Source organism: Melioribacter sp., from assembly GCF_049325435.1.
Classification (GTDB): domain Bacteria; phylum Bacteroidota; class Ignavibacteria; order Ignavibacteriales; family Melioribacteraceae; genus Melioribacter; species Melioribacter roseus.
The window spans coordinates 115344-171471 of record NZ_JBMOLD010000002.1; the positions used below are offsets into that span (position 1 = coordinate 115344).

Annotated in this window: 64 protein-coding genes and 1 CRISPR repeat array (2 of these 65 only partly in view); of the genes, 46 read left to right on the forward strand and 18 right to left on the reverse strand. The window is 40.1% G+C overall.

The window, feature by feature from the left end:
* The 10 genes from ACOYVE_RS02110 to ACOYVE_RS02155 all read left to right on the forward strand — a co-directional run.
* Positions 1 to 109 carry the final stretch of a cytochrome ubiquinol oxidase subunit I gene (locus ACOYVE_RS02110; RefSeq protein WP_422880637.1) on the forward strand. Its footprint begins 1226 nt before the window's first position, so the window shows 109 of its 1335 coding nt (coding positions 1227-1335); its start codon lies beyond the left edge, outside the window; the stop codon is at positions 107 to 109.
* Positions 106 to 1125, forward strand: a complete 1020-nt coding sequence (gene cydB, locus ACOYVE_RS02115) for a cytochrome d ubiquinol oxidase subunit II (protein ID WP_422880639.1) — start codon at positions 106 to 108, stop codon at positions 1123 to 1125. Before ACOYVE_RS02110 ends, cydB begins: the two co-directional genes overlap by 4 nt.
* A 17-nt stretch (positions 1126 to 1142) precedes the next feature.
* Positions 1143 to 2006, forward strand: a complete 864-nt coding sequence (rfbA, locus tag ACOYVE_RS02120) for a glucose-1-phosphate thymidylyltransferase RfbA (RefSeq protein ID WP_014855518.1) — start codon at positions 1143 to 1145, stop codon at positions 2004 to 2006.
* 234 nt (positions 2007 to 2240) lie between these two features.
* A complete protein-coding gene (locus ACOYVE_RS02125) occupies positions 2241 to 2627 on the forward strand; it encodes a YbaN family protein (protein WP_014855517.1) in 387 nt (128 codons plus the stop codon).
* Positions 2628 to 2724: 97 nt separating this feature from the next.
* Entirely contained in the window at positions 2725 to 4335 is a 1611-nt protein-coding gene (locus ACOYVE_RS02130) for a hypothetical protein (protein WP_014855516.1), read from the forward strand.
* 3 nt (positions 4336 to 4338) lie between these two features.
* The gene (locus ACOYVE_RS02135) at positions 4339 to 5046 is read left to right on the forward strand and encodes a GDSL-type esterase/lipase family protein (RefSeq protein WP_014855515.1); all 708 of its coding nucleotides are present in this window, start codon (positions 4339 to 4341) and stop codon (positions 5044 to 5046) included.
* 10 nt (positions 5047 to 5056) lie between these two features.
* Positions 5057 to 6445, forward strand: coding sequence for a GDSL-type esterase/lipase family protein (locus tag ACOYVE_RS02140; protein ID WP_422880640.1), 1389 nt, complete (start codon positions 5057 to 5059; stop codon positions 6443 to 6445).
* A gap of 2 nt (positions 6446 to 6447) precedes the next feature.
* A complete protein-coding gene (locus tag ACOYVE_RS02145) occupies positions 6448 to 8175 on the forward strand; it encodes an AMP-binding protein (RefSeq protein ID WP_422880641.1) in 1728 nt (575 codons plus the stop codon).
* A 1-nt stretch (position 8176) separates the two neighbouring features.
* On the forward strand, positions 8177 to 8410 hold the full coding sequence (locus ACOYVE_RS02150) for an acyl carrier protein (protein WP_422880642.1): 234 nt from the start codon (positions 8177 to 8179) through the stop codon (positions 8408 to 8410).
* Positions 8411 to 8415: 5 nt separating this feature from the next.
* On the forward strand, positions 8416 to 9915 hold the full coding sequence (locus tag ACOYVE_RS02155; protein ID WP_422880643.1) for an MBOAT family O-acyltransferase: 1500 nt from the start codon (positions 8416 to 8418) through the stop codon (positions 9913 to 9915).
* A gap of 6 nt (positions 9916 to 9921) precedes the next feature.
* Here the strand turns inward: ACOYVE_RS02155 and ACOYVE_RS02160 are convergent, their stop codons facing one another.
* Genes ACOYVE_RS02160 through ACOYVE_RS02175 form a run of 4 tightly spaced genes read right to left on the reverse strand, consistent with a single transcriptional unit; the run spans position 9922 to position 15516 of the window.
* Entirely contained in the window at positions 9922 to 11229 is a 1308-nt protein-coding gene (locus tag ACOYVE_RS02160) for a thymidine phosphorylase (protein WP_014855510.1), read from the reverse strand.
* 11 nt (positions 11230 to 11240) lie between these two features.
* A complete protein-coding gene (locus ACOYVE_RS02165) occupies positions 11241 to 12701 on the reverse strand; it encodes a sigma-54-dependent transcriptional regulator (protein WP_422880644.1) in 1461 nt (486 codons plus the stop codon).
* A gap of 10 nt (positions 12702 to 12711) precedes the next feature.
* On the reverse strand, positions 12712 to 14190 hold the full coding sequence (locus ACOYVE_RS02170; RefSeq protein ID WP_422880645.1) for a sensor histidine kinase: 1479 nt from the start codon (positions 14188 to 14190) through the stop codon (positions 12712 to 12714).
* Positions 14191 to 15516: an extracellular solute-binding protein gene (locus tag ACOYVE_RS02175; protein ID WP_422880646.1), complete on the reverse strand. Its 1326-nt coding sequence runs from the start codon at positions 15514 to 15516 to the stop codon at positions 14191 to 14193.
* A gap of 684 nt (positions 15517 to 16200) precedes the next feature.
* On the opposite strand from ACOYVE_RS02175, the gene ACOYVE_RS02180 reads away from it, so the two are divergent.
* The 6 genes from ACOYVE_RS02180 (at position 16201) to ACOYVE_RS02205 (ending at position 23373) form a co-directional block, all read left to right on the forward strand.
* The gene (locus ACOYVE_RS02180) at positions 16201 to 18300 is read left to right on the forward strand and encodes an ATP-binding protein (RefSeq protein WP_422880647.1); all 2100 of its coding nucleotides are present in this window, start codon (positions 16201 to 16203) and stop codon (positions 18298 to 18300) included.
* Positions 18300 to 19052 carry a LytR/AlgR family response regulator transcription factor gene (locus ACOYVE_RS02185; protein WP_422880648.1) on the forward strand — a complete coding sequence of 251 codons (753 nt, stop codon included), beginning with the start codon at positions 18300 to 18302 and terminating at the stop codon, positions 19050 to 19052. Before ACOYVE_RS02180 ends, ACOYVE_RS02185 begins: the two co-directional genes overlap by 1 nt.
* Positions 19053 to 19201: 149 nt before the next feature.
* Positions 19202 to 19681, forward strand: a complete 480-nt coding sequence (locus ACOYVE_RS02190; protein ID WP_014855502.1) for a chemotaxis protein CheW — start codon at positions 19202 to 19204, stop codon at positions 19679 to 19681.
* Positions 19682 to 19692: 11 nt separating this feature from the next.
* Entirely contained in the window at positions 19693 to 20715 is a 1023-nt protein-coding gene (locus tag ACOYVE_RS02195; protein WP_422880649.1) for a porin, read from the forward strand.
* Between the two features lie 12 nt (positions 20716 to 20727).
* A complete protein-coding gene (locus ACOYVE_RS02200) occupies positions 20728 to 21282 on the forward strand; it encodes a PDC sensor domain-containing protein (protein ID WP_422880650.1) in 555 nt (184 codons plus the stop codon).
* A 12-nt stretch (positions 21283 to 21294) separates the two neighbouring features.
* A complete protein-coding gene (locus tag ACOYVE_RS02205) occupies positions 21295 to 23373 on the forward strand; it encodes a HAMP domain-containing methyl-accepting chemotaxis protein (protein ID WP_422880651.1) in 2079 nt (692 codons plus the stop codon).
* Positions 23374 to 23423: 50 nt separating this feature from the next.
* Here ACOYVE_RS02205 and ACOYVE_RS02210 read toward each other — a convergent pair whose 3' ends face one another.
* A complete protein-coding gene (locus tag ACOYVE_RS02210; protein ID WP_422880652.1) occupies positions 23424 to 23876 on the reverse strand; it encodes an NYN domain-containing protein in 453 nt (150 codons plus the stop codon).
* Positions 23877 to 23894: 18 nt separating this feature from the next.
* On the opposite strand from ACOYVE_RS02210, the gene ACOYVE_RS02215 reads away from it, so the two are divergent.
* A complete protein-coding gene (locus ACOYVE_RS02215; RefSeq protein WP_014855497.1) occupies positions 23895 to 24380 on the forward strand; it encodes a hypothetical protein in 486 nt (161 codons plus the stop codon).
* Here ACOYVE_RS02215 and ACOYVE_RS02220 read toward each other — a convergent pair.
* Positions 24374 to 25570, reverse strand: coding sequence for an anti-sigma factor family protein (locus ACOYVE_RS02220; RefSeq protein ID WP_014855496.1), 1197 nt, complete (start codon positions 25568 to 25570; stop codon positions 24374 to 24376). The two genes, ACOYVE_RS02215 and ACOYVE_RS02220, sit on opposite strands and share 7 nt — an antisense overlap.
* Entirely contained in the window at positions 25567 to 26076 is a 510-nt protein-coding gene (locus ACOYVE_RS02225) for an RNA polymerase sigma factor (protein ID WP_422880653.1), read from the reverse strand. The genes ACOYVE_RS02220 and ACOYVE_RS02225 overlap by 4 nt, the downstream gene beginning before the upstream one ends.
* A 251-nt stretch (positions 26077 to 26327) precedes the next feature.
* Between ACOYVE_RS02225 and cas6 the strand changes: the two genes are divergently transcribed.
* The 10 genes from cas6 (at position 26328) to cas2 (ending at position 36077) form a co-directional block, all read left to right on the forward strand.
* On the forward strand, positions 26328 to 27035 hold the full coding sequence (cas6, locus tag ACOYVE_RS02230) for a CRISPR-associated endoribonuclease Cas6 (protein ID WP_014855494.1): 708 nt from the start codon (positions 26328 to 26330) through the stop codon (positions 27033 to 27035).
* On the forward strand, positions 27032 to 28192 hold the full coding sequence (locus tag ACOYVE_RS02235; RefSeq protein ID WP_014855493.1) for a Cas8a1 family CRISPR/Cas system-associated protein: 1161 nt from the start codon (positions 27032 to 27034) through the stop codon (positions 28190 to 28192). Before cas6 ends, ACOYVE_RS02235 begins: the two co-directional genes overlap by 4 nt.
* A gap of 2 nt (positions 28193 to 28194) precedes the next feature.
* Complete coding sequence (locus ACOYVE_RS02240; protein WP_014855492.1) at positions 28195 to 28674, forward strand: hypothetical protein; 480 nt, start codon at positions 28195 to 28197, stop codon at positions 28672 to 28674.
* Positions 28675 to 28689: 15 nt separating this feature from the next.
* The gene (gene cas7i / locus ACOYVE_RS02245) at positions 28690 to 30120 is read left to right on the forward strand and encodes a type I-B CRISPR-associated protein Cas7/Cst2/DevR (protein ID WP_014855491.1); all 1431 of its coding nucleotides are present in this window, start codon (positions 28690 to 28692) and stop codon (positions 30118 to 30120) included.
* Positions 30101 to 30928: a type I-B CRISPR-associated protein Cas5b gene (gene cas5b / locus ACOYVE_RS02250; RefSeq protein WP_014855490.1), complete on the forward strand. Its 828-nt coding sequence runs from the start codon at positions 30101 to 30103 to the stop codon at positions 30926 to 30928. Before cas7i ends, cas5b begins: the two co-directional genes overlap by 20 nt.
* Positions 30915 to 33542, forward strand: coding sequence for a CRISPR-associated helicase/endonuclease Cas3 (locus tag ACOYVE_RS02255; protein WP_014855489.1), 2628 nt, complete (start codon positions 30915 to 30917; stop codon positions 33540 to 33542). Before cas5b ends, ACOYVE_RS02255 begins: the two co-directional genes overlap by 14 nt.
* 72 nt (positions 33543 to 33614) lie before the next feature.
* Complete coding sequence (cas4, locus tag ACOYVE_RS02260; protein WP_041355829.1) at positions 33615 to 34109, forward strand: CRISPR-associated protein Cas4; 495 nt, start codon at positions 33615 to 33617, stop codon at positions 34107 to 34109.
* A 111-nt stretch (positions 34110 to 34220) separates the two neighbouring features.
* Complete coding sequence (locus ACOYVE_RS02265) at positions 34221 to 34586, forward strand: four helix bundle protein (RefSeq protein ID WP_014855487.1); 366 nt, start codon at positions 34221 to 34223, stop codon at positions 34584 to 34586.
* Positions 34587 to 34723: 137 nt separating this feature from the next.
* Entirely contained in the window at positions 34724 to 35812 is a 1089-nt protein-coding gene (gene cas1b / locus ACOYVE_RS02270) for a type I-B CRISPR-associated endonuclease Cas1b (RefSeq protein ID WP_014855486.1), read from the forward strand.
* A gap of 1 nt (position 35813) precedes the next feature.
* A complete protein-coding gene (gene cas2, locus ACOYVE_RS02275; protein ID WP_014855485.1) occupies positions 35814 to 36077 on the forward strand; it encodes a CRISPR-associated endonuclease Cas2 in 264 nt (87 codons plus the stop codon).
* Between the two features lie 149 nt (positions 36078 to 36226).
* Positions 36227 to 37056: a CRISPR direct-repeat array (repeat unit 30 nt; unit sequence GTCTTAATCGTACTATTGTAGAATTGAAAT).
* 817 nt (positions 37057 to 37873) lie between these two features.
* Here the strand turns inward: cas2 and ACOYVE_RS02280 are convergent.
* The gene (locus ACOYVE_RS02280) at positions 37874 to 38242 is read right to left on the reverse strand and encodes an AAA family ATPase (RefSeq protein ID WP_081489450.1); all 369 of its coding nucleotides are present in this window, start codon (positions 38240 to 38242) and stop codon (positions 37874 to 37876) included.
* Positions 38243 to 39295: 1053 nt separating this feature from the next.
* On the opposite strand from ACOYVE_RS02280, the gene ACOYVE_RS02285 reads away from it, so the two are divergent.
* Genes ACOYVE_RS02285 through ACOYVE_RS02295 form a run of 3 tightly spaced genes read left to right on the forward strand, consistent with a single transcriptional unit; the run spans position 39296 to position 40495 of the window.
* Positions 39296 to 39535, forward strand: a complete 240-nt coding sequence (locus ACOYVE_RS02285; RefSeq protein WP_014855483.1) for a septation protein SpoVG family protein — start codon at positions 39296 to 39298, stop codon at positions 39533 to 39535.
* A gap of 55 nt (positions 39536 to 39590) precedes the next feature.
* Positions 39591 to 40259, forward strand: coding sequence for a class I SAM-dependent methyltransferase (locus ACOYVE_RS02290; protein WP_014855482.1), 669 nt, complete (start codon positions 39591 to 39593; stop codon positions 40257 to 40259).
* A complete protein-coding gene (locus ACOYVE_RS02295; protein WP_014855481.1) occupies positions 40244 to 40495 on the forward strand; it encodes a YkoF family thiamine/hydroxymethylpyrimidine-binding protein in 252 nt (83 codons plus the stop codon). The genes ACOYVE_RS02290 and ACOYVE_RS02295 overlap by 16 nt, the downstream gene beginning before the upstream one ends.
* A 40-nt stretch (positions 40496 to 40535) precedes the next feature.
* Here ACOYVE_RS02295 and ACOYVE_RS02300 read toward each other — a convergent pair whose 3' ends face one another.
* On the reverse strand, positions 40536 to 41027 hold the full coding sequence (locus tag ACOYVE_RS02300; protein ID WP_014855480.1) for a heavy metal-binding domain-containing protein: 492 nt from the start codon (positions 41025 to 41027) through the stop codon (positions 40536 to 40538).
* Between the two features lie 441 nt (positions 41028 to 41468).
* On the opposite strand from ACOYVE_RS02300, the gene ACOYVE_RS02305 reads away from it, so the two are divergent.
* From ACOYVE_RS02305 to ACOYVE_RS02380, 16 genes are all read left to right on the forward strand, one after another.
* Complete coding sequence (locus tag ACOYVE_RS02305) at positions 41469 to 41732, forward strand: hypothetical protein (protein ID WP_014855479.1); 264 nt, start codon at positions 41469 to 41471, stop codon at positions 41730 to 41732.
* 64 nt (positions 41733 to 41796) lie between these two features.
* Entirely contained in the window at positions 41797 to 42366 is a 570-nt protein-coding gene (locus ACOYVE_RS02310; RefSeq protein WP_014855478.1) for a hypothetical protein, read from the forward strand.
* Between the two features lie 9 nt (positions 42367 to 42375).
* On the forward strand, positions 42376 to 42642 hold the full coding sequence (locus ACOYVE_RS02315) for a hypothetical protein (protein ID WP_014855477.1): 267 nt from the start codon (positions 42376 to 42378) through the stop codon (positions 42640 to 42642).
* A gap of 4 nt (positions 42643 to 42646) precedes the next feature.
* The gene (locus ACOYVE_RS02320; RefSeq protein WP_014855476.1) at positions 42647 to 42880 is read left to right on the forward strand and encodes a YHS domain-containing protein; all 234 of its coding nucleotides are present in this window, start codon (positions 42647 to 42649) and stop codon (positions 42878 to 42880) included.
* Positions 42881 to 42946: 66 nt separating this feature from the next.
* The gene (locus ACOYVE_RS02325; protein ID WP_014855475.1) at positions 42947 to 43153 is read left to right on the forward strand and encodes a YHS domain-containing protein; all 207 of its coding nucleotides are present in this window, start codon (positions 42947 to 42949) and stop codon (positions 43151 to 43153) included.
* Between the two features lie 209 nt (positions 43154 to 43362).
* On the forward strand, positions 43363 to 43734 hold the full coding sequence (locus ACOYVE_RS02330) for a multicopper oxidase domain-containing protein (protein ID WP_014855474.1): 372 nt from the start codon (positions 43363 to 43365) through the stop codon (positions 43732 to 43734).
* A 122-nt stretch (positions 43735 to 43856) separates the two neighbouring features.
* On the forward strand, positions 43857 to 44243 hold the full coding sequence (locus ACOYVE_RS02335) for a DUF302 domain-containing protein (protein ID WP_014855473.1): 387 nt from the start codon (positions 43857 to 43859) through the stop codon (positions 44241 to 44243).
* A gap of 146 nt (positions 44244 to 44389) precedes the next feature.
* Positions 44390 to 44557 carry a hypothetical protein gene (locus ACOYVE_RS02340; protein ID WP_157867297.1) on the forward strand — a complete coding sequence of 56 codons (168 nt, stop codon included), beginning with the start codon at positions 44390 to 44392 and terminating at the stop codon, positions 44555 to 44557.
* A gap of 51 nt (positions 44558 to 44608) precedes the next feature.
* Positions 44609 to 44815 (forward strand): YHS domain-containing protein, encoded by a 207-nt coding sequence (locus ACOYVE_RS02345; protein WP_014855472.1) that lies wholly within the window; start codon positions 44609 to 44611, stop codon positions 44813 to 44815.
* Positions 44816 to 44831: 16 nt separating this feature from the next.
* Positions 44832 to 45998 carry an NAD(P)/FAD-dependent oxidoreductase gene (locus ACOYVE_RS02350; RefSeq protein ID WP_014855471.1) on the forward strand — a complete coding sequence of 389 codons (1167 nt, stop codon included), beginning with the start codon at positions 44832 to 44834 and terminating at the stop codon, positions 45996 to 45998.
* Positions 45999 to 46216: 218 nt separating this feature from the next.
* Positions 46217 to 46615, forward strand: coding sequence for a hypothetical protein (locus ACOYVE_RS02355; RefSeq protein ID WP_014855470.1), 399 nt, complete (start codon positions 46217 to 46219; stop codon positions 46613 to 46615).
* 14 nt (positions 46616 to 46629) lie between these two features.
* On the forward strand, positions 46630 to 46848 hold the full coding sequence (locus tag ACOYVE_RS02360) for an SHOCT domain-containing protein (RefSeq protein WP_014855469.1): 219 nt from the start codon (positions 46630 to 46632) through the stop codon (positions 46846 to 46848).
* A gap of 24 nt (positions 46849 to 46872) precedes the next feature.
* Entirely contained in the window at positions 46873 to 49560 is a 2688-nt protein-coding gene (locus tag ACOYVE_RS02365) for a heavy metal translocating P-type ATPase (RefSeq protein ID WP_014855468.1), read from the forward strand.
* A 12-nt stretch (positions 49561 to 49572) separates the two neighbouring features.
* Complete coding sequence (locus ACOYVE_RS02370) at positions 49573 to 49950, forward strand: cupredoxin domain-containing protein (RefSeq protein ID WP_014855467.1); 378 nt, start codon at positions 49573 to 49575, stop codon at positions 49948 to 49950.
* Between the two features lie 41 nt (positions 49951 to 49991).
* Positions 49992 to 50558, forward strand: coding sequence for a class I SAM-dependent methyltransferase (locus ACOYVE_RS02375; protein WP_422880654.1), 567 nt, complete (start codon positions 49992 to 49994; stop codon positions 50556 to 50558).
* Between the two features lie 15 nt (positions 50559 to 50573).
* Complete coding sequence (locus tag ACOYVE_RS02380) at positions 50574 to 50927, forward strand: DsrE/DsrF/TusD sulfur relay family protein (RefSeq protein WP_014855466.1); 354 nt, start codon at positions 50574 to 50576, stop codon at positions 50925 to 50927.
* Between the two features lie 194 nt (positions 50928 to 51121).
* Here the strand turns inward: ACOYVE_RS02380 and ACOYVE_RS02385 are convergent, their stop codons facing one another.
* From ACOYVE_RS02385 to ACOYVE_RS02425, 9 genes are all read right to left on the reverse strand, one after another.
* Positions 51122 to 51424: an ATP-binding protein gene (locus ACOYVE_RS02385; RefSeq protein WP_014855465.1), complete on the reverse strand. Its 303-nt coding sequence runs from the start codon at positions 51422 to 51424 to the stop codon at positions 51122 to 51124.
* The gene (locus ACOYVE_RS02390; RefSeq protein WP_014855464.1) at positions 51411 to 52043 is read right to left on the reverse strand and encodes a hypothetical protein; all 633 of its coding nucleotides are present in this window, start codon (positions 52041 to 52043) and stop codon (positions 51411 to 51413) included. Before ACOYVE_RS02390 ends, ACOYVE_RS02385 begins: the two co-directional genes overlap by 14 nt.
* A gap of 12 nt (positions 52044 to 52055) precedes the next feature.
* The gene (locus ACOYVE_RS02395; RefSeq protein ID WP_014855463.1) at positions 52056 to 52367 is read right to left on the reverse strand and encodes a PadR family transcriptional regulator; all 312 of its coding nucleotides are present in this window, start codon (positions 52365 to 52367) and stop codon (positions 52056 to 52058) included.
* 95 nt (positions 52368 to 52462) lie between these two features.
* Positions 52463 to 52831, reverse strand: coding sequence for a hypothetical protein (locus tag ACOYVE_RS02400; protein ID WP_014855462.1), 369 nt, complete (start codon positions 52829 to 52831; stop codon positions 52463 to 52465).
* A gap of 29 nt (positions 52832 to 52860) precedes the next feature.
* Positions 52861 to 53448, reverse strand: coding sequence for a DUF2231 domain-containing protein (locus tag ACOYVE_RS02405; protein ID WP_014855461.1), 588 nt, complete (start codon positions 53446 to 53448; stop codon positions 52861 to 52863).
* Between the two features lie 22 nt (positions 53449 to 53470).
* On the reverse strand, positions 53471 to 54211 hold the full coding sequence (locus ACOYVE_RS02410; protein ID WP_014855460.1) for a hypothetical protein: 741 nt from the start codon (positions 54209 to 54211) through the stop codon (positions 53471 to 53473).
* Positions 54212 to 54224: 13 nt separating this feature from the next.
* Positions 54225 to 54779 carry a hypothetical protein gene (locus ACOYVE_RS02415; RefSeq protein WP_014855459.1) on the reverse strand — a complete coding sequence of 185 codons (555 nt, stop codon included), beginning with the start codon at positions 54777 to 54779 and terminating at the stop codon, positions 54225 to 54227.
* Between the two features lie 14 nt (positions 54780 to 54793).
* Positions 54794 to 55930, reverse strand: coding sequence for a tetratricopeptide repeat protein (locus ACOYVE_RS02420; RefSeq protein WP_014855458.1), 1137 nt, complete (start codon positions 55928 to 55930; stop codon positions 54794 to 54796).
* Positions 55927 to 56128: the 3' end of an ABC transporter ATP-binding protein gene (locus ACOYVE_RS02425; protein ID WP_014855457.1), read on the reverse strand. The gene runs 506 nt beyond the window's last position; the window shows 202 of its 708 coding nt (coding positions 507-708); the start codon falls outside the window, past its right edge; the stop codon is at positions 55927 to 55929. Before ACOYVE_RS02425 ends, ACOYVE_RS02420 begins: the two co-directional genes overlap by 4 nt.

Consider the following 56128-nt stretch of genomic DNA (forward strand, 5'->3'; position numbering starts at 1 on the left):
TTTATTCGGCGTAATTTATCTCTTGCTCGGTTCGTTGTTCCTTTATGTGTTATTTAAAGAAGTAAAACACGGGCCCGAGCCGCTTCAAAACAAAGAGGTGGCAGCGTGATCGATCTGAATTTGATTTGGTTCATACTTATTGCGGTGTTGATTGTCGGATATGCGGTTCTTGACGGTTTTGACCTCGGCGTGGGAATAATCCATCTTTTTACAAAAGACGAAAAAGAAAAACGAATCAACATAAACGCCATCGGACCGGTTTGGGACGGTAACGAAGTCTGGTTGATAACTGCCGGGGGAGCTCTCTTTGCCGCTTTCCCGATGGTCTATGCTACGGTCTTCAGCTCTTTCTATATTGCCTTGATGCTGCTTTTGACGGCTTTGATTATGAGGGCGGTCTCTTTTGAATTCCGCGGAAAAGTCGAAAGCAAATCGTATAAAAACATTTGGGATTCCGCTTTCGGGTACGGAAGTTTGTTTATTTCGTTATTGTTATGCGTGGCGTACGGAAATATACTCAAAGGCATTCCGATCGATAGCAACGGAATTTTTCGCGGTTCGTTTATCGGTCTTTTGAATCCCTACGCTCTCCTTGTCGGATTAACGGGCGTTGCGTTGTTCGTTATGCACGGCGCGGTTTATATGACTGCCAAAACCGAAGGCTTGCAACAGGAAAGAATGATTAAATGGGCTAACGGCGCGTGGATTGTTTTTATTTCGCTTTATGTGATTACAACCCTCGCTACTTTCTTTTATGCAAAATATTTGTTCGACGGCATTACGTCGAATCCGTTATTCTGGATATTCTTCCTGACTCTTCTAATTTCGATTGCTTTGCTGCCGGTTCAATTAAAGAGCGGGAAATATTTCCGGTCGTTTTTAATTTCGTCTTTAATTGTCGTTTCGGTAATCGGTTTGAGCGCGGTCAGTCTTTTTCCTTATCTGACGCCTTCTTCCATCGATTTGAATTATAGCCTGACGGCATATAACGCGTCTTCTTCCCAATATACGTTAAAAACAATGCTGATTATAGCGCTGATAGGAATGCCGCTCGTAATTGCATATACCGTTTATGTCTATCGCATTTTCAAGGGGAAAGTGGAAATAACGGAAGAAAGTTACTAATAAAAAGAGGAGCGGATTTGAAAGGAATAATATTAGCGGGAGGTTCCGGATCCAGGATGTATCCCGTCTCGAGAGTCTACAGCAAACAATTGACGCTTATCTACGATAAACCGCTTATTTATTATCCTTTGTCCGTACTAATGCTTGGCGGGATAAGAGAAATTTTGATTATCTCCAACAACGAAACAATCCCGCTCTATCAAAAACTTTTCGAAGACGGTTCTCATCTGGGTTTGTCGATTCAATACGCGGTGCAGGAGGCGCCAAACGGAATTGCCGAAGCTTTTATTATCGGAGAAAAATTTATCGGCGAAGATTCGGTATCCCTTATACTCGGCGACAATATCTTTTACGGCAAGCTCGACTTCTTTTATAAAGCCGTTAAAGAAAACAACGGCGGAGCCACAATCTTTGCCTATCAGGTTAAAGACCCCCAACGTTACGGCATCGTGGAATTCGATGAAAACGGGAAGGCGATTAGCATCGAAGAAAAACCGAAACAACCGAAATCCGATTTTGCAGTGCCGGGATTATATGTTTATGATAATAAAGTAATCGAGATATCCAGGAATCTTAAGCCCTCGGCGCGAGGCGAACTCGAAATTACGGATGTGAACAAAGCATATTTGGAGCGGGGCGAATTGCGAGTCGAAAGAATCGGAAGAGGCGTCGCATGGCTCGATACCGGCACTCCTGAGGCTCTGCTAAAAGCTTCTCAATTCTTCGGCGTGATTGAAGACAGACAGGGATTAAAAGTAGCGTGCATCGAAGAAATTGCATACCAGAAAAATTTTATCGACAAAAATCAATTTCAAAAATTAATCGAAAGCATTCCGAAATGTTTGTACCGCGACTATTTGGAGCGCGTTCTGGAAGAATAAATTAAGCATCATGTCGTATTTAAAAAAGATTTAAAATGCTTTTCAGAATACCGCGCAGACTGCCGGCGATAAAATTATTAACCTCAAAACCTCCAAACCAAGAACCACGAACCCCAAAACCAAGAACCACGAACCCCAAAAACAAGAACCCCCAAACACCCCAACCCCTAACCCCTAACCCCTATTTTATTATATTTACCCAATAAATTTTATTCATATTCAACATACACTAACATGAAAAGCCTTTACAGAAGAATTTTGATAGTCTTCGGATGGATATTTGTAGGACTCGGAATAATCGGGATTTTTTTGCCGTTGATGCCGACAACGGTATTCTTTATACTTGCGGCGGCGTCTTTTGCGCGCAGTTCGGAAAAATTTTATAATTGGCTGATCAATCACCCGAGGTTCGGAAAGATCGTAAAGAGCTATATGGAGCAGAGAGGCATTCCCCGCAAATCGAAAATTATTGCAATTACAATGGTTATACTGACTATCGGAAGTTCGGCTGTCTTTTTTACCTCCAGCTTAACGTTGAGAATTATACTTGCAATTATTGCTTTCGGAGTAATTGCATATCTGCTTTCGTTAAAGACCGTCGACGTTGCCGAAAGCGATTAATTTTGAGCCTTACGTCATTTAAATAAGGTAAATTTTCTCAAAGTTTATTATTTTTATCGCAAGATTTATACATCATACCAATCAAGGAGAAAATCCTATGGGGCTATTTTCCCGGGGGATAAAGGATGAACTGCACCGACTGCGCGAGGAAAACGACGAACTGAAAAATACGCTTCATGCATTTGTTCAAAGACATTCCAGCCTGAACGACATCGAAAGAAAAATTGCCGAAGCCGAAAAAGAGTTTGAAGAACTTACCAAGCGAAACGAAGAACTCTCGTCCCTGGTTGAAGCCCTGAATAACGAACTCGAATCGAAGAATAAATCCCTCGAAAATTTGAAAGCCGAACTTACCGAGCTCGAAGAAAAAAGAATCGTCTACGAGCAGGAAACTTCCGAAACGGTTCCGCAATATCCGGCTGAATCCGAAGAGCTCCTGAAGAAAAAAGAAGAAGAGCTCGAAGAGCTAAACAGAAAATACGAAGAATTGAACGAGGCGTATTTAAAACTCGAATCGGAGTTCGTGGAACTTCAAAACAGAGCGTCGGATAGTATGAACGGCGAAGACGTTCCCGCGGAACTCAAAGAGTCTTATTCGGCCATAGAAAAAAGAATAGAAGAACTGAAAGAAGAAGAAACCCGAAAGAAAAAACAACTTGCCAGACTTGAAGAACAAATTTCTTTGAGCGAAGAAATTAAAACAAACCTCGAAAAATCGTTGAGTGTAATTCTAAATCAACTACATGAAAAAGAACAGGTTTATTCGGAATTCTTATTCAACAGGGACGAAATATTAGAGGAAATAAGAAAGAACAAAAACCTTCTCGACGAATTGAATTTGAGCATCGAATCGGAAAATAAGAAACTCAATGAAATCAAAGAGGAAATATCTGCGCGTGAAAACGACAGGCAAAATCTTATTAACGAAATAAATAAGCTCGAGAATGTAAAAAGACAGCTGCAGGAGGGAATCCTTCAACTCAAAAAGGAAAACGAGGCTCTTTTCGAAGTAATTGGCAAGCAAAAGAAATCGCTGGAAGAGTACGAAAAGAAAAAATTCGAGCTCGAGGAACACGCTCTCAACGTGGAAAATAAAGTTAGCCAAACGCTGTCAAGGTTCAACGAAGAGCTAAATTCATTGAAACAGGAAATACTGGACAAAGAAAAGGAAATTTCGGCAAAGGAAAAATTGCTGCTCGAAAAAAAATCGACTATTGCCGAATTCGACGGCGCCGTTAAAGTGCTCGAAAAAGAAAAACAAATTCTCGAAGAGTCGAATCGCGCCTTGCGGAACGAAGAATACGAATTGAATGACAAACTCAATGCAATTAAGTCTGAATATTCCGAAATCAAAAACAGAATCGAATCGCTCAAATCGGAAACTCTGGTTCTGGAAGAACAAAAAAAATCGGTTGAAAAAGAGATAAAGAATTTGCTCAAACAGTCGAGTCAGGAGTATTCTTCCCTCGACGAAACAAAATACCGATTGTCGCAGGATTTAAACGAAGCCAGGACAAAACTAATCGAACTCGAGAACAGATACGAACAATTGAAGAATGATTACAAAAAACTGAAGCAGGAAGCTTCGGATATAGAATTGAAAAAGGAGGAATACACAGCGAGAATTTCGGAATTAATTGCTCTGGAAAAAAGTTTAAAAACCAGAATTTCCGAATTCGAAAAACAATTAGACAACACTTCGGATTAAAGGGTGAATTTGAGAAAAATATTCTTTCCCGCTATATTAATGCTTGCGCTCTCTACGACGGCTCTCGTTTACGGGCAATCGGATTCGTTGCCTCGATTCAAGAAAAATCCCAATTACGACAGAATGAACGCCCTCTTCGATATTTATAAAACAAAGCAGGCGGACATCGTATTCCTGGGAAATTCTCTTACCGCGGGAGTGGATTGGAGCGAGCTTGTCGGCAGATGCAACGCAGTCGGAAGAGGCATACCCTCGGACATTATTCCCGGCTTTCTGGAAAGGCTCGACGACATTATTCGTCTAAAACCTAAAATTGTATTTATCATGGGCGGCGTTAACGATATTTATAATTGGACTCCCGTCGACGAAATCTATTTTAATTATCTTAAAATAATTTCCAGACTCCAATCCAAAAATATCATCCCCGTTATTACGTCGGTAACTTATGCCGCAAAAAATTACGCCAAAGACTGGGGCGGCACGCCGGAAGTAAATGCGGGCAGAAATCGCGAAATTGACAAGCTCAATAAAATGCTGAAGAACTACGCGCTCCGAAATAAAATCGACTATATCGATTTGAATGAACTTATGGCAAAGGCCGACGGTTTCATCAATGAAAAATATACGTGGGACGGATTGCATTATAACGCCGAAGGATATAAAATCTGGGCTGCGGAAATTGAAAAAATTTTATCAAAATATAAATTATGAAGGGTGCAATATGGAAAAAAATTATATAAGACAGCCGGCCGTTATACTTGCCGGCGCTCTGTTGATTTTATATCTGCTTTCGTTTGTAAATTATGAATATACTATCGCGGGCTTTACGTTTCGTAATATCGATTTTTTTATGGACGTTAAATCCGACCCGGCGGAAGAAGAATTCTCGAACAATAGCCGCGTAGCAATCGAGCCGCAAGCGTTATTTGCGGGATTCGATTTTTTAAAGCCTCTCGAATTTTTTACCGCCGAAAAAGACAACGCAAATTATGCTTATCAGGGGCAAAAAACCGGCTTTTATGGAAATACTGAACAGCTTAAATATTTTTTTGACGCTCTTTCGAATGCAAAAACGAAACCGTTTAGGATTGCCCACTACGGCGACTCGGTTATAGAAGGCGACCTGATAACCGCCGATATACGAGAACTGCTTCAAAAGAAATTCGGCGGCGACGCTGTCGGATGGCTCGGTATAGTTTCCCAGGATGTCGCTTTCCGCACCACTACGAAACATACGTTCTCCGACAATTGGGAAACTGCGTCGGTCTATACGAGCAATCCTAAATCATTAAAGCTCGGAATCAGCGGCGAAGTTTTTATCCCTCAGGGAAACGCCTGGGTTGAGTACGAAGTAAGCCGATTGAGAAGATCGCTCAAAGGGTTTTCGAAAGTAAGAATTTTTTATTCGGACGCTAAAAGTTCCGATATCTATTACTCGTTCGACAATTCTTCAAAAAAGTCAGCGCGTCTTAATCCCGGAATCGGAATTCAGGAATTGGTTCTCGATGCAGGGAAAACCGTCAAGTCGGCGCGAATTGAATTCCCTCAAAAAGAGCAGGCTCATTTTTACGGCGTCAGTCTGGAAGGCGCGCCCGGTATATACGTAGATAATTTTCCGCTCCGGGGCAATTCCGGCGTCGATATCGCGCAGATCGACCCTGCGACTCTCAAAGAATTTTCGAAGTATCTTAATTATAAACTCATTATTCTCGAGTTCGGATTGAATATTTTGGGCTCGCGAATGACCGATTACAGTTGGTACGAAAGAGAAATGGGAAAAGTAATAAAAAATCTGAAAGAAGCTTTTCCGGGAACAAGTATTGTAATGATAAGCGTGCACGACAAAGCGCGCAAAAGCGGCTCGAAATTCGAAACGGATCCTGCGGTATTCAAATTGCTCGACGCTCAGAAAAAGATAGCGCAAAACAACGGCGTGGCATTGTGGAGTTTGTTCGACGCAATGGGCGGCGAAAATTCGATGCACAGCTGGGTAACTGCAAACCCGCCTCTGGCTTCGCGCGATTATATCCACTTCAATAATCAAGGAGCGGAAAGAATAGCCGAACTCTTTGTCGAATCGTTGCTCGACGAATACAACAAGAGGAAATAACAATGGAAAAATTCAATATCGAGGAAGCCGACACTCTCTGGAAAAGGTGGAAGCTTAATTCGGAAAGATATCCGGATAAAGAAGCTGTGGTTCATTGGATTGCCGGAGAAGAACCTTTCAGATGGACATACAAAAATTTAATCGAAGCGGCTGAAAAATTTTCCGTGGCTTTGAAAAAGCAGGGAATCAAAAAAGGCGAAGTTTGCGCAATCATTATCAGGCATAATAAATTTCTCTATCCTCTCTATTTTGCAGTCGTACGATTGGGCGCATTGCCGGCAATTCTTGCTTATCCTAACCCGAGGCTGCATCCGGACAAATTTCGCCAGGGATTGGAGGGAATGTCCCAGCGATCGGGACTCGATTATGTATTGACGGAAAAGGAACTCGATCCGTTAATCAGACCTTTGATAGACAAAGAGGGAAGCACAATAAAAAATATCTTCTTCCCGCTCGACTGGAATCCGGAAGAAGATTTCGATCCGGTTTTGAACGGGGAAATCGAAAAAGCCTCGTCCGAAATCAAATTCGAAGAAGAAGCGTTTTTGCAGCATTCGTCCGGCACAACCGGATTGCAAAAACCCGTTGTGCTTTCGCACAAGGCGCTTCTTTATCATGTTAAATATCTCGGCGAACGGCTCGGGATGAACCGGAATGACAAAGTCGTAAGCTGGCTGCCACTCTATCACGATCTCGGTCTTATCGCCGCGTTTCATATTCCGCTGGCATACGGCATTACGACTATACAAATCGATCCGTTCGAATGGGTCCTGGCGCCGATATTGCAGCTCGAAGCGGCCGCCAAAGAAAAAGCCACAATGACGTATATGCCGAACTTCGCTTACAACGTTCTCGCGGAAAAAATCGACGAGGAAGAGCTGGAGGGAATAGATTTGTCGAGCTTGCGAGCCGTTGTGAACTGCGCCGAACCGATACGCCACGAAAGTCACGTTAAATTTATAGAGAGATACAAAAAATACAACCTCGACCCGCTTGCATTGGCGGGAATGTATGCCATGGCGGAAACCACTCTTGCAGTGACCGTAACCGACTTGGGAAAACCGATTAAAGAAGTAAAAGCCGATCGGGACGAACTTGCGAAGGGAAAGGTTAAACTAGCGGACGAAAACGCTTCCGTCAGAATTTGCGTTTCGTCCGGAAGATTGATTGAAGGCTGCGACGCGCGAATCGTCGACGACAACCGGCGGGACGTTCCCGACGGCATAGTCGGTGAAGTAGCGGTTAAATCCATATCGATGTTCGACGGTTACCGCAATTATCCCGAAAAAACCGCCGAGGTCGTTGAAAACGGATGGTATTTCACCGGAGATTACGGTTTCAAATACGAAGACGAGTTTTTTATAATCGGCAGAAAAAAAGATATTATTATCGTCGCCGGAAAAAACATTTATCCGGAAGATATCGAAGACGCGGTCAATCAGGTGGAAGGAGTTATCCCCGGCAGAGTGATTGCATTCGGCGAAGAAGACCCGCAATTGGGTACGGAATTTATTAGCGTCGTTGCCGAAACAAAAGCCGGGACGGAAGAAGAGAAAAACAATCTCCGTCTGGCAATATTAAAAGCGGGAATGAGTATCGACGTAGGAATTCATAAAGTCTATTTGGTTCCGCCGAGGTGGCTCATAAAAAGTTCTTCGGGCAAGCCGAGCCGTAGAACAAACAAAGAAAGATTAATAGGCAATAAAGACCCACAAGTATGGAGCAGATAAAATGATTTCACCGGAATTAAAACAGGTTATATTGAAACAGCTCAATCTGGACTACTTCGACATTAAGGACGAAACGACGGCGCCTGAAGTTCCCGGGTGGGATTCGCTTAACCATATTAATATAATACTTGCTATTGAAGAGCATTTCAAAGTGAAATTCAAAAGCTATGAATTGCTGCGCCTCAAATGCGTGGGCGATCTGCAAAAACTTCTCGATTCCAAATTAAACAAATAATCGTTATGACGTCGATTATCGATTTCAATAAACTTATTGAACTGCTTAGATATCAGCCCGGAGATCCGCTCGTATTCAGTACGGCGCTCTTTCTGGCGCTCTTTACCTTCTTCATGATTTTGTATACCGCGTTTGTTAAAAACAATGCGTTCAGAATCGGGCTGATAATCTTCTTTTCGATTTATTTTTATTATAAGTCCGCCGGATATTATGCGTCGATATTAATTGTTTCGGCGGCGATTAATTTTTACTTCGGCAAATGGATTTCGGCTACGGAAAATTTTTCTTATAAGAGATTGATTCTTATTGTTTCTTTGATTGTCAATCTGGGACTTCTGAGTTACTTCAAGTACACGAATTTCGTTATAGAGATTATTAACGGAATCGGCGACGGAAATATCGAACCGCTCGACATTTTCCTGCCGATCGGCATCTCGTTTTACACGTTCAAAGCCCTTACTTATGTGTTCGATATTTATTACGACACATTGAAACCGACTGATAGTTTCAGGGACTTCGCCCTCTACCTTTTCTTCTTTCCGAATTTACTTGCAGGTCCCATCGACAGGGCGGCGGATTTTCTGCCTCAGATTAATAAAGAACCGTTTATTACAAAGAAGGAACTCGGACTGGCCGTTCTTCTGATATCGACGGGTCTAATTAAAAAAGTGGTAATCGCAGACTACATCAGTTTGAATTTCGTAGACCGCATATTCGACTTTCCGCTCCGTTATACAGGCGTCGAAAATTTACTTGCAATCTACGGTTACACGCTGCAGATATACTGCGATTTTTCGGGCTACTCGGATATGGCAATCGGCGTGGCGTTGTTGATGGGATTCCGTTTGATGGAGAATTTCAATTATCCTTTCAAAGCTACCAGCATTGCGGATTTCTGGCGCCGCTGGCATATTTCATTATCGCGCTGGCTGCTCGATTATCTTTTCCGTCCGCTGCAGATGAAATACCGCAATCTCAGAGTTTTCGGCAATATGATCGGAATCTTCGTTACTTTTTTACTCTGCGGGCTGTGGCACGGCGCCGGTTGGAATTTTATTTTATGGGGCGCGCTTCACGGTTTTATGATGTCGTTCTCGCTTTTAATTCAAAAACCGAGAGCCGGCTTATATAAAATGCTGCGCATCGAAAATACAAAGTTTTTACGATTCTTCCAGACGTTAATCACATTTCACCTTATTGCATTGACTTTTGCCGTGTTCAGAAGTTACGACCTGCAGACGGTGTTCGACATGCTTTCGCAGATAACCGAATTTTTCCACGCGGAAGTTTTCGTTCAATTTATAGAAAAGATGCCTTTGATTACAGGATTGATGGCGTTGGGATTTTTATTTCACTTTCTGCCGTCGAAACTGTATGATTACAGCGTAACTCTTGTATCGAGGCTTCCTTTGGCAGGAAAAATATTACTGTTGACCGCCGCTATATGGCTGGCGGCTCAATTTAAATCAGCCGATATTCAGCCGTTTATTTATTTCCAATTTTAGAAAAAATTAAAACTCGATTTTCTTTTTTACAAGTTTCGGAGGCGGAGTTTTTTCGCGGCTGATTTCAACAGAGTTTTTAATCGAATCGGAGGCTGCGTCGAGAACGTCTTTGTTGTCCGTAAAGATTTCGGCAATCAGATCTCCCTTTTTAATTTTCATCCCTATTTTGGGATAAAAAATTATTCCGGCTTTCGGATCGATTTTGTCTTCTTTTTTCAACCTGCCGGCGCCCAGCATAACTGACGTCATTCCGATTCTGTAAGCGTCGATTGTTTTTATGAATCCGGTTTTATCGGAGAGTATTTCTTTTCTGTATTTCGACGCGGGATATTTTTCGGGTTTTAAAAGGAACGAAACGTCGCCGCCCTGCAGTTCCGTTATCTCCGTGAATTTTTCAAAAGCTTTCCCGTTCGAAATCAATTCTGCGGCGATTTTTTTCCCTTCAACAATATTTTTCGATTTGCCGCCCAAATAAATCATCGCGCCCGCCAATGTAACGCTCAGTTCGTACAAATCGTTTTTTATTTCGTTTTTGAGAACAAGTATCGATTCGTAAACTTCGAGCCAGTTGCCAATGTAATTCCCAAGCGGTTGATTCATATCTGTTATGAATGCAATTACCTTTTTATCGAATGCTTTTGCCGTATTTCCGAGAGAAGCGGCAAGTTCAAGGGCGTCGGATTGTTTTTTCATAAATGCGCCGCTTCCGGTTTTAACGTCGAGCACGAGTCCTTCGATGCCCTCGGCAAGTTTTTTGCTCATTATGCTGGCGGTTATAAAAGGAATCGATTCGACCGTGGCGGTTACGTCTCGCAGGGCGTAGATGAGTTTGTCCGCCGGAGCGATATCTTTTGTCTGGCCGATCATAACCGCGCCGCATTTTTTCAAAACGGATTTGTATTTCGATAAATTCAAGTCGGTGCGGAATCCCGGTATCGATTCGAGCTTGTCGAGAGTGCCGCCGGTATGTCCGAGCCCCCTGCCGCTTATCATCGGAACTTTTACGCCTGCTGCCGCTACGACAGGAGTAAGTATCAACGAAGTTTTGTCTCCTACGCCGCCCGTCGAATGTTTATCTATCTTTGAGCCTTCGATTGCCGAGAGGTCGATTATTTTGCCGCTGTTGAGCATCGATTCGGTCAGATACGAAGTCTCGGATTTATCGAGTCCGCGTATAAAAGCCGCCATTAAAAAAGCGGAGAATTGATAATCGGGAATTATACCGGCGGTAAAGTTCGAAATCATAAATTCTATTTCCCGGCTCGTTAATTTGCCGCCGTCTCTCTTTTTTTTGATTATTTCTATTGCGTTCATTTTTGCTCTTTTTATTTGAGTCCGAGTTCTTTGCACATTCTGTAGTAATTAGGGGGAGCCAGTCCGAGAATTTTTGCGGCTTCGGCGTCCGAATTGGTTTTGCTCCTTATGTATTGGAAGTATTTTAGTCTCAGTTGTTTTTCCATCTCTTTGAGCGTAGGATATCCGTTTCCGGATTTGAAGGAGATGCCGTCGTCTCGGGAAAAGCCGCCGGATGAAGATGTCGATTTACCGATTGCGTTTGCAATCTGTTCGGGCGTAATTATGTTCTCGCCGTAAAACAAAAGGCGTTGAACGAGATTCTTCAATTCTCTTACGTTGCCGGGCCAATCGTATTCTACCAGCATCGACATTGCTTCTTCGGTTAAAGCGGGCATCGGTTTGCCGATATCCAGGGCGTAATGGTTCAGGAAGTAATCGGTCAAATAAATTATGTCTTCCTTGCGCTCGCGAAGAGGGGGAATATATATCGGGAGAACGTTCAAACGATAAAATAAATCTTCCCGAAATCGACCGGCTTTAACTTCTTCGTCGAGATTCTTATTCGTGGCGGAAAGAATTCTTACGTCCACTTTTATTTTGTCGAGTCTGCCGAGTTTTTCGACTTCGCCGTCCTGTAAAACTCGCAACAGTTTAACCTGCGAAGTAAGGGGCAGCTCGGGAATCTCGTCCAGGAAAATCGTGCCCTTGTCGCCGACTTCGAACAATCCCGGTTTTGCTTTGTCGGCTCCCGTAAAAGCGCCTTTTTCGTATCCGAACAGTTCGCTCTCAATTAACTGTTCCGGAATTCCGCCGCAATTGATCGGTACGAAATTTTCATATTTCCGGACGCTGTTGTAGTGTATGTTATATGCAACGAGTTCTTTGCCGGTTCCTGATTCGCCGGTTATGAGAACCGGAGCGTTGCTGTCCGCAATTTTTTTAATTTGTTCCCTCAGTTTTACAATCTGGTCTGAAACGCCGATGATTTGTTTGCTGGTAAGAATTCCTTCGACGTTTCTTTTAATCTTTGCTTTTGAATTGATTCGCTCTCTCAGCAGTTCTTTCTTCTCGTAGGCGTTGAAAATCGAAAGCACAAAATCGGTCGGTTGATAAATATATTCCTCGATGTCGACGGGATATTTTGTGCAATACCAGAAAGCTCCGGCTGTAATCAAACTTTGAGCGAATTCGTAATCGGTCAGATTAATCGTCATTTTTGTGATGACGATTATCTGAATCGAGGGGTCGGTGTCCTTGATTTTTTTTATCAGATACTCGCCGCGAATGCCGCCGGCAATCTGATAATCCATAATTACAATGTCGAACTCGTTCTTTTTTTTCTCGAGAAGTTCGATCGCCGATTTCCCGTCCGACACTACTTCGGATATAATGATTCTCTGACTGAACGGCGCGATCGTATTTTCGACGCGGCGTACGTCGAATTCCTCGTCTTCGATGAGTAATATTTTGATTGTACGATTCTTATCCATATCAAAAAAATTAATGAGGAACTAATATAGTAAATTTGCATCCTTTTGAGGGTAAATTTTCGGCGTCGATTTTCCAGCCGCAGCGCTGAACGGATAGCTCGTAAGCAATATAACAGCCGTAGCCGGAATTTGTGTGCGATATTTTTTTTGTGCTTACTTTTTCGAGGAAAAGTTTTTTGACACCGTTCTCGTCGGTTTCGAGCAATTCGGGCTTAATCCCCGTTCCGTCGTCTTCGATGGTTATCGATGTGGAGTTTGTCATCCTGTCGAATTTAGTTCTTACTTTAATATTCAAGAAATCGTCGCCGCCGTGGTCGACGCTGTTCTGGATCAGCGGCTCTATAATTTCCCAAACGACAAATTCGTTGACATGCACGGGCGGCATGTTTTCGTCCAAATCGAGTTCGATTTTGAAAGAGCCGGTTTTTCGTGCCGTACGATTGAAAATATTTTCCACTATAAAACGGATTACTTCGTTAATATTTGTTCTGAACGTGGGATTGCGTACGGTCTGAAGGGGCGGCTCGTACCACTTCATGTCGTAAATGACACGCGAAATGAAATTCGAATATTTTAACACGCGGTTTTTGATGTCGTCAATATTTTCAATGGAGAGATTCCGCAAATCCTCTTTTATAAAGCCCATTATTTTTTCGGCTTTGTGGTGAGTGTGATAAATTCGTTTTGTGAACATCGATTCTTTCTGATGTTCTATTTGATGTTTGATATTTTGTTCGTGTTCTTCCAGCAACAGTTTTTGAGCTTCGTCGCGCTCTTTAACCGTGTAGGTGGAAATATAATACATCGCCAGAAGTCCGAGAAGAAACAATGCCGAATAGATGAGGGAAGTCTCTTCGTAACTTGTAATCATTTCGCGCTGCACGAATGTGAAGTCGGGAGTGTTTTTGATGTAGAGGGCGCCGGCAAATTCGCCGTTCGGCACAAAAGGCACAAAGATATGATACGTCTTGTTGTTTGTCGTCAGGTTTATGATTTGTTCGCTGCCGGAAATAGTGTCGTAGATTTGTCTGTATAGTTCGATGGCGTTTTTGTGCGAAGCCGAATTATAAGCGGAATTACTATTGTCGATAAGATTGGCAAAGAGGGCGTTGCCGTTGTCGATTGCAACGATGTCGCCGCCCCTGTTGACCAGAAGACAAATTTCCTCGATGTTCTGATGGAGTATCTGCTGATTAAGAATCATATCGAAGAACTGTATGATATGCCTCCTTTCTTCGGCTCCCATATCTTCCCGCAGTTTTACGATTTCATAAAGCAGCTCGATAGTTGTCGTGTTCATGTTTGCGAGTCGTTCGGCGGAATTGCGTTGATACCATTCCTGTGTGTTGTCGAAGAAGTTGTGCATCGAAGCTTTGTGTATAAACGAAAGGATGAATTGGAATAGTATCAGTCCTACGAACAGAACTGTGAGATGTTTGAACTCGAAGTGATATTTTTTAATTCTATCGAAAAGGATATTTTTTTCCATTTAAAATCCGGTCTCGATTTCCGAGTTGATTATTTTATCGATTTCGTCGAGCGCCTCGTCAACGCTAATTTTGTTTTTGAGGGCTCTGTTTATATGATACGAAATCACGTCCGAATAACGGGTGTATTTTTCGACGAACGGTCGGCGCACCGCATTTTTGAGCAGAGAATAATAAAATCTTACGTCGGGATTCTTTTTGACGAACGACGAATCCGAATAGACCGATTCGGTAACGGGCAGATAACCGGAATAATAAAACTCTTTTTGAACGTCGTTGTTCAAAAGAAATTTAATAAACTTAGCCGCTTCCTTTTTCTTTTCCGAATATATGGAAAGCATCAGGTACCAGCCGCCGATTGTGCTTCTCGATTTACCGCCGTTGAATCTCGGAATGGGCGCTCTTCCGAAGAGGAGAGTGTCTTTAGCCGTGTCGATATTATTCCTGTACCAGGTAACGAATCCGGGCCAGCTTCTCAGGAAAAAGCCGTCGTTTCGCACGTAATATGCGTATGATTCGTTCTCGGTAAAGTTAGCTACTTCGGGAGGAGTAAGTTTGTATTTGTAGATAAGATCTCTTAGTAATGTAAGCGCTCTTCGGCTCTCGATTGTGTTGATTTTTATTCTGCCGTTTTCCAACAGCGATCCGTTTTGGGACGCAATCAATTCCATAAAACTGCACATAAGCCCTTCGTATGCGTCGCCGGCAAAGAGATAATAGGGCGCTCCGTTTTGGGAGATCTTTTCCCCGAGCGCGATGAAATCGTTCCAGGTAATGGAACTGTCGAGCTTTTTTTTTATTTCCGGATAATCGGGAAGTTTTTTCAATTTGTCTTTTCGATAGTACATCACGCCGATATCAAAAAAGAGAGGCACGGAAATGAACTGTCCGTTGTAATAACACGATTGCAGCGCTTCGGGCACTATCTCTTCACGTTCGATCGAAGTAAAATATTCTCCGAGAGGCGTCGCAAACTTAGCGAATCGCGGCACCCAGATTTGATCGACCGAAAAAATATCGAGTCGTTCGCTTTTCCCGCGCAAATAACGAATGAGTAATTCTTTCCTTTCGTTAGTCGTAAATTTTTCGAACGGAAGGTCAACGGGGACGACTTCGATTTCGCCTTTGTAAAGCCTGTTGAATTTTTCTATGGCGGATTTATGACTCGGAGATATATTGTCGGCAAAATAAATCTTTACCGGTTCTTTGTTGTCGGTTACGAGCAAATCTCCGAACAGCGTTGTGAAAATAAAAACCGACACGGCGAAAAAAGTGATTGCCGTAATTGAGAAATAAAACGTTGTAAGATATCTGTTCTTTTGTTTCATTTAATCCGTCGTTTGCTCAATTAAAAATAGGCTTTTTGAACTTAAGAGTAAATAACCCCAGCGCCTCGCTCCCGATGTATGGCGTCCGGTGTCATTGTAATAATGTCACCCCTTCGGGGTTGGTGGATCATAAATTTTCGTTGCCAATAAAAATTTTTTTATTTCATTATCCTCCGGTAGTTGCGCAGGGCGTAACTTAAAACCCGGAGGGTTGACATTACTATAGACACAGATTTATCAATCATAGACAGAACCCGGCACGGGTGACATAATGTTTTGCGGTTATTGCTTGTCACCCCTTCGGGGGTTCTTAATTTTTGTCTGGATTTGACGTATTACAATAATATCACCCCTTCGGGGTTCGGGCGCACGTGGCTCGCGGTTGTTACAATTATCTCACGCCTACGGCGTTTTGCAATAATTTAACCCTTCGGGTTGTTGGTTGATAAAATTCGGTTGCTCGAAAATATATTTCTCATTTCGTTACCTATAGTATAAATCATAGCTTAACAGAAAATCCGGAGGATTAGAATTTCGTGTATTTTTTAAATACTTTACTGCAAAATCCGATTATAAGAGTAGGATTATCGGCATTTTTTTTATCAATCTGTAATTATTTAATATTACCGTAAAGTGTCGATTTTCCCGAATCATTGATATATTCGTTAATCAAAAACTCAGGATATGTTGGAAAAGAATAAGAATCGGTTAATTATACTCTCGTTGCTTCTATACGAGTTGTTGGTTGTGCTTTTTGCATATAAAATCAAAACCTCCGCGGGTCTTTTTTCGCTGCTGCCAATCTTGACAATTTCCTGGTACTATGGAGTTCTCCCCTCTGTTATTGTCTCCGTTTTCTTTTTTCTCCTGAATTATATCAACTTCTTTGTTCTGATCAATGTTAGTCAAGTTCAGACGCCCGATGTGTTTGCCGGCTTTTTGCAGTTGGTTATTGCCGTAGTGGTCGGTTTGGCAGGTACGTTTCAGAGAAAATTCTTAAAGGTCAACCGTGAATTACAAGAAAAAAACGAATATTTGAGCAGCGCAATAAACATCAAAAACCAGGCGGAAAACCGTCTCGTCGAAAAGCTCGAGCACATACGTATTATTACTAAAATTTCTTCCGATTTCATCAATATTCATCCGCTCCAGATTGAATTGCGTATAAAAAGCACGCTCGAAATGATTGCAACTTTGATAGGCGCCGAGAGAGGATATATTTTTACGGAATCGGATAATAAATCGCTCGAATTGATAAACGAATACGCATGCCCAAATTGCGTCCCGCTCAGTAAAAAAATCTCGCGCATTGAGACCGGCCAATTCGAAGATATTCTCGTTACGTTGAGAAACGGCGCGTATATCGAAGTTAATACGGCATTCTGGAAATCGCCGTTGAAAAACGCTTTCGACACCGTCAAAGTAATTTTCCTGCCGCTCCTGTCGAACGAAAAATTAATCGGTTTTGCGGCCTACGATTCGAAAAACGAAAATAAAAACTGGGACAAAGAATATATCGAATTGCTGATGCTCAGTACGCACGCCATATCAAACGCCATTCAAAGAAAAAAATCCGACGATAAAATTACCGCGCAGTACAATGAACTTTCTCTCAAAAGCATTGAGCTGGTTCAAAGCAATAGGGAAATGAAAAAACTGAATCAGAAACTGACCGATATTTCGAAGGAGCTCTATGAAAGCGAGAAAAAATTCAGAGAGCTGGCTGAAAATCTGGAAGACGTAATCTGGCTGCAGGAAGGAAGAAAATTTCTCTATATTAATCCTGCTTACGAGAGAATCTGGGGTTCGAAGAGGGAATTACTCTACGAGCGCGCAAACGACTTTATAGATAAAATTCATCCCGACGAAAAACGTGTGATGGTTAAAGAGTTTGTTTATCACGATTACGACAGAGAGGGAATCTTTCAAAAGGAATTCAGACTTGTCGATGCGAAAGGCGATATCAAGTGGATTTACGCAAAGGCTTTTCCGATTGCAAAAATTAACGGAAGCTACCGCGTGGCCGGTATAGCCCAGGATATCACTTTACGCAAAAAAGTCGAAGAGGAAATCAAAAAGGCCCTCGACAAAGCAATCGAACTCAATCAACTGAAATCGAGATTTATTTCGATGGTTTCGCACGAAATAAGAACTCCGCTGACGACTATTCAAACCTCCGCGGAAATACTCCAACTCTATCGAAATAAATTGACAAAATCAGAAACCGAAACTCATTTTAACAATATTTTTAAGTCGATCGATTCGATGATTTCGATGCTGAACGACATAACTTCTTTGAGCAAGTCCGACATGCAGGAAGTACAGCTTAAGTATGAATCAATAGACGTATATGAAAAGGTCTACGAACTGGCGGAAAATTTCAAGCTCCTTAAAAACAAAGATGTCATTGTAGATTTAAAAGGCGGCAGATTTACGGCGGAACTCGACCCGAAACTCTTTTCACAGGTTGCATACAATATTATAAGCAACGCCGTTAAATTCTCGCCGGCTGTAAATAAAGTGTGGATAACTTTGGTCGCGCGCGAAAACGAATTCTCTCTTACCGTAAAAGACGAGGGCATCGGAATACCCGAATACGATCTCAAAGATATTTTTAACCCTTTCTTCAGAGCGTCGAATGCCGTAAATTATAATGGAACCGGCTTGGGACTGGCGATTGTTAAGCGTTGGACCGAAGCTCTGAAAGGCAAAGTTGAAATTAAAAGCAAACTGAACAAAGGAACGACTGTAACCGTAACATTTCCCATACGAAGGAGAGACTAATGAAAACCATCTTGATAATCGAAGACGACTCTTTGATTCGTACGAATCTCCAGTATTTATTGAATAAAGGAAATTACAAATTGCTGATTGCGTCAAACGGGGAGGAAGGAATAAATATTGCAAAACAAGACCGACCCGACTTGATCATATGCGATATTTTAATGCCGGGAATCGACGGTTTCGAAGTTAAAAGACGGCTGGAAGAAGACGAGAATACGGCTTTTATTCCTTTTATTTTCCTTACCGCCAAAGCGGACTACGAAGATTTACGGAAAGGCATGAATCTGGGCGCCGACGATTATATCTATAAACCTTTCAAAGCGGCGGATCTACTTAGTACAATCGAATTGAGACTGGCCAAATACGAAACGCTGAAAAAATTCAATGGCGGAGGCAAAAACGGCAATAAATTTTCGTACGAGGATTCTCTTTTTATCGAATCGGGAAACACTCCGGTTTTGATAAAAATAAAAGAAATTGCGCTAATCGAATCCGAAAACAGCGGCACGAATTTATTCCTGACCGGGGGAAGAAAATATTATACGAATAAACTTGTTAAGGCATGGGAAGGATTCCTGCCCGCGTCGCATTTCCTTCGCATAAGAAAATCGATTATTATCAATACGAATTTTATCGACCAGGTAGAAAAAATAAATTACCGTAAATATTTTGTTCTTTTGAAGGAATTGAACAAAAAAATCGAAATCAGCCAGCGGTTCATTGCAAAAATAAAAGATAAAATCGGTATATAATTTAAATCCAGCTAATTAAACAAGACATTAACTCGCTTATTTACTTAAAAACCCGCTTTTTAGTTTAACTTATCGCTAGTAGAAAATCGTTCAAAAATGGATTAAACCCGGCGATAATTTCTCATGAACTTAGAAAAAAAGGAGAAATTATGGCTGCGGAAACGCAAACCTCTAACGATATACTTCAACTCGTAAGCTTTAAGATAGGGAAAGAAGAATTCGGCATCGATATCCTCAAAGTGCAGGAAATCAACAGAATGCTCAATTTGACCAAGGTGCCGAACGCTCCGTTTTATATCGACGGGGTTGTAAATCTGAGAGGGAGAATTATTCCTATCGTAAATCTTCGCGCCAAACTCGGTATGGAACGCAAGGAAGCCGACAGAAATTCGAGAATCGTAGTGGTGGAACTGAGCGGTAAGACAATCGGATTTCTCGTCGACGAAGTAAGCGAAGTCCTCCGCATTCCCGAGAGCATTACCGAGCAACCGCCGGCTATGGTAGCGGGAGTCGATTCTTCGTTTATCCGGGCTATCGGAAAATTGGAAGATCGCCTTCTGATATTGCTCGACCTTGAAAAAGTTTTATCGGCCGAAGAAAGTAATTACTTAACCTCATTAACAAACTAAGGAAGAAGGCTATGAAAAATAAAATAATACTTTTCTTGTTAATCGCCGCTTCGGTTGCGGCACAGGATAAATCGGCAAGCTCCATGAAATTCTTCGGTTATGTAAGAAGCTGGTACGAAGCGGATCTTACCGAGAATCAGGGCGGCTTCAAAGTTAAAATGGCGCGTTTCGGCGTCAAAGGCGACGTAAATGAATATGCCGGCTACCGGGTCTTTGTAGACTTTGCAAGACTCGGAAAACTGAAAACATCATATACGGACATAAACGGGCAGCGGGTTCTTTCTTCGGCGAGCGCCTCGTTTTCCGACGTGCTGCTCGACGCTCAGGCTATTCTTAAACCCGCAAAGAACTTCACGCTCTCACTCGGACAGTACAAAGTGCCTTTCGGCACCGATAACCTGAAAAGCGGAGCCGAAATCGAATTTGTAAACAGACCGATGTTGACGAGCGTTGCTCCCGGCTTGAGAGACGTGGGCGTTATGGGCGAGTATAAATTCGACGCAACGATTCCTCTGAAACTCAGCGCCGGAGTTTTTAACGGAGCCGGACAAAATAAAAGCGAAGACGATAAGACGGTTAATTACTCGGTAAGGGCTGTTGCCGAAGTGCTTGAGGGAATCGAGCTGTCTGCAAATTATTACGGAGGCAGATTGAACGACGCCGAAGTAAACATATTCGACCTCGGCGCAGGCGTGGAATATAAGAACTTTACGCTCAACGGAGAATTCGGACAACGCAATACCGATTTGAACTCCTCGACAACGACATCCAACGCCTTCTTTGTCTACGGAGTATATTCGATTAAGATCGATAACTCGGCGATTTCGTACATGATGCCCGCCGTCCGTTACGAGTATTATGAACCCAATAATTCGGTATCCGGAAATGAAATCGAAAGAATTACCGGAGGCGTATCGTTCCAGTTTGCCAAAATTAATTTTGCCCAGCTTAGAATTAATTACGAACTATATAATTACAAAGACGGCAAAGATAATTCGAATAAATTATTCATTGAATTACAAACAAGATTTTAAGAGGAGGAGATTATGAATAAAATAAATTTAATAACAGCTTTTCTGTTAGGCTTTGCTCTGACCGTTATCAGGGCGCAGAATGTTCCCGACGGCGTGAAAACGCTTGCCGAAAGGGAACTCACGAAATACGCCAATTCGTCCGTTGTCGTTTCCACCGTCGAAGCGCAGAATAATAAGAATCTGTCCCTTGCCAAAATAAAACAGATAGACGATGAATGGCAGAATACTTCGGGACTCAATGATATTATGAAGTCGATACTCAATAACGAATGTTCCGCATATCTGAAAGACCTGGTTAAAAAGCATCCGTATCTGGTGGAAATATTCGTAACAGACAACAAAGGCGCTAACGTTGCTATGAGCAATAAAACAAGCGATTATTGGCAGGGCGACGAAGATAAATTCACAAAGTGCTTTAATGACGGGCGCGGTAAAATTCACTACGGAAAACTTTCATTCGACGAAAGCGTTCAGACTTATGTAATTCAGGTATCGGTTCCGGTGGTTAAAGGCGGGACTGCAATCGGTACGGTAACATTCGGAGTGGATACCGGTAAATTGAATTAACGGAGGTTTATTATGAAAAACTGGTTCTTAAATCTTGCCATAAAGAAAAAACTGACAGTAACTTTTTCGTCAATAATCATCCTTTTCCTGCTGGTGAACGGAATCGCTTTACTCAATATGAAAACAATTAATTCACACGTGAATTTATTTGCAGAAGAATTGCTGAAAGGTACCGACTTGTTGATTCAAATTGACAGGGACATGCAGCAGGCGCTGGTAGCTCAGAGGACGATAATATTTTCGGCTGTGGGAAGTCAGCAATTCGAAAATCTTAAAAAGGATAATCAGGAAAACATTCAACAGGCTGCCGATCGATGGGAGCAATTTAAGAAAATCGACGTCGACGGAATCGACAAATCATTGTACGAAAAGTACGAAGCCGCAAAAGAAAAATGGATCGATTATTCCAACAGAATTGTCGCCGCGCGGGAAAGCGATACGCCCGAAGGCAGACTCGAAGCAATCGAACTGTCGTTCAGGGAAGGGAATCAATCTTTCGAAGAAGCCAGGGATATCATCGACAAACTCACCGAACAAATTGAAAGCGTGGCTTCGATGGAAAGCGCAGACGCTGTATCATCTTATAATACCGCCACTACAGTAACTGTAATCGGTTTGCTGCTCTCCGGATTAATAGCATTTATAGGAGGATATTTGCTCTTCGGTTCAATCGGCAAACCGGTCGAAGAGGCAACCAACCTGATGACCGAACTTAAAAAAGGCCATCTAAATGTTCGTCTCGACGTCAAATCGAAAGATGAAGTCGGTATACTCTCGGCGGCTATAAACGATTTCGCGGAATCGTTGAAGAATTTCAACAGAATAATGGATAAAGTTTCTCGAGGCGACCTGAGCGAAGAAGCTCAAATTCTCGATGCCAAAGACGAACTTACTCCGGGCTTAAATAAAATTGTTACGACTTTAAGGCGCCTCAGAGAAGAAACCGTTAAACTTATCAGCTCGTCTCTGGAAGGAAATTTGAACGTACGAGGTAATGTTCAAGGACTCGACGGAGTATACAAGGAAATTATCGAAGGCTTCAATAAGACGCTCGACGCCATCATTATGCCGATTCAGGAAGGAGCCGACGCACTCGAAAAAATTGCAAAGGGCGACCTTACGGTGAGAATTAACAGCGATTATAAAGGCGATTTTACGATTATTAAGAACAGTATTAATCAATTGAGTCATTCTTTCAACAATATTCTCAATGAAGTAGTTGCATCCGTACAGGCTGCGGCAAGCGCTGCAGATCAAATATCGGCAAGCGCCGAAGAGATGGCCGCCGGCGCGCAGGAACAATCCGCCCAGTCTTCCGAAGTAGCCGCAGCTGTAGCCGAAATAACCCAAACGATACTTGAGACGACTAAGAATGCCGATTTTGCGGCAAAGGCGGCTAAAGAATCGGGCGAAACCGCACGCAACGGCGGTGTGGTAGTCGAAGAAACCATCGCCGGCATTAATCGTATTGCGGAAGTTGTTCAGAAATCCGCGGCAACGGTCCAAAAACTCGGATTGAACAGCGATAAGATCGGCGAAATTATCCAGGTGATCGACGAAATTGCCGACCAGACAAACCTGCTGGCTCTTAACGCCGCTATCGAGGCTGCGCGCGCCGGCGAGCAGGGACGCGGCTTTGCCGTGGTTGCCGACGAAGTGCGTAAACTTGCCGAAAGAACTACTAAAGCCACAAAGGAAATCGCTTCGATGATTAAGGAAATCCAGAAAGATACGAGCGGAGCGGTCGAATCGATGAATCTGGGAACGCAGGAAGTGGAAAAAGGCAAAGCTTCCGCCGATAAAGCCCGTCAATCGCTCAAAGCGATTATTACCGGCGCGGAAGAAGTTGTCGACATTGCATCGCAAGTCGCTGCGGCAAGTCAACAGCAATCGGCTGCAGTCGAACAAATCGGAAAGAATATCGAATTCATTAATAATGTTACCGGTCAATCGGCAATGGGAATTCAACAAATTGCCAAAGCAAGCGAAAATCTCAGGTATCTTACCGAAAATCTCCAGTCGTTAGTAACGCGCTTCAAAATAGACGCTGTATCCGATGTCTCTCAACCCAGGCTCCTCAATGTCGGTTAATCCCTTAATCCCACACACTCCCCTTACAATGCCCGCGCCCGCGGGCATTTTTATTCTATTCCGAATAACCTCCTGAATTCTTCAATATCGTTTTCCATTTCTTTTATTTTTAGGGATTCTTCGTCGTTCCTGCGTTTCGATTTTATTTCCTTTCCGAATTCCTCGGACGAGATTACTTTGCAGCCGTTTACTCTGGCGTATTCGGCAAGCTGCCTGTCCGATGTGACTAATATGATTTTGCGCTTCGACTTTGTATTGTCTATCTCTTCGCGTATCTTTTCGTCTGAAGTTCTGCCGCGGGAATAAATTATCTTGCCCTTTGTAAATAAGACGGGGATGTTTTCATGACCGTCAAAGTGAAGCGAAACTTTGTATTTTTTCCCGGCGAAATGAGCGTTTAATATCCTCGCCAGTTCTTCCCTGTCCGACCCTTTGTTTTCGGTCTTCTTTTTTTTCAGTATTTTTCCGATTAAATTATTTCCGTCAATTATATAATGATTCATAAAAATTGCAGGATTATTATGTTGAAAAAATTGTCAATGCTCGCTTTGATTTTATTTATGCTCGCTTGCACAAAGGAAGTTCCCGAATCCGACAAAAATATAATTCAAACTACGGAAAAAAAGAAAATAGTTAAACTGATCGAAACGTTTTATGATAATTTCAACAGAGGGAATATCGACAGCGCGCTGACGGCGGTCTCGAAGAATTACAAAGGAATTGTTTCCGAAGCCGAAGAAATATCGGGCGTGGAAAATTACAGAAAAGAACTCTTTCAATACAAAACCGCATATCCCGAAGGCAGGTGGAAATATTCATTGGAAGAGCTTTTTGTAAGGGACGGTATCGGATACGTAATTTTATTGAGCAGTTTTGTCGTGCCCGATCCGGTGGAGGCGCAAGGCAACCCGATTTATTCCGAAAGAAGTATGAAAGTGCTGGTAAAAAACAGCGAAGGCAATTGGAAAATCTACCGTTCCGTCAGCGTGCCTGTTTTTACTTATTGAGAGCCCAATGATTTTTCGATCGTGTTTTCCCAGCTTGTTAACATCTCTTTGTCGAGCCGAATAACTCCGTCGTATGTAACGTTTGGAGGCGGAGGAAAGAAGTTGGCGACCGCCTGGAATAATTCCCCTCTGTAAGTCAATGGCGAATTTTCGAGAATCGAAAGCAATGAAAGCGCGTCTTCGCGTTTTGCATTTTTTGTTATGCCCGACATCGTCTGCGGAGTTATGTAATCCGCGTCGAATTGTTCTACAAAGTTTTCGAAATCCCTGTCGACGCCGATCCTCAAAGGCGTCCCGGAAGAAAAATTGCGGAATTTTACGAAGTAACCGTCTTTGATTTTAATCCGGTCGTTGATATAAACCGCGCCGTTTGTTACCGTCAATTCTCCGTTGCCGTTATTTAAATAAAATTCGTACGAAGCTATATCGCCTTTCAATTCGTTGTTTTCGAACTCGACCGTCAATCCGAGTCGTCCGAGCTTGTCGTCGGTTTTAACGGCGCCGTATTCGAGAAAGATTATATTGCTCTTCTTGTGAGCCTGTTTAAGCAATGCCGCGGATTTTCCTTCCAGTTCGAATCTCCCTTCTCCGGGTATAATTATTCTGAGGCGGGAGGAATCGGAACAGATTAATCTTTCGCCTTCGTACCAGAAAGCGTCCGTATAATTGAGTCCGTTTAATTCGAATGTTCCTTTGACACTCTCAACAGTCCAGGGCGAATTTGCGAGACTGTTCAGATAGAAATAATAAGCGAGCGCGGAGAAAATCAAAACGCCCGCCGCAATAAACAATATTATTTTACCCGACGAGAGCCGGGAATGCGGGGTTTTCAGCGACCGGCTCATCCGGCTCTTTTTTGTCAAGCCCCGGGTTTCGTTCAATAATTTTTCCTGCCGGGATTGCTCGCGCCGTTTTTTAATGTCGTCGATAATTTTCGTCTTGCGTTCGTTGTTAATTTGATTGAGAGATTTTCTCAGCAATTCTTTCGAAAGCAATTCGATCAGATCGGCGGGCGGTTCCACTGAATAAGGCAGCGATTTAAGAAGCTCGAAAAACCGATTGAACTTGTCGTGTTTTTCGCGGCATCCCGCGCATGTTTCAATATGAATCTTAAGTTCGCGCAGCGATTTCTCGTCGAGCGTTTCGTCGATATATCTGTGCAGATAAATATAAATATCGTTGCAATTCATTTTTTGCACACCGCTTCCATCAGATATACCCGGGTTTCCATCAAAGCGGTAATGATTTCGTCGGTGTTGTCGTACCATAGAAATTCGGCAATTTTATTGTAGTCATAACCTTCGAGGTCGTGAAGTACGAATATTGTGCGCCGGACGTAATCGAGATTCATAATAAGCGTTTCGAGTTTCTTTTTATTGTCGTCCGGGAGTTCGTCAGGCAGTTTTATCATGCTCGATTTGTTGATTTTGGGTATGGCTGTATTAACTGCAATTTGTTTTATCCAGAGCGCAAACGGAATTTTATAATCGTACTCTTTAATTTCTTCCCATGCGTTCAAAAACGCCTGAACCGTAACGGAACGCGCTGAGTTATAATCCGCGGTTAAACGATAGACAGTAGTAAAAACGCTTTTCAGATTGATTTCGCACAGGTCGAAAAAGGCGTTCTTTCTGCCCGCCTGCGAAAGCTCTACTAGGTAATTGACGTAGTTTGTATTTTCCGATTTGCCAGGCATTAAATTGTCCCGGTCATATTTACACCGCTAATTTATTAATACTTAAGCTGAGATTCAGAAAAAATATTATTAATTAATTGAATGTAATAGATAAAAAAGAAAAAATTATTTAATTTGAAGCACAATTTGAATGTCCTATGATAGAGGGTATTGTGGGGTGTTTATTACCAAGATTACCAAATTACCAAGATTGCAAGATTACCAAGATTACCAAGATTGCAAGATTACAAAATTTTTAATGGAGGCGGAATGTGAGAATAACACTGGATTATGAAATAAGTCCCGATATAATACCGAAAAATTATGGTCGAGGATTTATTTCTCTAATTAAAAAACTTATTGAAAAAACAGATCCGTTGCTTTTCAATTGTTATTATGAGCAACACAAATTAAAACCTTTTACTTTCGGAACATATTTCCCGAAGCTGCAGGGGAACGAAGGCGATAAATTGAATGTGGGAAATATTGTCAAAGTAAATTTTTCTACTTCGTCCATTCAACTTGCCACAAATATTTACAATGGCTTTTTGAAAGTGAAAGAGCACACCTGGCAAAACAGCGGGAGCTCAATTAATTTCAAACCGCTGAGGGCTTATCTTCAACCGAATAAATATAGTTATAAAGAAGAAATTATTGTAAAAACGCTTTCACCGTTGCTTGTCAATAACATCGGAGATTCCAATAAATTTTTGCTTCCGGGAGAAGAGGGATTTTTAGAAGGATTGGAATTCTCCGTCCGTGAATGTGCAAAGGAATTTTTGGGAGATGAATCTAATTTCCCGTTTAAAATTGAGGTAAAGGCATGGAAAAGAAGGGTGCTGTATCATTACAAAAAAATGCCAAGTACCATTGGAATTTTTGAAATTAAATCAAAACCGGAGATAATCCAAATGATTTATGATGTCGGTCTTGGAGTTCACCGCTCTCAAGGCTTCGGAATGATGGAGGTGGTGGGATGAGCGAAGAAAAAAAGATGATAACATTATATCCTTCTAATTGGCTGTATAATGCGGGAGTAGTGGGAATTATCAGGGTGTTTAAAGCACTGGATTATGATATTTATAATGCAATGAAAGACGATGGTACATTTTTGCTTGACCTTAATTACATAAGTAACGGTAAAAAGCTCGAGATAAATGGTTATAAAATTTCAGAATTTGGTCTTCGCTGGTTACTAGAGAGCTGGGAAGAAGTCGCGCCGAGAGATGAAAACGAAGATAAAAATAAGATAAAAAGAGCATGGGGAATATTATTTAACGTATACTATAGAGGTTTTTTTAACGCTAATACAAATTTATTTTATAGTTCGTCTAAGAAGTCAAAAGCTCTTATCGAACAATTCGAAGAATTTATTTCTTCATTTTCTACATCACAGCCCGCAGTAACAAAGTGTACATTTTGTTTAAGAGAAGCAAATGCGACTCTTAAAAATACTTTTACCTCTGAGCATTCAAAATTATTAGGCGCAGCCAGTGGAGATAAAGGGGTGCCCAATTCTTTTTGGAATATGAACAAAGAAAATAGCATAGCAGTATGTGATTATTGTTCGTTTATACTCTTAAGCAACCATCTTTCCAGAATCAGACTCAATGATAACACTGAAATATTCATTAATGCACCTTCATTTAAAATAATGTACGAGCTTAACAAACTCGCTAAAGAAGTTTATGGGAATAAGGATAACTATGAACGGAAAACAAAACGAGAAATACTCGCTATGTCCTTAGTGGAATATTCCAATAAAATTAATACTTCATTAGGTGTTTGGACAGAAATGAACATAGAGATAGTAACAAAAAGAAACGACTTTATAGAATTCTTCACTCTCCCTTATAATGTTATAAAGATTATCACAGATAGAAGCATTTCTTCAATATTAGCTGACTTAGGGGAACATCGAATTTATAGCAGAATTATTGATGAAAAATATTATGATCTAATAGACTTGGCACAACGATTATTAAAGCTTTCGACTAAAGAATCACTTTCTGCAAACGATATTAGCATTATTAATGCTCTATTGTATCAGCGAAAAAATAAAAGCAACTTAGTTTCAACCGCAAACAAGATTCTGAAGTTGTATTCATTAATAGAAGATAAACTAAAAGGAAATTAGCTATGGAAGAAAAATTAAAAATACTAAATAACCAATTAAAAGATTGCAAGCCGGTACTCAAAGATTTTGAAGACTATTATAATTTACTCAATCAAAAATTTGATGAGTTTCAAAAACTCGTAGAATATGCTTCCGAGCTTAAAAAAGACGAAAAAGAGTTCGAAAATCTCTATAAGCGGGTTGCCGGGAAAAACGCATCAGACTTGGTTGATAAGTTAAGTCGTAGAGGTCACGCATTGAAGAAAGAACTCGGCGATGCATTCGAAAATATGGGATACCGACTACTCGAACAAACAAGAGCTGGTAAAAGAGACGATGTTTATTATGGTATCCTAAGAATATTCGTCGCAAATAAAAAGAAATTTCCCGATGAATTAGTTGAGGCTTTCAAGCCAATATATACAGATGAAATATTCAAAGTATTCATATTTTCTTTTTTAAGCGGAATAATTGGGAAAGAAAATCGAATTGAAAATAATTAAAAGAGGAGCAATAAAATGAAAAATATAACATTAACAATGATTTTTGAAGGTTCGGCATTGAACCGCGACGAAAAAGTTGGCGGAAATATCCTTTCGATTAAAAAAATGAATGTAAACGGCGAAATCAAATCGTACATAGGGAAACCGGCTATCAGGCATTATTTGTTTGAAACATTACAAAAAGCTTTTTCTGATAATTGGGATGGAGCGAAGCTAACAGGTCAAGGACAAGTTGTTCAGTTTGATATTGCAGAAGATGATATTTTATCAAAATCAGAACTAGATGCATTTGGCTATATGTACACAATTAGTGGAGATAATTCTATTACAAGAAAAAGTCCTGTGGGTATCACAAAAGCTATTTCTACATATCCCTATGAACAAGATCTTGCCTTTTATGCAAATCACGATTTAGTAGGCAGAGCGATAAAACAAGGAAACAGCGTTAAACCAAATCCTTATAATAAAGAAGAACATACCTCTCTTTATAAATTTAGTGTAACGCTTGATGCAAAAAAAATTGGAGAAGATATATGGATTATGAAAAATAAGCCAACCGAATCTCAAAACTTTTTAAATATCGAAATTGCTTCTCCTAAATCAATTATTCTTGAAAATGTTGAGAGCAAAGAAGATGAAAATGGTGATATTTTCTATGAGATTCAGGTTCAAAAACAAAACAGAAAGATAATTATTAATGGGAATGAAATAATCGTTGATTATGATTTAATGAAAAAAAGTAAAATTAAAAAGTCCGAAGACATGAAGTTAAACTTTATCCCGGCAATCGTAAAAGTTTCTCAAAAAGAGGATAAAGAAAAACTAAAAAAGGAACAGCAAAAAGCTTCTAACGGTTTTGAAATAACCGACTATGAAGAGAATGAAGATGAAAAAACTTATGCTTTCTCTGTATCAAGAAAGCCAATCTATTCCAGTAGCGATAAAACTTTAACTTTAGAATTAGGAGCTGTAAAATCTTTCGAGATAAAAAACAAAAATGGGAATGAATATGAAATAGAGAGAGGAATAATTAAAATTGAGAGCATATCATCTAACGGACCTTTTAAAATAACTTTTTCATTGAAAGACGATGAAAAACAAAAAAGAATTAAAAATATTCTTGAGGTGCTCAAAAATGGTCTTTACGCCCAATCCAGTGGCGAAGCTAATACAATTGTTCCATTATTTATTATTGCAGGCGGTGTAAAAATCCCTTCCCCCATTTTTCATTCTTATATTGACGTTAAAAAAGAAGAAGGCAAATTCAAAATAATCGGCATTAAAGATTGTTTGAGTAACGGATGGATAGATGGTCAAGTATACATAAAAGATTGCGAAAGAATTCCGGTAGATATTCAAGATGGAAAAGTAACTAAAGATTGGGATACATTTATTAATAGCCTCAATAATAAAGAAGAGGACAAAAATGCATCTACTACGAATTAAAATTTATCAACCAAATGCACATTATAGACTGCCTTTTGCGTATCAAAGGAGGCATACTTACCCATTGCCTCCTTATTCAACAGTAATCGGTTTTCTAATAAATGCGATGGGAATTTGGGATCAAAGGGATTCTTTCTACAAAGAAGGGATTAGAGAATTAAAAATATCACTTGCAGGAAAATTTGACAGCAAGATAACCGAATACATTTGGTTCAGGAATATGAGCAAGAAGGCTCATTTTGGTAGATTTAGTTATCTTGAAAATAGAGAAAACAATGGAACTGTTGAACATCCCGGCGGACAATCTCCGATGAGGATAGATGTGTTAAACGATGTTCATTTGCTGATATATTTAGGACACGAAGACATTGATGTGTTGAAAAGAATAAGAGAAGAAATTTCTAATCCTATAAATAGATTGGAAATCCTTCATCTCGGACGTGCCGAAGACTGGATTGTTTTAGAAGAAGAACCAAAATTAATTGATGATTCACAAATAGCTTACGAACGATACGGCGGTAACTTTAAATATTTCTTTTGGATACCTCGGAAATTCTATATACGCGAAAATGAAAGTTGGTGCCTAATTAGCGATGATGAATTTGCTAACTATGACGGACTAATGTATAATTTACCAACATTCAGTACTATTGAAGGTTACGAGAAAAACTATAACAGGCATGGCAAAAGAACCTTTGAGTATGTGAGAACAAAATTAAATGACGGATTAATTATCGGTCAAAGACTGATGATTGATAAAGAATTAAACTTACCATTTTTTTTAGGTGATCTAAATGACAGAAACTAATTATAAAATATGGGCTAAAAGTCCATCGGGAGATAACGAAAAAGGAATTTCGCTTTACCAGCATATTAAGGATGTTCTAGATAATCTTGACAAAATAAAACCATACATCAATGATGATAAAATTTATGAGCTCGTAAAATTGTCTGTACTGTTACATGATTTAGGCAAAGCGTTGCCATATTTTCAAATTAGAAGTGTCGGCAACAAGGGGTATGAACCCTTTGAAGTATCTGCCAATATCCCGCATTCAATCTTTTCATTATTCTTGATTAATAAAAAGAAATTGAAAGACTTAGTTGAAGAGTTAGTTCGGCAAAAAGCAGATGAGTATACTCAATTTGTATTATCTGCCGTTGCTTATCATCATTGGCGTAATAATTTTGAAGAGGTAGTGCGTTATTCAAACCGTGATCTAGACAAGTTATTAAATTCCGATCGATTACAAGAGATTGAAAAAAATTTAAAAGAAGATTTACAAGATTTATTTAACGGCAGAATTGATTTAATAGAGTTCAATAAAATTATGGCAAAGGAAATTTTGAATGGCGCACAAATTCAAAATTATGCCATCCCGCCATATAATTTATATTGGTTGCCGATGCGTGTTTCTTATGAAGAAGTAAATCTGATACATTGGGTTAAAATTGCCGGCTTCTTAATGCGTTGTGATCATTTTGCTTCTTTTTGTGAAAGTGAAAATAATTATGATTACCAAATTGAAATTCCGGGATTAGAATATTCTTTGATAATAGAAAGAATTATAGCGGGTATTCAAGAAAAATTAGGTAAAGGCGCTGTTATAAATTTATGGCAAGCCGGTTTAGTTGAAAAAGATAATCTTGGTGACAAAAATGTTATACTCATCGCGCCCACAGGAAGCGGTAAAACCGAATTCGCTTATATCTGGTCGAAGGGCGAAAAAACATTTTATACGTTGCCATTGCGTTCAGCGGTAAATCAAATATACGACCGTTCAATTAAACTATTTGGTGAAGATAAAACCGGCTTGTTACATTCCGATGCCGATGTTTACTTGCTTGGCGACGGTAATGAATCTGAAAATATTGACTCATATAGCTTATCCCGACAATTAAGTTATCCTTTTATGGTTTCGACCGGCGACCAGTTTTTCCCTTATGCATTGAGACCACCATCTTACGAAAGAATCTATGCAACATTCTCTTATTCCCGTTTGGTTATTGATGAGGTTCAAGCTTATGATCCAAAAGCTGCCGCTATTGTCGTAAAATATCTTGAGCACATTTATAAAATGGGTGGTAAGTTTTTGTTAGTTACGGCAACAATGCCTTCATTTATAAAAGAAGAGTTAAAAAGTAGAATTAAAAAAGATAATGAAGGTTCGCCGGATTTTGAGCTGGTCGATTATTATAAACAAAATGATATTTATGCACAACTAAAAAAACATAAATTAACTTTTATAAAAGAAGAAAACAAAGAGAAAGAATACCGATTTTCAGATAAATTAATAAAAGACATTATTGCAAAAGCTAAAGAAAATGATGGTCACAGAGTACTTGTTGTTGTAAACACCGTAAAACTTGCAATTGACACATTTAACAAGATCAAAAAGATAATTGAAAGAGAAAATGACATTTATATTGAATTGCTCCATTCAAGACTGACTTATGAAAAACGTCGAGAAAAAGAAAAAAGAATTGAGGAAGAATTTTCAAACCCAAAACCAGAAAACGAACATAAACCCAAAATAGTTGTAGCTACGCAAGTTGTAGAAGCATCATTAGATTTAGATGCAGACATTCTTTTTACAGAACTCGCTCCAATGGATTCGTTGGTGCAAAGAATGGGGAGAGTATTACGCCGTTACAAAAATGATTCCCCGACATCTTTAGACAAACCAAATGTTTTCATTACAGTTTTTGAAAATGGCGTAGAATCGGGAGGTTATAGAGTCTATTCTGATGATTTAATAGGAATTACAATGAAATTATTATCCTCTGATACAAATGAATTGGCGAATTGGTGTGATGATAAATATAAAAAGAAAGATTGGCGCAGCGCCAAAACGATCGATCTTTTTTTCAAGACAATTAAAAAAATGCAAGCCAATGATTTATTATTATCCGAGGCAAAGAAAAGGGAATTGGTAGAAAAATTATATAATAAAGATTTGTTTGCTGTGTCTGGTAGTTATATCTCGGATTTTTACAAAACTCTCGATATACTTGATGCAGGTTTTATGGCTGAAAGAAAGGAAGAGGCGCATCGTATCTTTAGGGAAATTTCGAGCATTACGGTGATTCCTAAAATACTTTTAGATGATATTAAAAATGAATTGTATGATTTCTTTTCAAAGAACGATGGGAAGAAAAATCTTTATATCAATTTTAAAAAGGAAATATTAAATAAATATGTTCTAAATGTTCCATTCAACAAGTGGAAATATGATACTATTAGATTTAGGGAAGACATAAGACTCAGCTATTGGCTGGAATTTAGTGAAAATAATTTTACCGGATATCAACTAAATGTATTAAAAAAATGGTGTAAAAATATTTTTATTGTTGAGACGGAATATGATGATGAAAAAGGAGTAAACTCTTATGAATTTACTGAGTATAGTTCGTTTATATAAAAATATATCTAATAATCCTTGCAATCTTGCAATTTGTAATCTTGTAATTTGCAATCTTGCAATAGCAAAATCATGACCGGCACACAAATAGCATATTATCTTATCTGTCAACGTAAACTCTGGTTGTTTCTAAGGAATATCGAAATGGAGCACGACAGCGATACGGTCTCGATTGGTAAATTAATTTCAGATACAACATACAAACGCGAATCTCACGAAATTCATATTACAGACGATGAAGACGATATTGCGCTCGATTTTTACGACTCGAAAACCAAAACTATACACGAAGTAAAAAAATCAGACAAAATGGAAGAAACTCACGTCTGGCAGGTAAAATTTTATATTTACGTGCTTGAAAAAATGGGCATTGATAATGTAAGAGGTGAGATTAATTATCCGAAATTAAAACAAAAGGCGGAAGTAACGCTGACGGAAAGCGACAGAAAAAAACTAAAAGAAATACGAGAAGAAGTCAAAAAAATAGCAGAACTAAACGTTCCGCCGGAAGTAATCAATAAACCGTTTTGCAAACAATGTGCGTATTATGAGTTGTGTTATGTATGAGGGGAGGTGGTGGTTGGCAAATTAATAAATTGCAAATTACCAAATTACCAAATTGCAAATTAACAAATTGACTCGCTGAAAAAAGTTAATAAATTCAAAGGGACGTTAATAATGATACGAAAATTTGAAGATTTAAAAGTGTGGCAAGACGCGAGGATGTTCGTAAATGTAGTATACAATTTGACAAATAGCGACGTCTTCAGAAAAGACTACGGATTAAAAGATCAGATTCAAAGAGCGTCGGTTTCGATAATGAATAATATTGCGGAAGGTTTCGAAAGGGATAATAATAAAGAGTTTGTTAAATTTCTTTTATATGCAAAAGGTTCTGCCGGCGAAGTAAGATCTCTATTATATATAGCCTACGATCTTCATTACATTGCTAAAGAAGAATTCGAAACAGCATTGGAACAATCATTGAATATCATAAAACAGATTTCAAAATTCATAAGCTACTTAAAAACAAAAACAAATTAATCTTGCAATCTTGGTAATCTTGGTAATCTTGGTAATCTTGGTAATCTTGGTAATCTTGCAATCTTGGTAATCTTGCAATCTTGGTAATCCTGGCAATCTTGGTAATCTTGCAATTTGATAATCTTGGTAATAAAAAAATGAAACGAAATTACTACATATTCAGCTCAGGCAAATTGATTCGCAAAGACAATACGCTTTATTTCGAACCGGGGGAATCGTCGGAGCCGGAAGAAGTAAACGACACTGAAGAAATCGAAGTCGATGACGAGTCGGTAACCGAAAACGACGCGGAAGAAAGAGAGCCCGCGCGGTTGCCTCGCAAGCCGATTCCCGTTGAAGATATAGATTCGATCTATTGTTACGGCGAATTAAAATTCAACACTAAATTCTTGAACTTCCTCGCCCGGAAAGAAATTATACTTCATCTTTTCAATTACTACGGATATTATACTTCTTCGTTTTATCCGCGCGAACCTTATTTGTCGGGCAGGCTATTGGTTGAGCAGGTTAAAAGGCATCTGGATAAAGAAGCGCGTCTGGAGATTGCTAAAAAATTCATAATCGGAGCGGCGGAAAACATCAAAAAAAATTTACAGTATTATAACGGTCGCGATAAAGACCTTTCGTATTTTATCGACAAAGCCGAAGAGGCTATTCGAAAAATACCCGACTGCCGCGACGTGCAGGAGTTGATGGGCGTCGAAGGCAATTTAAGGTCTGATTATTACATGGCGTGGAATTTAATAGTAAATCCCGAAATTAATTTTGAAAAACGGGAAAAACGTCCGCCGTCCAATCCCATTAACGCTCTCATATCTTTCGGCAATTCGTTGGTCTATACCGTTGTGTTGAGCGAAATCTACAGAACACAGTTAAATCCCCTGATCAGTTATCTTCACGAGCCGGGAGAAAGAAGATTTTCCCTGGCTTTGGACATTGCGGAGGTATTTAAGCCGTTGCTCGCCGACAGGATTATTTTTTCTTTGCTCAATAAAAATCAAATTCAGGAAAAACATTTCAGCAAAGAACTCAATAAGTGTTATTTGACCGAAGACGGAAGAAAAATATTTCTAAAAGAATTCGACGAAAAGCTTAAAACTACTATAAAACACAGGCAGCTTAAAAGAAACGTAAGTTACAGGCATTTGATAAGACTGGAATGTTATAAGTTAATTAAACATATTATAGGCGAAAAAGAATATAAACCGTTTACAATCTGGTGGTAAAATGTATGTAATTGTGGTTTACGACGCGGCGCCGAAAAGAGGCGTAAAGTTGATGAAGTTTTTACGACAGCATTTGAACTGGGTTCAGAATTCCGTTTTCGAGGGCGAACTAACCGAGAGCGGATTTGAAAACCTGAAACACGGTATAAAAGATATAATAAACGACAAGAAAGACAGCGTAATTTATTACCGGTTCGATTCGCAAAACTATCACGACAGGGGAATAATAGGCGTGGAGAAAAATGAAATCGATTCGTTTATATAAAACGGTCGGACGCTATAAAAATGACGGGCTGATTAAGCTCGAATGCAAAAAAGTCGTCGACCCCCCGGGATTTTTGCACTATCGGAGGTCGACGACGCAAAGTGAAAAAAATACTTGCAAAACAGGCTGAAAATTATGAAATTTAGCGGGTCTTAATCGTACTATTGTAGAATTGAAATGCGAATTCAGTTGCAGATTCCTGGCCGTTAAAGAAGAAGTCTTAATCGTACTATTGTAGAATTGAAATTAACTTCTATATCTCCATACCACAACCGGCGATTGCCGTCTTAATCGTACTATTGTAGAATTGAAATATATTGGGAGCTTGAACTTATACGAGAAGATTTGCGAGTCTTAATCGTACTATTGTAGAATTGAAATTCAGGGTAATTAGATGAGTGAGGGAGAGAAAGAAAAGTCTTAATCGTACTATTGTAGAATTGAAATGTCTTGTCGTACTCAATACACTCGGCAAGGGTCAATTCGTCTTAATCGTACTATTGTAGAATTGAAATTAATCTTCGAGTATAGTGCAATATCCGTAAGTGGTCGTCTTAATCGTACTATTGTAGAATTGAAATTGCCTCTAATGGCACCCAAAATACCGTTGTTAATTCGTGTCTTAATCGTACTATTGTAGAATTGAAATGATATATTTGATAATCGGCGGCGTTAGGGTCGAGCAGTCTTAATCGTACTATTGTAGAATTGAAATATTTGCAAGGGATGTGGAGGGAGCGGATAAAAAGCGAGTCTTAATCGTACTATTGTAGAATTGAAATCTCTATGTATTCAATAAGAACGTCTTCAGGGTAGGGTCTTAATCGTACTATTGTAGAATTGAAATTATGTGTGCCGTATGACTGCAAGAATCATCTTCAATGTCTTAATCGTACTATTGTAGAATTGAAATGCTTTTCTAATTACCTTGCCGTTGCGATCCTTTACAGTCTTAATCGTACTATTGTAGAATTGCCCCGCTTACAGCGGGGTCTCCGTTCGTCCGTCAGTCGACGGACTCACTCCGAAAATAGAGTCCGACGAACTAGCCGGAAGGCTAGAGAGTCGTCCCGCAGAATGCGGGATTAATCGTACCCGACGCCGACGGGTAGAATTGCTTAGCATGGACGCTGAGCTTGTCGAAGCGTTACCGTTCACCCTCAGGGACGGGTTCGCTTCGAAAATAGAGTCCGGCGAACTAGCCGATAGGCTAGAGAGCCGTCCCGCAGAATGCGGGATTAATCGTACCCGACACGTCAGGTAGAATTGCCCCGCTTACAGCGGGGTCTCCGTTCGTCCGTCAGTCGACGGGCTCACTCCGAAAATCCGATGTTACAAAATTGGTTTGCGATATTTGTATTAATCATGCCCGACTCCGACGGGTAGAATTGCTTAGCATGGACGCTGAGCTTGTCGAAGCGTTACCGTTCACCCTCAGGGACGGGTTCACTCCGAAAATAGAGTCCGGCGAACTAGCCGATAGGCTAGAGAGCCGTCCCGCAGAATGCGGGATTAATCATACCTGACTCCGACGGGTAGAATAGCTTTGCATGGACGCTGAGCCTGTCGAAGCGGTATTTCTGCTAAGTTCTAGCGGACGCTGAGCCTGTCGAAGCGTCACCGTTCACCCTCAGGGACGGGTTCGCTTCGAAAATAGAGTCTGGCGAACTAGCCGATAGGCTAGAGAGCCGTCCCGCAGAATGCGGGATTAATCGTACCCGACTCCGGCGGATAGAATTGCTTTGCCGGACGCTGAGCTTGTCGAAGCGAAGTATGTGTACACTCAGTTTGAATGCTTACAAAGTAATATTTCGCGATAAAATCAATGTACTGAATACGAAACTTTTCTTACAGCATTTGCACGAACGCTGAGCCTGTCGAAGCGTACTCAGCTCGAAAACTTTTTTTCTCCCGGCTAATGACTCGCCGAATAAATTATTTATGTAATAGTTGTTTGAGCCGGTTATAATAAATTTTATTCGATAATTATCGTATAAATATTTGATTGCGCTAACTATACCCGGCAGGAGTTGTATTTCGTCTATGCCGATAAGCGCATTCTCTTTGAAATCTAGTCCCGGTGAAGCGAGAGACAATATAATGTTATCGTAATTTTTTTCGGAAAAAAGTTCCCGGTTGTCGATACATTCCAGGTCTATGTAAATTTTATTGTCGGATTAAAAATCTTCAAGAAGTTCTTTAGCAGCGTTGTTTTTCCGGTTCTCCTTAATCCCGTTTAACGACGGTTAATCAAAAGTTAATCGCTTTAAGTGTTATGTCCCTATCTAGTGGGGAGGGTTATATTATCTTTTTTGTTGAGGCAACAGTTGCAGGTAATGTTATGTTGATTATTCCGCACGCTTCGATAAACTCAGTGTGCGTTCGCATCTTCACTCAATTCACACTTCGATAAACTCAGCGTGCGTTCGTATCTTCACTCGATTCACACTTTGATAGACTCAGTGTGCGTCAACATCTTTCCGCAATGCACGCTTCGATAAACTCAGTGTGCGTTCGCATCTTCACTCAATTCACACTTCGATAAACTCAGTGTGCGCCCGCATCTTCACTCAATTCACACTTCGATAAACTCAGTGTGCGCCCGCATCTTCACTCAATTCACGCTTCGATAAACTCAGCGTGCGCTCGTATCTTATCTCAATTCACGCTTCGATAAACTCAGTGTGCGCCAGCATCTTCTCTCAATTCACACTTCGATAAACTCAGTGTGCGCCCGCATCTTCACTCAATCCACACTTCGATAAACTCAGTGTGCGTTCGCATCTTCACTCAATTCACACTTCGATAAACTCAGTGTGCGTTCGCATCTTCACTCAATTCACACTTTGATAGACTCAGTGTGTGTTCGTATCTTTACTCAATCCACGCTTCGATAAACTCGGTGTGCGCCTCTAAGCCTCTTCAATTCGATTATTGACAGACTTTATTCTGAAAAGGATATTTAAGAATCTTCCATTACAATTTGGCAACCTTGCAATCTTGGTAATCTTGCAATTTGGTAATCTTGGTAATTTGGTAATCTTGGCAATTTGGTAATCTTGGCAATTTGGTAATATTTAATGTGGACAAAAACCAAAAAAATATTTAATTTGTTTTTGCATGCAGGGCGAATAATTCAAAAAATGAGTAGCCGCTGAATCGCATCCCGGAATTGTCTTTTCCTGTTAATTATTTGTTTTAATAAGCAGGAGTTAAAAATGAAAATACTCAGAATGAGCAAGGTTCAGAGCGGGGGAAAAACCGTCGCGTTTTTTGATATTCAAACCGACGACGGTATTGTAATTAAAGGGTTCCGGTTGGTAAACGGCGCCAACGGTTTATTCCTTTCGGCTCCAAACGAAAAGGGCAAAGACGGAAAATTTTATGAAACAGTAATTCTCCCGAAAGAAATGAAAAAAGAGTTGGAGAAAAAAGCGGTCGACGAGTACAACAGGTAATCCCTTTATCGCAATAAAATCGTATTTTTGACCGTAAAAATTAAAACGGTATATTATGGCAGTTTTCGATTCCGAGGCGGATAAGTACGACCAATGGTACGAAACGCCGTTGGGCAATTTTGTCAACCTGCTTGAAAAGCAAGCAATTTATTCGTTGTTAAATCCGTCGCCCGGCGAAACCGTTCTCGATGTCGGATGCGGCACTGGGAATTATTCGATTGAACTTGCCGGGCGGGATTGTATTGTAACCGGGGTTGATAATTCCAAGAATATGATTGAAATTGCCAAATGGAAAGCCGCTTCTCGCAATTTAAAAATCAATTTTGTTTTTGCGGACGTTTCGCTGTTGCCGTTCGACGACAATATTTTCGATTCGGCAATTTGTGTGGCGGCTGTCGAATTCTTCGGCAATCGTCAAAAAGGGATCGATGAAATATTCAGAGTCGTTAAACCCGGCGGTAAGATTGTAATCGGATTCATTAATAAGAACAGCGGTTGGGGCGAACTGTACCAATCGGATTATTTTAAGGAAAACACCGTTTTTAAATACGCCGGATTACTCGATATTGACGAAATCCGTTCGATTCATCCGGGCGAGCTGATCGAAATAAAGAAAACATTATTCACTCCGCCGGACGAAAGCGAACCGTCTGTCGAAAAAGAAAAAATATACGCTAAAAGTAACAAACCGGGATTTATAGCGGCGCTATGGCAAAAAAAATAATGACTTGCGAATTCGCATTCGTTCCGGTTCAATCTCACGATTATATCGCCGAAGTGGAAACCGTCCTTGACATCATAAGAGAATGCGGACTCGAATATAATATCGGCGAAATGTCGACCATTATTAAAGGAGAGTCGGACAAGATATTTGCTTTGATGGAACGTATTTACAACGACAGATACGATAAGTCGAAATTTATAATATCGGTTAGAATGTCGAACGTTTGCGGATGTTGAAAAAGCCCGCCGGACTTAAGAACGGCGGGCGCTCTATAAATTATTTCATTTCTTTCTTTTTCATTTCCATCTTTTCTTTCGCTTTCGTTAAATTCTTGCAAGCGTCGTCTACGGAAACCTCTTTTAATTTCATGCCGCATGCAGGACATTCTCCTGCCTCGTCTGAAATTTCATTCGGGCACATTGAGCATTGAAATACTTTTCCGTCCTTGTTCTTGTCGTAATCCTTAGCGGATTTCATTTCCATTTTATGATTGTGATCCTTCTCTTTTCCGCAGATTGCTTTATGAACTTCGTCGACGGTCATTTCGTGCAGCTCGGCTCCGCATTTGGAACATTTTCCCGCTTCATCCTGGTAAACTTCGCACTTGGGACAAGCGAATACTTTGCCGTCTTTGTTGGCGTCGGTCTTTTGTATTTTTTCGACCATCATTTTGCATTTGGCTTCGTGGTCGTCTTTCTTGTCCTGAGCCTGAATGCCCGTAATAAAAACGGTCAATAAAACGATAAGGGTTAATTTGAAGATTTTCATAGCGTACTCCTTTTTATGTTGTTGGTTGGATTGTATAATGCGCTTTTACAATCGATTTTAAAACAAATCTGCGCTTGCATAAAGATAATCTTTATTTTGTAAATGTATTGTCAATTAGTTGACATAATAAAAACATTCCGCTATCGGAATAAGTTTACAAACTTACGCTTTTTTAGTCTTAAAAAGCTCGCAATTTAAAGCGACGCTCTGAAGATTATTTCGCTCGGCAATGTTTGTAGTCCGGAATTAAGAAACTGAGTCCCGACGGAAATCCGGCAAAACGGATAAGTCAGCGGAAATAATCATTAAAAATATTTAAAGAAATATTTAAGATTATTTAAATGACCGGCGACAAATGGCTGTAAATGGATAGAAAATGAATAATTGACAATGGCACGACAGTTGCATATTAGCGTATGGACACAATTAACGGAGGAGCACATGAAACTCAGGTTCTTTAAAGCCGCCGCCTTTTTAGCAGCCGCTCTTATACTTACCGGCATTAATGCCGATATCTACGGAAAAAACTTTAACGCAATGAAATATCGCTCGACGAAGGCGGAGATTTATTCCGCTAAAAAACCGAGCCGGTTTCTTAAATCCAAACGGCACGGTTTCGACGTTTACAATGCGAAAGTTATCGCCGTAAAGCGGACGCTCCAAAAGAGGACAAGCGCTTTCAGAAGCAGTAAAGTCCATATGTAATTTAATTAGGGCGGACAATTTAAGGTCCGCCCCGATAATTGAAATCTTAAAGAAGGGGGAAGTTATGAAAAGGTTAGAACCGTATCCGGTAGCGGTGTCGCTCTTTTTTATTTTCACTATATTCTACGGTATTTGTATAAGCATCGGTCTGATTTTAGCCGACTCGGGAAGCAACTCTATCTGGCAGATGCACAAAATATGGCTTTTGTTTTTACCGGGATTTAACGGTCTCGATTCTCTCAGTATTTTAATTGGTCTTCTGGAAGTGTCGGTCGGATCTTATGCATTCGGCTATATTACGGTTCCAATCTACAATTATCTGCTGCGCGATAAATTCAAAAAGAATTCTTACCAGTCTAAGTTGATATATCTCAGGTTCAAAAGTCTTTTCTTATCGTTTGCAGTCTTTCTGATTCTTGTATTTACGCTGTGCGTCGTCTACGATATTTTAATGCCGCCGCAATACAGCATGATAAAAATATGGGAGATACTGTTGCCCGGATTCAAAAGTTTGAATTTCTATAGTTACTTACTCGGCATCGTCGAAATTATTATATATAGCGCTTATACTGCTTTAATAATTTCGGGGACGTTGAATTATTTTGAAAAGTCCAAGAACGCTGAAATATCGTAGGAGGAGAAGATGAAAAAATATAGTTCCGTTTATTTCGGTATCATTACAGGCGTAGCGGGAGCGGCGTTGTTCCTTTTGGCGATTATTAAAACGCTCGTTTCCGATATCGACGCCTTGCCTTATATTAGAACCATGATGCCTTTTGTCGATTCAATTACTATTTATACGGTATTGGGAGGACTGGCTGCGGCGTTTATTTGGGGCTGGGTTCTGGGATTCTTTTTTATGCTTATTTATAACTGGATAGACAATTATTTCTTCGAAAAAGGAGAATAAGCAAATGGAAATCGATCCGGTATGCGGAATGGAGTTGAATAACATCGAATCGGCGCCGCGGATTGCATATAATGGCAGGATGTACTATTTCTGCTGCCCCAAATGCAAATCGTTGTTCGTCAAAGCTCCCGAAAGTTACGTCGATTTCTTTGATTCGTCAATCGAATTGAATGGCATAAAGCCGGATAAATGCGATTGCGACAAGTCGATGCTTTATATAAAAGGTTATCGATTCTGATTGCCCTGTATTATATTCCGCTCATGTACTGATAAGCAATTTGATGAATCTAACGATGGAATGGGTATGGATGGCAAAGCGAATAAAAATAACAGCGGTAAATTTATAGCCGACCCCGTTTGCGGCATTGTTATTCATAATATACTTCTGGCTCAGGAGTCGGTCTATAAAGGCAAAACATATTTTTTCTGTTCGGAAACATGCAAAGCAAAATTCGATTTGAGTCCGGAAAAATATATTAAAATTAAAAATAAAGAGAAGCGTCAACAATGATAAGCGTCGACCGTAATTCGGGAACATAATATATATCTGATTGTTTGGAGCTTTGATTCATTGTATAGAATTCTTTAACTTTACTTTGACACGGCGGGCAATAATTTCAAAATAACGAATAATGTAAACTGTTCCCAAATTAATCCCGATTCATGCAGATAATAAAAAATAGAATGAAGCGTATTTAAAATAAATTAACGGAGGCGCCCTTGAAAAGGAGGGAATTTATAAACAACGCCGCTATTATTTCCGCCGCCGCATTTATGCCGGCCGACCTGTTAGGGAAAGAAGCCGTTGAGCGTAATAAGAAAAATTTCCCCAATGTACTGGAGCCCGTCAGAAATAACGGGATTCTAAAAGAATATGAACTTTTTATTGATATTGCACGGCGCGAAATTGCGCCTGGGTTTGTTATTCACACCCTCGCTTTTAATAATTCGGTTCCCGGACCTGAAATACGTGTAAACAGAGGCGACAATGTCAGAGTTATCTTCAGGAATAAGACCGAGTTAAACCATACAATCCATTGGCATGGTATGCATGCGCCGTGGCGTATGGACGGCGTGCCTTATTACGAATAACGAGCACAGAATTCAATTTTCGATCGTCTATTCAATCGAACAAGTTTGGAATAAACATTTCGACGACAGAGAGTCGATATTAAATCTGGAACACGGTTACATCAAATAAATAGGAGTAAAAAATGAGTTACTATTTCACAAAAACAATCGAAGCCAACTTCGAAGACGCAATAGAAAAGGTTACGCAAGCGCTCAAGTCTGAAGGATTCGGCGTTCTTACGGAAATTGACGTTAAGGAAACATTAAAAAAGAAATTAGACGTCGATTTCAAAAAGTATAAAATATTAGGCGCATGCAATCCGCCTTATGCATACAAGGCTCTTCAGGCCGAAGATAAAATCGGGACAATGCTGCCGTGCAATGTAATTGTAATAGAACAGGAAGAAAACAAAATAGAAGTGGCGGCTGTAGACCCTGTAGCTTCGATGCAGGCGATTAAAAATGAATCGCTAAGTCCGATAGCGGGAGAAATTCAAGCAAAATTAAGGAAGGTAATCGACAGCCTCTAAATTAATTTTCTTAATTCGCTTTTAAGAAAATTAAATTTTGTTTCGACGAATAAACCGAAAACCGGAAAATTTGACGTTTTTACGATAATAATATTCGGGTATGCTTTTTGCAATATTGAACGTATCATAACGGAACGGAGGATAAAATGGATTTTTTGCTGTTTGTATTCGGTTTAATAGCGGTTTTCGGCTTAATCGGCTATTTCAGAAACAGAAAAGTCGAAGCTGACCCTCATAGCGATATGAGAGAACATCGACATGAGCAATCACATGGACATAATCATTCGGGCAGACGCCACGGATGCTGCAGCTAAAATAGAAAGCCGTAGAAATTTTAAAATAGTCGTATAAAACAGGAGGATAAAATGGAACACGGAAAAACAAAAGATACGCGTCAAATTCAGGACCCGGTATGCGGTATGGTAATTAAAGACATCGACAAAGCGCCGGCGTCTCATTACGAAGGGAAAAAATATTATTTCTGTTCGGATTTATGCAGAATACAATTTGACCAGCAGCCGGAGAATTATATAAAAAAAGATGAAGAACCGGGGCATTCGCATCATCATTGAATGATAAGATGGCGCTATGCGCGATAACAATACTATATCAATCGTCGGCGCGGGTCCGGGAGGCTTAACTGCCGCAATTGCGTTGAAAAAAGCCGGTTATAATGTAGATGTGTATGAACAAAATTCCGATGTGGGCTTAAGATTCAACGGCGACTACCAGGGATTAGAAAATTGGTCGGATGAACAGGATACTCTGGAATTGCTGAAAAATATCGGCGTCGAAATTAATTTCTTATGTCGCCCTTACAGCGGTAACGACGGGTGTTTTGTCGGTCCGAAAAGAGAAAGGATTCAGGTTAAAACATCACGCCCATTGTTTTATTTAATTGAAAGAGGAAGCGGTAAAAATTCCCTCGACCAGGGGCTTAAACATCAGGCTTTGGAGGCGGGCGTTAATATTGTCTGGAATAAAAAAATTGAATCTGCTGCCGATAATATTACAATAGCCGGCACTGGACCCAAAGCGGCTGACGCTATTGCCAAGGGAATAATATTTAACGCTTCGGTTAAGGACCAATTTATTGGTTTTGTAGACAACAGGATAGCTCCCAAAGCTTACGCTTACTTGCTCGTTAATAACGGCAGAGCCACTTTTGCTACTTGTATGTTCGAAGATTTTAAAAATGAGAGACGTTATTTCGAACGGGCTCTAAATGTTCTGAAATCTCAAATCGATATCGATATTAATTCCCCGAAAGAATTTGGCGGATTTGTAAATTATTTTACTCCCGTAACAAAAAAGAATAAAATACTCTACGTAGGCGAGAACGCCGGTTTCCAGGATGGGCTTTGGGGGTTCGGAATCAAATATGCGATGCTTTCAGGCTACTATGCCGCTCAAAGTATAATAAAGAATGAAGATTATGCCGAACTATGTAAAAATTATTTATTCCCGAAACTTCGAACTTCCTTAGCAAACAGGTGGCTCTTTGCTCATCTTACGAATTCCGGATATTCTTACATTCTAAAAAAACTTCAAAATTTAGACGACATTATTCCGCCGTTAAGAAAGCATTACAATCCCTCGTTTTCAAAAAAAATATTCTATCATATTGCAAAAATGTGGTATAAATCGAGGTTGATTGATAAACAATGTATGCACGTTAATTGCAATTGTGTTTGGTGCAGGCGCGCCTGCGTGCCGAAACAAAACGATGATCGAATTTCAGCGCGACCTTCATAAAGATGTGAATTTGGCGCGTACAAAATACTTCGACAAAAAGGCGCGGAAAGCATGCACATGGAAATCTATAGCGTTGAATTTAAGAAAGCTAAATATTTTTTAAAATTGTTAATTAATAGTTTGTTAAATCGTTGATTTCCGATGAAAATCAAACAAAAAATTATGGCAGGGTTTTTGCAACTTGTGCATAAACTAAATTAAAACAAAAGGAGTAAAAAATGTTAACAAAAAGAATTTCTTTCGCCGTGGTAACCGTAACGGTTATGATCTTTTCAATCGCGCTATATGCGCAGGAAAAACCTGCAGAGAAAAAAACAGATCACATGATGATGCAGGACAAAAACATGCAGGAATGTATGGATAAAATCGCATCGGACGAACACATGAGAGGCATGATGATGCAGAAAATGATGGAACACGTAAAAAGCGATTCCACCGGCATGATGCAGATGTGTAAGATGATGATGGATAACCCCGACATGCATATGATGATGATGAAAATGATGCGCGGCGATAAGGGCATGATGGGAGACAAAATGATGAATCACGATATGATGAAATCGGATTCGACAAAAGTTATGAATGAATCCGAACACGAAAAACACCACAAAAAATAATTAAGGAGACTGTCATGTTTCACGATATGGGATTTGGATGGATGGGATTTGGATGGATATTCTGGCTGATTGTCATTGCGATTATTGTTTATTTGATAATTAAAACTACCAACCAAAAACAGTCGGAAAATGTTTATCCTAAAGAAACGCCCCTTGAAATACTGAAAAAACGTTACGCTAAGGGAGAAATTTCGAAAGAAGAATACGAACGCATTAAAAAAGATATTTCCTAAAACTATTTTAGTAGAGGCAACGAAATGGAAAGCTCTCGAAACACGAAAAAAAATATTGCTTACGACCCCGTTTGCGGAATGCAGGTTAAAAGCCCTTCGCAGTTTTACCTGGAATTAAGTGGAAAAATATTTGAGTTTTGTTCGGAAGATTGCCGGCAAAAGTTTGCTCTTAACCCGGAGTCTTATATAAATAAATCCGAAGACGACGGGCCTTCGTACAGATCTACGTTATACGGACTTCAAAAAGCGCAACTTCCAATCGTTGATATGCATTGCTCGACCTGCGCCCTTACAATCGAAAAAGAGGTTAAAAAACTCCCCGGCGTTAAATCGGCGGTAGTAAATTACGCTACCGCTACTGCATACGTCGATTACGATTCTGAAAGCGTAAAAACGGACGATATAATCGAAGCGATCAAAAAAGCGGGATATAAAACAGGCCGCTCCGTACTTAAGTTGGGAATCGGCGGAATGCATTGCGCTTCGTGCGTCACTAAAATTGAAAAAGAGTTGAATGAAACAAAAGGCGTAATCTCGGCAAGCGTCGACCTTGCGACCGAATCGGCGGTTATAAATTATATACCAGGAATGATTAATGTCTCGGACATTAAGAAGGTAATAGAAAAATTAGGATATGAAACGTTCGATACCGCAGGGGTAAAACCGGATAAGGCTAAAGAAGGAGAACCGGTTGACGAAAATCAGATTGCCCGCGAAAAAGAATATAAAACGTTAATGAAAAAATTCATATTCGCAGGCATACTGGCAATCCCGGTTGTGTTTTTTAGTTATCCTACTCTGTGGGGATTGCCGGCCGAATTTCAGCGCGGAAGCGAAACTCTGCGTTACATATGGATGGCGATGGGCTTGCTTGCTTTGCCGGTTATGTTCTGGTCGGGTTCTCAATTTTTTACCGGAGCCTGGTCGGCTTTTAAAAATCGATCTGCAAATATGCATACATTGATTGCAATCGGAATTTCCGCCGCGTGGATTTATTCTACAATAGCTACTTATTTCCCTTCTCTCTTTCCCAAAGCGGAATTGGCCGATCAATTCTATGACGTCGTCTTTGTGGTTGTGGCTCTGGTTGTGCTTGGAATGGCGCTTGAAATTAAAGCTAAAGGAAAAAGCTCCGAAGCCATAAAAAAATTAATCGGTCTTCAGGCAAAAACAGCGCGGGTTATTAGAGAAGGCAAAGAAGTCGATACTCCCGTTGAAGAAGTAGTTCTGGACGACATAATAATCGTAAGACCGGGAGAGAAAATTCCTGTCGACGGTATTGTTATTGAAGGCTCTTCTTCAATTGACGAATCGATGATTACCGGCGAGCCGATTCCCGTGGAAAAACATGCGGGCGACGAAGTTATAGGCGCTACAATCAACAAAACAGGCTCGTTCAAATTCAAAGCTACAAAAGTTGGAAAGGATACGGCGCTTGCTCAAATAATTCAGATGGTCGAACAGGCACAGAGTTCTAAAGCTCCTATACAAAGAATAGTCGATCAGGTATCGGGCTATTTTGTGCCGGCGGTAATTATACTGGCAATTTTATCTTTTGTCGTCTGGTATATCTTCGGTCCCGAGCCTCAATTAGTCTACGCTTTGATTGTATTTGTAACTGTTCTTGTAATTGCATGCCCTTGCGCTCTGGGATTGGCAACGCCTATATCGCTCATGGTTGGAGTAGGTAAAGGCGCGGAAAACGGAATATTGATCAGAAGCGGCGAAGCGTTGGAAACAGCTCAAAAACTCGATACGATTGTTCTCGATAAAACCGGAACAATAACCGAAGGAAAGCCTTCGTTAACTGATGTAATCGCCGTTAACGGCTTTGACAAAAATACCGTTCTTGCGTTGAGCGCCAGCGCCGAAAAAGCTTCGGAGCATCCGCTTGCGGAAGCGATTGTCAAAGGCGCAGCGGATAAAAATCTTGAATTGTACGATCCGAAAAACTTTAATGCTATTCCCGGGCATGGCATCGAAGCGGAGATTAACGGAAGAAAAGTTCTTTTGGGCAATCTGAAATTAATGATGAAATTCAATATCGATCTGGGCGATCTGCAATCCGTAAGCGAAAGCCTGGCTGACGAAGGCAAAACTCCGATGTATGTCGCAATTGACAATAAAGCAGCCGGAATCGTAGCCGTAGCCGACGTAATTAAAAAAGATTCTAAAGAAGCTATTGCTCAATTGAAAAAGATGGGACTTGAAGTTGTGATGATAACCGGCGACAACAGTCGAACGGCTAACGCTATTGCGCGACAGGTCGGTATCGACAGAGTGCTTGCGGAAGTTCTGCCGGAAGACAAAGCTTTTAATGTTCAGAAACTTCAGAACGAAGGGAAAAAAGTCGCAATGGTCGGCGACGGTATAAACGACGCGCCCGCTCTCGCGCAGGCAGATATCGGTCTTGCAATTGGAACCGGAACTGATGTTGCAATCGAAGCTTCGGATATTACGCTTATTAAAGGAAGTCTTAAAGGCGTGGTTACGGCTATTCAACTTTCGAAAGCGACGATGAAAAATATTAAAGAAAATTTATTCGGTTCATTTTTCTATAATGGGATCGGAATACCGATAGCTGCCGGAATGCTTTATCCTTTCTTCGGTATATTGTTATCGCCTATTATAGCAGGCGCTGCAATGGCTTTCAGTTCAGTAACGGTGGTTACAAATGCCAACCGTCTGAGAAGATTTAGACCAAAATTATAAGGAGAAAATAAAATGACTATCGACCAGATAATTGTACTTTTCGGAGGTTTGGGACTTTCCGCGCTTGTAGCCTGGTATTTCTGGTTCTCCGAGAAAAAGGCGGTTAAAGTTGAAGCAAGCGAATCCGGAATTCAGGAAGCCGTAATAAATGTAAAAGGCGGATACACGCCCGATGTTTTAATTTTCGAAGCCGGTAAACCAATCAGACTCAATTTCATAAGAGAAGAAACCGCCAGCTGTACCGAAGAAGTTGTGTTTTCCGATTTCAATAAACGCGCGACTTTAACTCCATTTAAAACCATCCCGGTTGAATTAAAAATAGACAAACCGGGCGAGTACGTTTTTCAGTGCGGTATGGGAATGGTTAAAGGGAAGTTGATTGTGAAATAGTTACTTTTGTTGCTTAAATATAAGAGAGTTTGAAGACTTTGATGAAAATCAGAGAAAGCGGAATGCCGGAAGAATCCTATTGGGAATCTTTTTTTGATATGCAATTAATTCTTTCTAAGCTTCATCTAGATGAAACAATTTTTGACGTGGTTGAATTTGGTTCGGGCTACGGAACTTTTTCAATTCCCGCGGCAAAAATTATTAAAGGTACTTTGCATGCTATTGATATCGATGATGAAATGATTAATCGGTTGAAAGAAAGAATTACAGCAGAAAATATTTCAAATATAAGAGTAATAAAACGTGATTTTGTAAATGAAGGAACTGGAATGGAAGATAGCTCGGTTGATTATGTTATGCTCTTTAATATTCTTCATGCGGAAAATCCTTTAATTCTTTTAAATGAAGCTTATCGAATTATAAAATCACAAGGTAAAGTTGGAGTTATACATTGGATCCATTCTACGGATACTCCGCGCGGTCCATCGCTGGAGATACGTCCAACGCCTCTTCAATGCATTGAATGGCTGTTGAAGGCAAATTTTAAAATCATTAATAAAGAAATATCGCTGCCTCCATATCATTATGGAATTATTGCATACAAGTAAATCATAGGAGAAACAATGAAGTATTTAATCGTTATCAACGACGCTCCATATGGAACAGAAAAAGCATACAATGCGCTTCGACTTGCAATGCAAGTTCAAAAAGATTATCAAGATGCGGAAGTAAGAATATTTTTGATGGCAGACGCCGCAACATGCGCTTTGCCAAATCAAACTACGCCAAATGGCTATTACAATATTGAAAGAATGTTAAAGTCCGTTATTTCAAAAGGCGGAAAAGTAAAAATTTGCGGCACTTGTGCCGATGCGCGTGGAATAAAAAATCTTCCTTTAATTGAAGGATGTCAAATAAGCGCAATGGCAGAATTAACCGCATGGACAGTGGATTCGGATAAAACGCTGGTATTCTAATTTTTATTTGAATAAATTAAATGTACATTTGAATGTATTGCTTTTCGGCAAGAAATTGCCTCTGTAAGGCGTAGGATCTTACTATAATAAGAGCTTATGCATTTTGCGTTTATTTGATAAGTCGAGCGTCTTTTATCAAATTATCTCGGAAGAATACCGGACGTAAATAAGAAAAAAGGCATTTAAGTGCCGTTTCAGTGAGTTAACGAATTATATGCTTTAATATGTAAGTCGATAGCAATTGCGGAAGTAGGACATTCCTCAACGCAAACCATACAGCCGTTGCACAATTCTGAATTTTTCATGAAAGGGAATGTCATCATTTTCTCAGGCAATGATTCTTTATTGGTTTTATCGTTGAATTCAAGAAATGACAAATAATTACCTTCAATTGATTTGCCGCTGTGAATTCTCATATCAATTGCTTTTGTTAAACAGACATCCGTACATATTCCGCAGGAGATGCAGTCTTTTGCGTTTAACTTAAGCCTGTACATTTTCTTTTCCCTTTATTTTGTCAGTAGTATTACTTCTAAATTGTCGGGAGAAATAATATAACGCCGCAGTAAATGTTAGAATTAGCAATACAAAGGTTATGTAAAAAACTACGGTAGAAAGTTCGGGATTAAGATTTGAACGAAGTGATTTCGTCGTTTGCCAGAAAGGCTGTTTGGCTGCCGGATATTCGTCTCCGGGAGCTTCCATCACCAACACATAACCAATAAAATTCAGAAAGGCTCCGAATGCTATAATGTAGTTATTTATTTTCGAAAGCTTATTATAATCTTCAGTGTTTCTGAATACTTTTATAATTAGAGAAATTACTAAGACAACCATACCAAACGGTACGAATGGCAAACCGATTTTTATATCTGCCATCAAATCGAGATTCACATTTAAGAAAATAAAGAGTACGGAAAAAAACAGCAGTCCGTCTCTGAGAATAATGTAGATTAACCACCAGAGATCGGCGGCTACTCTCAAAGTCATTCTTGATAAGATTCGTTCAAAGTATGGTCTGCCTATATGAAGAAAAGCCGAGATAATTGAAAAAAGAATTCCTAAATCGAGCAGCGTTTGAGCCGTCCATATTTCGAGCGCTTTGTAAGCGTTCATTTATCCCCCTTTTTATATTTCGTATAATTCGTCAACAAGTTCTTTTGCCTGTTGTTTGGCTTTTTCTAAAATTTTTTTGCCGTTTTTTGTAATGGAATAATAACGGCGTATTTTCCCGTTAACATTTTCGGTTTCGGATATTAAATATCCCTGCTCTTCAAGTTTGTGAAATATTGGGTATAAAGTTCCGTATGAAATGTGGTAGCCGTGTCGTTTTAACTCTTCGCTAAACTCCTGTCCATAAATTCGCTCTTTATTTGCGTGATGAAGAATATGCGCTTTGATAAAACCCAAAAACAAATCTTTTAATAATTTGTCTTCCATAATAAATTCCTTTTGTTATCGAAACATAATATCGTAGATCGATATAGGCAAGCGATATTCGCATAAAAATAAATTTTCCGGCGTTTGCAGACTTTTTAGTAATTTTCCGACAGTTGAAGCAAAAATGGGAAGTTGCGCCTGTCGATGTGATTTGCTTGCGATACCGAATCGAGCCATTTTAGTTCCGCTAAGCTCAGCTCGTGTATTTGCTCAAGGATATTGTATGTTTCGCTTATAAAATAACGCGCGACTTCCCTATTGGAAAAAACAGGAGGGGCTTCGGAAATGTATTCGTTTTCGAGCAGAGTGTCCAACGCTTCAATACAAAAATCCTCGGCGAAACCGAAATGTCTGCCGATTATTAAAGCCATCTTTCGCTCGTAATTGCAAATGGCGCCGTCTTTTCTGATTAGCGTTAAAAAGCCCCTGAGAAATTCGCTTTTGTCTTTATATGTTAGTTCCATCGGGTTATGTCGTATATTAGAATGTATGTTTAATGCGCTAACGTTCCGCCTAAAAAGCCCGTTACAAATACCAGAGCGGCGACGACTAAAGATAAAATTATAGTTATCTTTTTGTATCTGACGGATAAAAGAGAAATTAACCAAAATAATATTGTTACGGACGTAATGATTCCGAACAGCTCGTGTAAATCGGCTACCCACCACCGGCTTGTATTTTCAAACGCCGCTTTCTGTTGTTCGCCTGTAAAATAGGCTCCCACAGCCGTTAAGAACGCCAATGATACGAGCGCAAGCAAAGCGGGTCTATAACGCTCGTCTTTTAGATAAAAAAACATAAGTAAAAGTGCGGCAAGAGAAAAGGCTATTGGAAAATGAACTAATTTGTTGTGCAGGTGCGAAAATAATGATTTTCTAATATCCAACTCGAAAGTTTTCTCTTCCGCTTCGGAGCCGTTCGCGTTAGGTTTTTCGGCGAGGGCGGAAACGGGCTTCCCGTTAATTGCGATTGTGTCCCCGTTAACAGTTGTGACGGTGTCGGGTTTGCTGTTTTGGTGTCCTTCATGCGCCGTTATTAATATTGGCGCCAGTAAAATAATTAATACTTTTAATTTATTCATAAACGCTCCTTTTTTGTAATTATTATAAACTCCATTTAAGACCGTATGAAAACGAGTACTCGGAGAAGATTTCGCTTACTTCAAGCGTGCTTAAGAGGAAAAAAGTCGTGCGTAACGAAAAATTATAATTTATTCCCCAAGATATGAATTCCGCGTTATCGAAAAAATTGTCGTATGCTTTATAACCGTGCAGATAAACATAGACGTTAATTGTTTTATCGTAGAAACGTTTGCCGATACCGATTCCGTATGCAGCCGCCCTGTTGAATTCGGGATGTGATGCGCTGTTGATTATTATGTAGCCGGCGCCTCCGAATCCGTACATATGAGCGAAATATTTTCGGATTGTAAATGAAAAGCCATATTCATAATCGCCTCGATATTCGTTGCAAAACGCAAAAGGAAGCCTGGCATAGGAATTAATCGCTGTCGTAACGGAATTCATTTCGTCTTCGCCGTTGGATTCCGCGTCTCCATATAATGAGCTTGCGGGGAAATTGTAAAAGATATTCCGAGCCGTCAAAACGTCGTTTGCTGAAGAGTTGATTTTATCCCTGGCGTATATTAGTTCTGTAGAATGCGCAATATTCCAATTGCCTGCGCCGCTTATTCGAATAGTATTGTTAATAACGCCGTTTCTAATACCTGTGTATTCCACTTGCGTTGTAAACGACCACCCGTTCTGGGCGACTGCCGCTATTTGATAAAAAAACATGAAAAAGAATAGAAACGGTAATAAATATGTGATTTTTACGCTTTGCATCGATAAAAGAGCTCTAAAATATATGCCATAGAAACATCATTACAGCCATGCCGGCGGCGCCTATATACCACCATTCGCTTATTCCGTTCTCCCCGACGTGATTGTGTTTATAATGAATTTTATCAAAATCGAAAGAAATTTCCAGCGGAGTTTCTAATTGTTTTCCTTCGACGGCGTATACTAAAAACCGCCCTACGATTTGACGATCCGATTCAATGGGGCGGCTGACGGAAAACCTTTTTAAGCCGTCGGGGTATAACGGTTTTGCAAAGAGCGTTTCCTGAGGCTCGCTAATCTTTAATACTTCAAACCGCGCTTCGGCATCAGTTACCAAATCTTCGGAGGAAAGATTGAAAATTTCCAGGCTGTAATGTGACTGATTAGTTTGGAAGTCGGTTGAAAATTCCGCGCTGAACTTATATTCGTTATAAATAACTTCTTTGAAAATAGGAGCGACGGCTGCCGTTTCGTGATCGGACGAGTGCATCCCTATCATATGAAATCCCGGCGCCATACAGCCAGCCAGAAATAAAAGCGAAACGGTTAATATTAGCGTTAGTTTTTTCATAAGATTACCTCAAGTTAATTTGTTATTATCAGCGCTATGTCTAAATAATTTATTATAGGAACGGCTATCGAATCCAATAATCGCGGCTTATTGTTTATAATGTTTTTATAATATCCGGCTTTTTCCGGATTGCCCGCCAGTCTATATAGAGTCGAAAGGATTTGATAGCCTATTATCTGTTCGGGATTATTTTTAATTTCTTTTTCGGCGTAATAGATTGCTTCGTTTAAGTCGTTTGTTGAATAATAATAGTCGGCTTTCAATAGATTTATGTGCGCATTGTCGGGAAAAAGTTCTTCTATCTTTTCGATAGCGTTTCGGGCGTCCTTGAGTTTGTTAAGTTTTTTTTGCGTAATATACAGAGCTATCCAGGCGTCCGGGTTATTTTGCAGGAGAGAAAGAGAAATATTAAGAAATCGCTCGGCTTTTATGTATCTTTCTAAGCCAATGTAAAGCAATCCAAGCGTGTACGTTATTTTCGAATCCAGACTGTCAATAAAATACGCCTTTAAAAGATATTCCTCCGCTTGATTAAAGCGATTATTTAATAAATAAAGCGTTCCGAGATTATACAGTCCGTTGATATTTCTCGGATGGAATTCAACCGATTTCCTCAATAAAACTTCCGCCGTATAGTTATCGTCGTTGAACATTGCCAGCGCTCCCAGAGTATTCAGGGCGTCCATATTTGTAGAGTCTATTTCGAGGATACGATTAAAATATTTTTTTATAGAAGGATAATCTCTTTCGGCTATTGCAATCTGTCCCAGATATTCCGGTATTATCGCGTTGTCTTCCGTTTCATACTGAAGTTCTTCGAATAATTCTTTCGCCGCTTTAAAATCGTTTAGTAGATAATAGGTTTCTGCCAGTCTGAATTTTAAGGGCTTATTTTCGGGATTGAGTCTGTATGCGGCGTAATATTGTTCAGCTGCTTCGCGATACATATTTTTTTCAAAAAAGAAATTCCCTGATTGAACGTATATTGAATCGTTTTCTTTTGGGCGAGCCGCCGAGTTGTTCGTATTAAAGAGGAGCGAATCGTTAACTGAGGTTGAACTATTTGCGCTGTCGGGTCGAATTTGGGCGTAAGTGAAGACGGAATACGCCAGAAGCGCAAAAATGAACGCTATGTTAAGACATGCTTTCATATTTCCGCCGGCGCCATAGCGTTTTTGAAGATTTCAATATTTTTGACGGAGCCGTCGTGCAGCTCTACGCACTTCGTTGAGTAATGGACGTATTCTTTATTGTGAGTGACAATTATAATCGTTTTCCCTTCGTCGTTTAGTTCCGAAAACAAATCCATAATTGCCGCTCCGGTGCGGGAATCCAAATTACCCGTCGGT

Bases quoted from the DNA above. Each gene is read 5' to 3' on its own strand.
- ACOYVE_RS02125 (WP_014855517.1), top strand. From the start codon at position 2,241: ATGAAAAGCCTTTACAGAAGAATTTTGATAGTCTTCGGATGGATATTT.
- ACOYVE_RS02130 (WP_014855516.1), top strand. From the start codon at position 2,725: ATGGGGCTATTTTCCCGGGGGATAAAGGATGAACTGCACCGACTGCGC.
- ACOYVE_RS02140 (WP_422880640.1), top strand. From the start codon at position 5,057: ATGGAAAAAAATTATATAAGACAGCCGGCCGTTATACTTGCCGGCGCT.
- ACOYVE_RS02145 (WP_422880641.1), top strand. From the start codon at position 6,448: ATGGAAAAATTCAATATCGAGGAAGCCGACACTCTCTGGAAAAGGTGG.
- ACOYVE_RS02150 (WP_422880642.1), top strand. From the start codon at position 8,177: ATGATTTCACCGGAATTAAAACAGGTTATATTGAAACAGCTCAATCTG.
- ACOYVE_RS02155 (WP_422880643.1), top strand. From the start codon at position 8,416: ATGACGTCGATTATCGATTTCAATAAACTTATTGAACTGCTTAGATAT.
- ACOYVE_RS02160 (WP_014855510.1), bottom strand. From the start codon at position 11,229: ATGAACGCAATAGAAATAATCAAAAAAAAGAGAGACGGCGGCAAATTA.
- ACOYVE_RS02165 (WP_422880644.1), bottom strand. From the start codon at position 12,701: ATGGATAAGAATCGTACAATCAAAATATTACTCATCGAAGACGAGGAA.
- ACOYVE_RS02170 (WP_422880645.1), bottom strand. From the start codon at position 14,190: ATGGAAAAAAATATCCTTTTCGATAGAATTAAAAAATATCACTTCGAG.
- ACOYVE_RS02175 (WP_422880646.1), bottom strand. From the start codon at position 15,516: ATGAAACAAAAGAACAGATATCTTACAACGTTTTATTTCTCAATTACG.
- ACOYVE_RS02180 (WP_422880647.1), top strand. From the start codon at position 16,201: ATGTTGGAAAAGAATAAGAATCGGTTAATTATACTCTCGTTGCTTCTA.
- ACOYVE_RS02185 (WP_422880648.1), top strand. From the start codon at position 18,300: ATGAAAACCATCTTGATAATCGAAGACGACTCTTTGATTCGTACGAAT.
- ACOYVE_RS02190 (WP_014855502.1), top strand. From the start codon at position 19,202: ATGGCTGCGGAAACGCAAACCTCTAACGATATACTTCAACTCGTAAGC.
- ACOYVE_RS02195 (WP_422880649.1), top strand. From the start codon at position 19,693: ATGAAAAATAAAATAATACTTTTCTTGTTAATCGCCGCTTCGGTTGCG.
- ACOYVE_RS02200 (WP_422880650.1), top strand. From the start codon at position 20,728: ATGAATAAAATAAATTTAATAACAGCTTTTCTGTTAGGCTTTGCTCTG.
- ACOYVE_RS02205 (WP_422880651.1), top strand. From the start codon at position 21,295: ATGAAAAACTGGTTCTTAAATCTTGCCATAAAGAAAAAACTGACAGTA.
- ACOYVE_RS02210 (WP_422880652.1), bottom strand. From the start codon at position 23,876: ATGAATCATTATATAATTGACGGAAATAATTTAATCGGAAAAATACTG.
- ACOYVE_RS02215 (WP_014855497.1), top strand. From the start codon at position 23,895: ATGTTGAAAAAATTGTCAATGCTCGCTTTGATTTTATTTATGCTCGCT.
- ACOYVE_RS02220 (WP_014855496.1), bottom strand. From the start codon at position 25,570: ATGAATTGCAACGATATTTATATTTATCTGCACAGATATATCGACGAA.
- ACOYVE_RS02225 (WP_422880653.1), bottom strand. From the start codon at position 26,076: ATGCCTGGCAAATCGGAAAATACAAACTACGTCAATTACCTAGTAGAG.
- ACOYVE_RS02235 (WP_014855493.1), top strand. From the start codon at position 27,032: ATGAGCGAAGAAAAAAAGATGATAACATTATATCCTTCTAATTGGCTG.
- ACOYVE_RS02240 (WP_014855492.1), top strand. From the start codon at position 28,195: ATGGAAGAAAAATTAAAAATACTAAATAACCAATTAAAAGATTGCAAG.
- cas7i (WP_014855491.1), top strand. From the start codon at position 28,690: ATGAAAAATATAACATTAACAATGATTTTTGAAGGTTCGGCATTGAAC.
- cas5b (WP_014855490.1), top strand. From the start codon at position 30,101: ATGCATCTACTACGAATTAAAATTTATCAACCAAATGCACATTATAGA.
- ACOYVE_RS02255 (WP_014855489.1), top strand. From the start codon at position 30,915: ATGACAGAAACTAATTATAAAATATGGGCTAAAAGTCCATCGGGAGAT.
- cas4 (WP_041355829.1), top strand. From the start codon at position 33,615: ATGACCGGCACACAAATAGCATATTATCTTATCTGTCAACGTAAACTC.
- ACOYVE_RS02265 (WP_014855487.1), top strand. From the start codon at position 34,221: ATGATACGAAAATTTGAAGATTTAAAAGTGTGGCAAGACGCGAGGATG.
- cas1b (WP_014855486.1), top strand. From the start codon at position 34,724: ATGAAACGAAATTACTACATATTCAGCTCAGGCAAATTGATTCGCAAA.
- cas2 (WP_014855485.1), top strand. From the start codon at position 35,814: ATGTATGTAATTGTGGTTTACGACGCGGCGCCGAAAAGAGGCGTAAAG.
- ACOYVE_RS02285 (WP_014855483.1), top strand. From the start codon at position 39,296: ATGAAAATACTCAGAATGAGCAAGGTTCAGAGCGGGGGAAAAACCGTC.
- ACOYVE_RS02290 (WP_014855482.1), top strand. From the start codon at position 39,591: ATGGCAGTTTTCGATTCCGAGGCGGATAAGTACGACCAATGGTACGAA.
- ACOYVE_RS02295 (WP_014855481.1), top strand. From the start codon at position 40,244: ATGGCAAAAAAAATAATGACTTGCGAATTCGCATTCGTTCCGGTTCAA.
- ACOYVE_RS02300 (WP_014855480.1), bottom strand. From the start codon at position 41,027: ATGAAAATCTTCAAATTAACCCTTATCGTTTTATTGACCGTTTTTATT.
- ACOYVE_RS02305 (WP_014855479.1), top strand. From the start codon at position 41,469: ATGAAACTCAGGTTCTTTAAAGCCGCCGCCTTTTTAGCAGCCGCTCTT.
- ACOYVE_RS02310 (WP_014855478.1), top strand. From the start codon at position 41,797: ATGAAAAGGTTAGAACCGTATCCGGTAGCGGTGTCGCTCTTTTTTATT.
- ACOYVE_RS02315 (WP_014855477.1), top strand. From the start codon at position 42,376: ATGAAAAAATATAGTTCCGTTTATTTCGGTATCATTACAGGCGTAGCG.
- ACOYVE_RS02320 (WP_014855476.1), top strand. From the start codon at position 42,647: ATGGAAATCGATCCGGTATGCGGAATGGAGTTGAATAACATCGAATCG.
- ACOYVE_RS02325 (WP_014855475.1), top strand. From the start codon at position 42,947: ATGGATGGCAAAGCGAATAAAAATAACAGCGGTAAATTTATAGCCGAC.
- ACOYVE_RS02335 (WP_014855473.1), top strand. From the start codon at position 43,857: ATGAGTTACTATTTCACAAAAACAATCGAAGCCAACTTCGAAGACGCA.
- ACOYVE_RS02340 (WP_157867297.1), top strand. From the start codon at position 44,390: ATGGATTTTTTGCTGTTTGTATTCGGTTTAATAGCGGTTTTCGGCTTA.
- ACOYVE_RS02345 (WP_014855472.1), top strand. From the start codon at position 44,609: ATGGAACACGGAAAAACAAAAGATACGCGTCAAATTCAGGACCCGGTA.
- ACOYVE_RS02350 (WP_014855471.1), top strand. From the start codon at position 44,832: ATGCGCGATAACAATACTATATCAATCGTCGGCGCGGGTCCGGGAGGC.
- ACOYVE_RS02355 (WP_014855470.1), top strand. From the start codon at position 46,217: ATGTTAACAAAAAGAATTTCTTTCGCCGTGGTAACCGTAACGGTTATG.
- ACOYVE_RS02360 (WP_014855469.1), top strand. From the start codon at position 46,630: ATGTTTCACGATATGGGATTTGGATGGATGGGATTTGGATGGATATTC.
- ACOYVE_RS02365 (WP_014855468.1), top strand. From the start codon at position 46,873: ATGGAAAGCTCTCGAAACACGAAAAAAAATATTGCTTACGACCCCGTT.
- ACOYVE_RS02370 (WP_014855467.1), top strand. From the start codon at position 49,573: ATGACTATCGACCAGATAATTGTACTTTTCGGAGGTTTGGGACTTTCC.
- ACOYVE_RS02375 (WP_422880654.1), top strand. From the start codon at position 49,992: ATGAAAATCAGAGAAAGCGGAATGCCGGAAGAATCCTATTGGGAATCT.
- ACOYVE_RS02380 (WP_014855466.1), top strand. From the start codon at position 50,574: ATGAAGTATTTAATCGTTATCAACGACGCTCCATATGGAACAGAAAAA.
- ACOYVE_RS02385 (WP_014855465.1), bottom strand. From the start codon at position 51,424: ATGTACAGGCTTAAGTTAAACGCAAAAGACTGCATCTCCTGCGGAATA.
- ACOYVE_RS02390 (WP_014855464.1), bottom strand. From the start codon at position 52,043: ATGAACGCTTACAAAGCGCTCGAAATATGGACGGCTCAAACGCTGCTC.
- ACOYVE_RS02395 (WP_014855463.1), bottom strand. From the start codon at position 52,367: ATGGAAGACAAATTATTAAAAGATTTGTTTTTGGGTTTTATCAAAGCG.
- ACOYVE_RS02400 (WP_014855462.1), bottom strand. From the start codon at position 52,831: ATGGAACTAACATATAAAGACAAAAGCGAATTTCTCAGGGGCTTTTTA.
- ACOYVE_RS02405 (WP_014855461.1), bottom strand. From the start codon at position 53,448: ATGAATAAATTAAAAGTATTAATTATTTTACTGGCGCCAATATTAATA.
- ACOYVE_RS02410 (WP_014855460.1), bottom strand. From the start codon at position 54,211: ATGCAAAGCGTAAAAATCACATATTTATTACCGTTTCTATTCTTTTTC.
- ACOYVE_RS02415 (WP_014855459.1), bottom strand. From the start codon at position 54,779: ATGAAAAAACTAACGCTAATATTAACCGTTTCGCTTTTATTTCTGGCT.
- ACOYVE_RS02420 (WP_014855458.1), bottom strand. From the start codon at position 55,930: ATGAAAGCATGTCTTAACATAGCGTTCATTTTTGCGCTTCTGGCGTAT.